Origin of the sequence: Micromonospora purpureochromogenes, from assembly GCF_900091515.1 — a bacterium.
In the GTDB taxonomy this organism is placed as follows: Bacteria; Actinomycetota; Actinomycetes; order Mycobacteriales; family Micromonosporaceae; genus Micromonospora; species Micromonospora purpureochromogenes.
In genome coordinates this window covers 1-55,726 of the sequence record NZ_LT607410.1, presented here as the reverse complement: position 1 = coordinate 55,726, position 55,726 = coordinate 1, and the positions used below count along the sequence as shown (strand labels likewise).

Annotated in this window: 54 protein-coding genes, 1 tRNA gene and 2 pseudogenes (1 of these 57 cut by a window edge); 32 read left to right on the top strand and 25 right to left on the bottom strand. The window is 71.9% G+C overall.

Annotated elements, in window-relative coordinates:
* Nucleotides 1-326, bottom strand: the start of a protein-coding gene (locus tag GA0074696_RS00280) for an amino acid deaminase/aldolase (protein ID WP_088959221.1). It extends 883 nt beyond the left edge of the window; only the first 326 of its 1,209 coding nucleotides appear in the window; it begins with the start codon at nt 324-326; the stop codon falls past the left edge of the window.
* Nucleotides 327-614: 288 nt separating this feature from the next.
* Here GA0074696_RS00280 and tmk point away from each other — a divergent pair, with 288 nt between their 5' ends.
* From tmk to GA0074696_RS00250, 6 genes are all read left to right on the top strand, one after another.
* Complete coding sequence (gene tmk / locus GA0074696_RS00275; protein ID WP_088959220.1) at nt 615-2,714, top strand: dTMP kinase; 2,100 nt, start codon at nt 615-617, stop codon at nt 2,712-2,714.
* A complete protein-coding gene (locus GA0074696_RS00270) occupies nt 2,714-3,955 on the top strand; it encodes a DNA polymerase III subunit delta' (RefSeq protein ID WP_088959219.1) in 1,242 nt (413 codons plus the stop codon). Before tmk ends, GA0074696_RS00270 begins: the two co-directional genes overlap by 1 nt.
* Nucleotides 3,956-4,064: 109 nt before the next feature.
* Complete coding sequence (locus tag GA0074696_RS00265; RefSeq protein ID WP_088959218.1) at nt 4,065-4,391, top strand: YbaB/EbfC family nucleoid-associated protein; 327 nt, start codon at nt 4,065-4,067, stop codon at nt 4,389-4,391.
* A gap of 1 nt (nt 4,392) precedes the next feature.
* Complete coding sequence (locus GA0074696_RS00260; RefSeq protein ID WP_088959217.1) at nt 4,393-4,698, top strand: hypothetical protein; 306 nt, start codon at nt 4,393-4,395, stop codon at nt 4,696-4,698.
* The gene (locus GA0074696_RS00255) at nt 4,698-5,363 is read left to right on the top strand and encodes a hypothetical protein (RefSeq protein WP_088959216.1); all 666 of its coding nucleotides are present in this window, start codon (nt 4,698-4,700) and stop codon (nt 5,361-5,363) included. Before GA0074696_RS00260 ends, GA0074696_RS00255 begins: the two co-directional genes overlap by 1 nt.
* A 261-nt stretch (nt 5,364-5,624) precedes the next feature.
* A complete protein-coding gene (locus GA0074696_RS00250; protein ID WP_088959215.1) occupies nt 5,625-6,464 on the top strand; it encodes a PSP1 domain-containing protein in 840 nt (279 codons plus the stop codon).
* 109 nt (nt 6,465-6,573) lie between these two features.
* On the opposite strand, the pseudogene GA0074696_RS00245 reads toward GA0074696_RS00250, so the two are convergent.
* Nucleotides 6,574-8,366: pseudogene (locus tag GA0074696_RS00245) on the bottom strand (metallophosphoesterase family protein).
* A gap of 79 nt (nt 8,367-8,445) precedes the next feature.
* Here GA0074696_RS00245 and GA0074696_RS00240 point away from each other — a divergent pair.
* Nucleotides 8,446-8,519, top strand: a tRNA-Thr gene (locus GA0074696_RS00240).
* 52 nt (nt 8,520-8,571) lie between these two features.
* Here the strand turns inward: GA0074696_RS00240 and GA0074696_RS00235 are convergent.
* Nucleotides 8,572-9,033, bottom strand: a complete 462-nt coding sequence (locus GA0074696_RS00235) for a tyrosine-type recombinase/integrase (protein ID WP_088964272.1) — start codon at nt 9,031-9,033, stop codon at nt 8,572-8,574.
* Between GA0074696_RS00235 and GA0074696_RS00230 the strand changes: the two genes are divergently transcribed.
* Complete coding sequence (locus tag GA0074696_RS00230) at nt 8,968-9,759, top strand: DUF5753 domain-containing protein (protein ID WP_172894098.1); 792 nt, start codon at nt 8,968-8,970, stop codon at nt 9,757-9,759. The genes GA0074696_RS00235 and GA0074696_RS00230 overlap by 66 nt on opposite strands.
* Nucleotides 9,760-9,934: 175 nt before the next feature.
* On the opposite strand, the gene GA0074696_RS00225 is transcribed toward GA0074696_RS00230, so the two are convergent.
* Nucleotides 9,935-10,210, bottom strand: coding sequence for a hypothetical protein (locus GA0074696_RS00225; protein WP_088959212.1), 276 nt, complete (start codon nt 10,208-10,210; stop codon nt 9,935-9,937).
* 1,151 nt (nt 10,211-11,361) lie between these two features.
* Here GA0074696_RS00225 and GA0074696_RS30575 point away from each other — a divergent pair.
* Nucleotides 11,362-12,276 (top strand): hypothetical protein, encoded by a 915-nt coding sequence (locus GA0074696_RS30575; RefSeq protein ID WP_157745741.1) that lies wholly within the window; start codon nt 11,362-11,364, stop codon nt 12,274-12,276.
* Nucleotides 12,277-12,702: 426 nt separating this feature from the next.
* On the opposite strand, the gene GA0074696_RS30570 is transcribed toward GA0074696_RS30575, so the two are convergent.
* On the bottom strand, nt 12,703-13,161 hold the full coding sequence (locus tag GA0074696_RS30570; protein ID WP_157745740.1) for a hypothetical protein: 459 nt from the start codon (nt 13,159-13,161) through the stop codon (nt 12,703-12,705).
* 694 nt (nt 13,162-13,855) lie between these two features.
* Between GA0074696_RS30570 and GA0074696_RS00220 the strand changes: the two genes are divergently transcribed.
* Nucleotides 13,856-15,097 carry an IS701 family transposase gene (locus GA0074696_RS00220; RefSeq protein ID WP_157746159.1) on the top strand — a complete coding sequence of 414 codons (1,242 nt, stop codon included), beginning with the start codon at nt 13,856-13,858 and terminating at the stop codon, nt 15,095-15,097.
* An 82-nt stretch (nt 15,098-15,179) separates the two neighbouring features.
* Complete coding sequence (locus tag GA0074696_RS00215; RefSeq protein ID WP_088959210.1) at nt 15,180-15,959, top strand: transposase family protein; 780 nt, start codon at nt 15,180-15,182, stop codon at nt 15,957-15,959.
* Between the two features lie 441 nt (nt 15,960-16,400).
* Here GA0074696_RS00215 and GA0074696_RS00205 read toward each other — a convergent pair whose 3' ends face one another.
* From GA0074696_RS00205 to GA0074696_RS00185, 5 genes are all read right to left on the bottom strand, one after another.
* Entirely contained in the window at nt 16,401-17,027 is a 627-nt protein-coding gene (locus tag GA0074696_RS00205) for a class I SAM-dependent methyltransferase (RefSeq protein WP_088959209.1), read from the bottom strand.
* A gap of 171 nt (nt 17,028-17,198) precedes the next feature.
* Nucleotides 17,199-17,513, bottom strand: a complete 315-nt coding sequence (locus GA0074696_RS00200; RefSeq protein WP_197700800.1) for a hypothetical protein — start codon at nt 17,511-17,513, stop codon at nt 17,199-17,201.
* Between the two features lie 43 nt (nt 17,514-17,556).
* A complete protein-coding gene (locus GA0074696_RS00195; RefSeq protein ID WP_088959208.1) occupies nt 17,557-18,960 on the bottom strand; it encodes an MFS transporter in 1,404 nt (467 codons plus the stop codon).
* Complete coding sequence (locus GA0074696_RS00190; protein ID WP_088959207.1) at nt 18,957-19,550, bottom strand: helix-turn-helix domain-containing protein; 594 nt, start codon at nt 19,548-19,550, stop codon at nt 18,957-18,959. Before GA0074696_RS00190 ends, GA0074696_RS00195 begins: the two co-directional genes overlap by 4 nt.
* 275 nt (nt 19,551-19,825) lie before the next feature.
* Nucleotides 19,826-20,710: a S1 family peptidase gene (locus tag GA0074696_RS00185; RefSeq protein WP_231925209.1), complete on the bottom strand. Its 885-nt coding sequence runs from the start codon at nt 20,708-20,710 to the stop codon at nt 19,826-19,828.
* Nucleotides 20,711-21,227: 517 nt separating this feature from the next.
* Between GA0074696_RS00185 and GA0074696_RS00180 the strand changes: the two genes are divergently transcribed.
* Nucleotides 21,228-21,407, top strand: a complete 180-nt coding sequence (locus tag GA0074696_RS00180; protein WP_157745739.1) for a hypothetical protein — start codon at nt 21,228-21,230, stop codon at nt 21,405-21,407.
* Between the two features lie 131 nt (nt 21,408-21,538).
* Here GA0074696_RS00180 and GA0074696_RS00175 read toward each other — a convergent pair whose 3' ends face one another.
* Nucleotides 21,539-22,636 carry a hypothetical protein gene (locus tag GA0074696_RS00175; protein ID WP_088959204.1) on the bottom strand — a complete coding sequence of 366 codons (1,098 nt, stop codon included), beginning with the start codon at nt 22,634-22,636 and terminating at the stop codon, nt 21,539-21,541.
* Between the two features lie 301 nt (nt 22,637-22,937).
* Between GA0074696_RS00175 and GA0074696_RS32470 the strand changes: the two are divergent.
* Nucleotides 22,938-23,624 (top strand): annotated as a pseudogene (locus tag GA0074696_RS32470) (phosphotransferase enzyme family protein); the annotation flags it as partial.
* Between the two features lie 133 nt (nt 23,625-23,757).
* Here the strand turns inward: GA0074696_RS32470 and GA0074696_RS31550 are convergent.
* Entirely contained in the window at nt 23,758-24,402 is a 645-nt protein-coding gene (locus GA0074696_RS31550) for a GNAT family N-acetyltransferase (RefSeq protein WP_088964271.1), read from the bottom strand.
* Here GA0074696_RS31550 and GA0074696_RS31300 point away from each other — a divergent pair.
* On the top strand, nt 24,331-25,272 hold the full coding sequence (locus tag GA0074696_RS31300; protein ID WP_231925512.1) for a suppressor of fused domain protein: 942 nt from the start codon (nt 24,331-24,333) through the stop codon (nt 25,270-25,272). The two genes, GA0074696_RS31550 and GA0074696_RS31300, sit on opposite strands and share 72 nt — an antisense overlap.
* A gap of 60 nt (nt 25,273-25,332) precedes the next feature.
* Nucleotides 25,333-25,893 (top strand): hypothetical protein, encoded by a 561-nt coding sequence (locus GA0074696_RS00155; protein WP_088959201.1) that lies wholly within the window; start codon nt 25,333-25,335, stop codon nt 25,891-25,893.
* A gap of 20 nt (nt 25,894-25,913) precedes the next feature.
* On the opposite strand, the gene GA0074696_RS00150 is transcribed toward GA0074696_RS00155, so the two are convergent.
* Nucleotides 25,914-26,534, bottom strand: coding sequence for a pyridoxamine 5'-phosphate oxidase family protein (locus GA0074696_RS00150; RefSeq protein ID WP_088959200.1), 621 nt, complete (start codon nt 26,532-26,534; stop codon nt 25,914-25,916).
* A gap of 157 nt (nt 26,535-26,691) precedes the next feature.
* On the opposite strand from GA0074696_RS00150, the gene GA0074696_RS00145 reads away from it, so the two are divergent.
* Genes GA0074696_RS00145 through GA0074696_RS00135 form a run of 3 tightly spaced genes read left to right on the top strand, consistent with a single transcriptional unit; the run spans nt 26,692 to nt 28,875 of the window.
* A complete protein-coding gene (locus GA0074696_RS00145; RefSeq protein WP_088959199.1) occupies nt 26,692-27,198 on the top strand; it encodes a DUF2231 domain-containing protein in 507 nt (168 codons plus the stop codon).
* Nucleotides 27,195-27,743 carry an Hsp20/alpha crystallin family protein gene (locus GA0074696_RS00140; RefSeq protein WP_088959198.1) on the top strand — a complete coding sequence of 183 codons (549 nt, stop codon included), beginning with the start codon at nt 27,195-27,197 and terminating at the stop codon, nt 27,741-27,743. Before GA0074696_RS00145 ends, GA0074696_RS00140 begins: the two co-directional genes overlap by 4 nt.
* A 7-nt stretch (nt 27,744-27,750) precedes the next feature.
* Nucleotides 27,751-28,875 (top strand): glycosyltransferase family 9 protein, encoded by a 1,125-nt coding sequence (locus GA0074696_RS00135; RefSeq protein WP_088959197.1) that lies wholly within the window; start codon nt 27,751-27,753, stop codon nt 28,873-28,875.
* A gap of 19 nt (nt 28,876-28,894) precedes the next feature.
* Here the strand turns inward: GA0074696_RS00135 and GA0074696_RS00130 are convergent, their stop codons facing one another.
* Together GA0074696_RS00130 and rfaE2 are read right to left on the bottom strand one after the other, a co-directional pair.
* Nucleotides 28,895-29,773, bottom strand: coding sequence for a glycosyltransferase (locus GA0074696_RS00130; protein ID WP_088959196.1), 879 nt, complete (start codon nt 29,771-29,773; stop codon nt 28,895-28,897).
* Nucleotides 29,770-31,692, bottom strand: a complete 1,923-nt coding sequence (gene rfaE2 / locus GA0074696_RS00125; RefSeq protein WP_088959195.1) for a D-glycero-beta-D-manno-heptose 1-phosphate adenylyltransferase — start codon at nt 31,690-31,692, stop codon at nt 29,770-29,772. The genes GA0074696_RS00130 and rfaE2 overlap by 4 nt, the downstream gene beginning before the upstream one ends.
* A 116-nt stretch (nt 31,693-31,808) precedes the next feature.
* Between rfaE2 and GA0074696_RS00120 the strand changes: the two genes are divergently transcribed.
* On the top strand, nt 31,809-32,354 hold the full coding sequence (locus GA0074696_RS00120) for a type 1 glutamine amidotransferase domain-containing protein (RefSeq protein ID WP_088959194.1): 546 nt from the start codon (nt 31,809-31,811) through the stop codon (nt 32,352-32,354).
* A 51-nt stretch (nt 32,355-32,405) separates the two neighbouring features.
* Here the strand turns inward: GA0074696_RS00120 and GA0074696_RS00115 are convergent, their stop codons facing one another.
* Nucleotides 32,406-33,155 (bottom strand): MFS transporter, encoded by a 750-nt coding sequence (locus GA0074696_RS00115; RefSeq protein WP_231925208.1) that lies wholly within the window; start codon nt 33,153-33,155, stop codon nt 32,406-32,408.
* A gap of 90 nt (nt 33,156-33,245) precedes the next feature.
* On the opposite strand from GA0074696_RS00115, the gene GA0074696_RS00110 reads away from it, so the two are divergent.
* Nucleotides 33,246-34,922, top strand: a complete 1,677-nt coding sequence (locus GA0074696_RS00110; protein ID WP_088959192.1) for an MDR family MFS transporter — start codon at nt 33,246-33,248, stop codon at nt 34,920-34,922.
* Between the two features lie 44 nt (nt 34,923-34,966).
* Here the strand turns inward: GA0074696_RS00110 and GA0074696_RS00105 are convergent, their stop codons facing one another.
* Complete coding sequence (locus GA0074696_RS00105) at nt 34,967-35,881, bottom strand: LysR family transcriptional regulator (RefSeq protein WP_088959191.1); 915 nt, start codon at nt 35,879-35,881, stop codon at nt 34,967-34,969.
* Nucleotides 35,882-35,965: 84 nt separating this feature from the next.
* On the opposite strand from GA0074696_RS00105, the gene GA0074696_RS00100 reads away from it, so the two are divergent.
* Both GA0074696_RS00100 and GA0074696_RS00095 read left to right on the top strand, forming a co-directional pair.
* Nucleotides 35,966-36,847 (top strand): EamA family transporter, encoded by an 882-nt coding sequence (locus GA0074696_RS00100; RefSeq protein WP_197700799.1) that lies wholly within the window; start codon nt 35,966-35,968, stop codon nt 36,845-36,847.
* 273 nt (nt 36,848-37,120) lie between these two features.
* Nucleotides 37,121-38,737: a DUF11 domain-containing protein gene (locus GA0074696_RS00095; RefSeq protein ID WP_088959190.1), complete on the top strand. Its 1,617-nt coding sequence runs from the start codon at nt 37,121-37,123 to the stop codon at nt 38,735-38,737.
* Between the two features lie 52 nt (nt 38,738-38,789).
* Here GA0074696_RS00095 and GA0074696_RS00090 read toward each other — a convergent pair whose 3' ends face one another.
* Nucleotides 38,790-39,281, bottom strand: coding sequence for an NUDIX domain-containing protein (locus tag GA0074696_RS00090; RefSeq protein WP_088959189.1), 492 nt, complete (start codon nt 39,279-39,281; stop codon nt 38,790-38,792).
* Nucleotides 39,282-39,381: 100 nt separating this feature from the next.
* Between GA0074696_RS00090 and GA0074696_RS00085 the strand changes: the two genes are divergently transcribed.
* Nucleotides 39,382-41,016 carry a fatty acid--CoA ligase gene (locus tag GA0074696_RS00085; RefSeq protein ID WP_172894525.1) on the top strand — a complete coding sequence of 545 codons (1,635 nt, stop codon included), beginning with the start codon at nt 39,382-39,384 and terminating at the stop codon, nt 41,014-41,016.
* Between the two features lie 261 nt (nt 41,017-41,277).
* Entirely contained in the window at nt 41,278-41,688 is a 411-nt protein-coding gene (locus GA0074696_RS00080; RefSeq protein ID WP_088964269.1) for a DUF1801 domain-containing protein, read from the top strand.
* A 3-nt stretch (nt 41,689-41,691) separates the two neighbouring features.
* Here the strand turns inward: GA0074696_RS00080 and GA0074696_RS00075 are convergent, their stop codons facing one another.
* Nucleotides 41,692-42,705, bottom strand: a complete 1,014-nt coding sequence (locus GA0074696_RS00075) for an NADPH:quinone reductase (protein WP_088959187.1) — start codon at nt 42,703-42,705, stop codon at nt 41,692-41,694.
* Between the two features lie 229 nt (nt 42,706-42,934).
* On the opposite strand from GA0074696_RS00075, the gene GA0074696_RS00070 reads away from it, so the two are divergent.
* Entirely contained in the window at nt 42,935-43,114 is a 180-nt protein-coding gene (locus tag GA0074696_RS00070) for a hypothetical protein (RefSeq protein WP_088959186.1), read from the top strand.
* 31 nt (nt 43,115-43,145) lie between these two features.
* Here the strand turns inward: GA0074696_RS00070 and GA0074696_RS00065 are convergent, their stop codons facing one another.
* The 3 genes from GA0074696_RS00065 to GA0074696_RS00055 form a co-directional block, all read right to left on the bottom strand.
* Entirely contained in the window at nt 43,146-43,802 is a 657-nt protein-coding gene (locus tag GA0074696_RS00065; RefSeq protein ID WP_088959185.1) for an HAD family hydrolase, read from the bottom strand.
* Nucleotides 43,803-43,840: 38 nt separating this feature from the next.
* On the bottom strand, nt 43,841-44,665 hold the full coding sequence (locus GA0074696_RS00060; RefSeq protein WP_088964268.1) for an SCO6745 family protein: 825 nt from the start codon (nt 44,663-44,665) through the stop codon (nt 43,841-43,843).
* 143 nt (nt 44,666-44,808) lie between these two features.
* Nucleotides 44,809-45,450 carry an FKBP-type peptidyl-prolyl cis-trans isomerase gene (locus tag GA0074696_RS00055; protein WP_088964267.1) on the bottom strand — a complete coding sequence of 214 codons (642 nt, stop codon included), beginning with the start codon at nt 45,448-45,450 and terminating at the stop codon, nt 44,809-44,811.
* A gap of 182 nt (nt 45,451-45,632) precedes the next feature.
* On the opposite strand from GA0074696_RS00055, the gene GA0074696_RS00050 reads away from it, so the two are divergent.
* Complete coding sequence (locus GA0074696_RS00050) at nt 45,633-46,025, top strand: PPOX class F420-dependent oxidoreductase (protein ID WP_088959184.1); 393 nt, start codon at nt 45,633-45,635, stop codon at nt 46,023-46,025.
* Between the two features lie 45 nt (nt 46,026-46,070).
* On the opposite strand, the gene ku is transcribed toward GA0074696_RS00050, so the two are convergent.
* Nucleotides 46,071-47,093: a non-homologous end joining protein Ku gene (gene ku, locus GA0074696_RS00045; protein ID WP_088959183.1), complete on the bottom strand. Its 1,023-nt coding sequence runs from the start codon at nt 47,091-47,093 to the stop codon at nt 46,071-46,073.
* An 86-nt stretch (nt 47,094-47,179) separates the two neighbouring features.
* Between ku and ligD (GA0074696_RS00040) the strand changes: the two genes are divergently transcribed.
* From ligD (GA0074696_RS00040) to GA0074696_RS00025, 4 genes are all read left to right on the top strand, one after another.
* Complete coding sequence (gene ligD / locus GA0074696_RS00040) at nt 47,180-48,121, top strand: non-homologous end-joining DNA ligase (RefSeq protein WP_088959182.1); 942 nt, start codon at nt 47,180-47,182, stop codon at nt 48,119-48,121.
* Nucleotides 48,111-49,025 carry a non-homologous end-joining DNA ligase gene (ligD, locus tag GA0074696_RS00035; protein WP_088959181.1) on the top strand — a complete coding sequence of 305 codons (915 nt, stop codon included), beginning with the start codon at nt 48,111-48,113 and terminating at the stop codon, nt 49,023-49,025. Before ligD (GA0074696_RS00040) ends, ligD (GA0074696_RS00035) begins: the two co-directional genes overlap by 11 nt.
* A 402-nt stretch (nt 49,026-49,427) precedes the next feature.
* On the top strand, nt 49,428-50,318 hold the full coding sequence (locus GA0074696_RS00030; protein WP_088959180.1) for a L,D-transpeptidase family protein: 891 nt from the start codon (nt 49,428-49,430) through the stop codon (nt 50,316-50,318).
* A gap of 137 nt (nt 50,319-50,455) precedes the next feature.
* Nucleotides 50,456-50,692, top strand: coding sequence for a hypothetical protein (locus GA0074696_RS00025; RefSeq protein ID WP_088959179.1), 237 nt, complete (start codon nt 50,456-50,458; stop codon nt 50,690-50,692).
* Between the two features lie 4 nt (nt 50,693-50,696).
* Here the strand turns inward: GA0074696_RS00025 and GA0074696_RS00020 are convergent, their stop codons facing one another.
* A complete protein-coding gene (locus tag GA0074696_RS00020) occupies nt 50,697-53,165 on the bottom strand; it encodes a helicase-associated domain-containing protein (protein WP_088959178.1) in 2,469 nt (822 codons plus the stop codon).
* 84 nt (nt 53,166-53,249) lie between these two features.
* Between GA0074696_RS00020 and GA0074696_RS00015 the strand changes: the two genes are divergently transcribed.
* Together GA0074696_RS00015 and GA0074696_RS00010 are read left to right on the top strand one after the other, a co-directional pair.
* Entirely contained in the window at nt 53,250-53,876 is a 627-nt protein-coding gene (locus GA0074696_RS00015; protein ID WP_088959177.1) for an HAD family hydrolase, read from the top strand.
* A 28-nt stretch (nt 53,877-53,904) separates the two neighbouring features.
* Nucleotides 53,905-54,291: a cold-shock protein gene (locus tag GA0074696_RS00010; RefSeq protein ID WP_088959176.1), complete on the top strand. Its 387-nt coding sequence runs from the start codon at nt 53,905-53,907 to the stop codon at nt 54,289-54,291.
* Here GA0074696_RS00010 and GA0074696_RS00005 read toward each other — a convergent pair.
* Nucleotides 54,252-55,166, bottom strand: a complete 915-nt coding sequence (locus tag GA0074696_RS00005) for a 1,4-dihydroxy-6-naphthoate synthase (RefSeq protein WP_088959175.1) — start codon at nt 55,164-55,166, stop codon at nt 54,252-54,254. The two genes, GA0074696_RS00010 and GA0074696_RS00005, sit on opposite strands and share 40 nt — an antisense overlap.
* Between the last annotated feature and the right edge of the window lie 560 nt (nt 55,167-55,726).

Genomic DNA, 55,726 nt, shown 5'->3' with positions numbered 1-55,726 from the left:
GTGGCCAGCTCGGCGAGCGCCGCCCGCTCCGCTGTCGGATACGCGACCAGCGCGTCGTCGGTCACGCCGGAGCGGACCAGCCAGGTCGCCTCGGACAGGGTGAACGCCATCACGCCGGCCCAGCCCGGCCGGCCCAGCGCCCGGGTGGTCAGCTCCCGGGAGCGGATCGACTTGCTGGCGGCGCGGACCGGCTTGCCGCCCGCCCGGTCGACCAGCGCGGCGGCGTTGGCGTCGAAGGCCGTGAGGTCGACCACGGCGTACGGCGGGTCGAGGTGGGCGGTCGCCGAGTCGAGGCGCTCGCGCAGGGTGTCGCTGTCGATGGCCACGGGTGCACGCTAACTGTCCAGGATAGTAATGCGAAATACCCTCATGTAGTGCCGGGCTGCGGTCGCTGGTCCCGGCGGCCTAGGCTCGGCGAGCAGGAGAATGTCGCCGGTGGGGAGGCCCCCCACCGGGACTAGAGTGTTCCACCGGGACTGCCCAGCGTTGGGCCGGCACGTGGAGGTACGGCCATCGAAAGCCAGAAGAACGGCGAGTCGCCCGGCGTGTCGACGCCCGGGGTGCAGTCCGGAGCAGCCCAGGCCGACCGGTCCGGCGCGGCCGCGATCCGGTCGGTGCTGCGCATCCGGCCGTTCCGTCGGCTCTGGATCGTGCTCGGCGCGGCCTCCTTCGGCGACTGGCTCGGCCTGCTCGCCACCTCCGTCTTCGCCGCCGCCCAGGTCTCCGGCAGCACCGCCAAGGGCGCCGCCTTCGGCACCCTGATCGCGGTCCGGCTGCTGCCGGCGCTGATCCTCGGGCCGGTGGCCGGCGTGCTCGCCGACCGCTTCGACCGGCGCTGGACGATGGTCATCTGCGACCTGCTGCGCTTCGTGCTCTTCGCCTCGATCCCGCTGCTCGCCCTCACCGGGGCCAGCGGTGGCGTGGTGGTCAGCTGGGCGGCGGTCGCCACCTTCCTGATCGAGACCATCACCCTGCTCTGGATCCCGGCCAAGGAGGCCGCGGTCCCCAACCTGATCCCGCGCGCCCGGCTGGAGACCGCCAACCAGCTCACGCTGATCACCACGTACGGGCTGACCCCGGTGGCCGCCGCGATCGGCCTGGCGGTGCTCGACCGCAGCGTCCGCGCGGCGACCGGCGGCGAGATGCCGGGCTGGGCCGAGCCCGCCCAGCTCGCCCTCTGGTTCAACTCCTTCTCCCGGCTGGCCACCGCGCTGGTGGTGGCCTTCGGCATCAAGGAGATCAGCCAGGCGCAGGCCAGCGAGCGGGAGCGCACCGAGCAGAGCATGATGCGCCAGTTCACCGAGGGCTGGAAGTTCATCAAGCAGACCCCGCTGGTACGCGGCCTGGTACTGGGCATCTTCGGCGCGTTCGCCGGCGGCGGCATCGTGATCGGCACGGCCAAGTTCTTCGCCGCCTCGCTCGGCGCCGGCGACGCCGCCTTCTACATGCTCTTCGGGGCGATCTTCATCGGCCTGGCCCTCGGCATCGGGCTCGGCCCGATGATCGTCCGGGACATGTCCCGCCGCCGCTGGTTCGGCATGAGCATCGTGCTGGCCAGCGCGTCCGTGCTGGTGCTCGCCTTCGCCATCCACCTGTCGATGGCCATGCTCGGTGCGATCCTGGTCGGCGCCGGGGCCGGGATGGCCTTCCTCGCCGGCACCACGCTGCTCGGCGGCGAGGTCGCCGACGAGGTGCGCGGCCGGGTCTTCGCGGTGGTGCAGATCGGCACCCGGCTGGTGCTGATCCTGGCCATCGCGCTGAGCAGCCTCCTGGTCGGCGTCGGTGGCTCCCGCAAGCTCACCATCGCCGACCTCGGGGTCTCCGTCTCCTCCACCCGGCTGCTGCTGCTCGCGGCCGGCGCCGCCGGTATCTTCGCCGGGATCAGCGCGTTCGGGCAGATGGACGACAAGAAGGGCGTGCCGGTCCTCGCCGACCTCTGGGGCTCGATCCGGGGTCGCCCGCTGATGCCCGCCGAGCCCTTCGTCTCCACCGGCCTCTTCGTGGTCTTCGAGGGCGGCGAGGGCGCCGGCAAGTCGACCCAGCTCGACACGCTCGCCGAGCGGCTGCGTGGGCAGGGCCGGGACGTGGTGGTCACCCGCGAGCCGGGCGCCACCGGGGTGGGCCAGCGGATCCGGTCGCTGGTGCTCGACAACGCCGGGGCCGAGGCACCCTCGCCGCGCGCCGAGGCGCTGCTCTACGCCGCCGACCGGGCGCACCACGTCGCCACCGTGGTCCGTCCGGCGCTGGTCCGGGGCGCGGTGGTGATCAGCGACCGGTACGTCGACTCCTCCCTGGCCTACCAGGGCGCCGGCCGTACGCTGCCGGTCGAGGAGGTCTCCTGGCTCTCCTCGTGGGCCACCGGCGGGCTCAAGCCCGACCTGGTGGTGCTGCTCGACGTCGACCCGCGCACCGGCCTGTCCCGGGTGGCCGCCCGCAACCAGGGCACCGACCGGCTGGAGGCCGAGTCGCTTGCCTTCCACGAGCGGGTCCGGTACGCCTTCCTCGACCTCGCCGCCAACGACCCGAAGCGCTACCTGGTGCTGGACGCCTCCCGGCCGGCCGACGAGATCGCCGCCCTGGTCGCCCGCCGGGTCGACGAGTTCCTGGTGGACCCGGCCGCCATCGTGCACCCGCGCCCCGCGCACGGGCCGGACACCTCGGTGCAGCCCGAGTTATCCGACGCGGAGCTGGTGACGATGGAGCACCGGACCTGATGCCCGACGTCTTCGCCGACCTGGTCGGCCAGGACGAGGCGGTCGGCACGCTGCGCCACGCGGCCGCGGCGGCCGCCGCCGTGCTGCGCGCCGCCCACCCGGTCGCCGTCGGATCGGGACAGGCCGAGGTCGAGGGAGAGCCGGGGGTCGACCCGGGTGCGGGGATGACCCACGCCTGGATCTTCACCGGCCCGCCCGGCTCCGGCCGGTCGGTGGCCGCGCGCGCCTTCGCCGCCGCGCTGCAGTGCGCGTACGGCACGGGCTGCGGCGAGTGCCCCGGCTGCCACACCACGATGACCGGCACCCACGCCGACGTGCGCCTGGTGGTGCCCGAGGGGCTCTCCATCGGGGTCGGCGAGATGCGTGCGCTGGTGCTCCGGGCGGCCAGCACCCCGTCCGGCGGGCGCTGGCAGATCGTGATCATCGAGGACGCCGACCGGCTCACCGAGGCCGCCGGCAACGCCCTGCTCAAGGCGATCGAGGAGCCGCCACCGCGGACCGTCTTCCTGCTCTGTGCCCCGTCCACCCACCCGGACGACGTGTCGGTGACCATCCGGTCGCGCTGCCGGGTCGTACCGCTGCGGCAGCCGCCGGCCGCCGCGGTGGCCGAGGTGCTGGTGCGCCGGGACGGCATCGCGCCCGACGTGGCGCAGTGGGCGGCGGCGGCCGCGCAGGGGCACGTCGGACGGGCCCGGCGGCTGGCCCGCGACCCCGAGGCGCGGCAACGCCGGGACGCGGTGCTGGCGGTGCCCCGCCGGCTGACCGGCGTCGGCGCCGCGCTCGACGCGGCGTCGGCCCTGATCGAGGCGGCCGAGGCGGAGGCCGAGGCGTCCGTGGCCGAGGCCGACGCGGCCGAACGGGCGGCGTTGCAGACCGCGCTCGGCGCGGGCGGCACCGGGCGGGGCGCGGCCGGCGCGATGCGCGGCGCCGCCGGGCAGCTCAAGGACCTGGAGAAGCGGCAGAAGTCACGGGCCACCCGCGCCCAGCGGGACGCGCTGGACCGGGCCCTGGTCGACCTGGCCGGCTTCTACCGGGACGCGCTCACCATGGCGCTGCGCGCCCCGGTCGCCCCGGTGCACACCGACACCGCGGCGATGGCCGAGGCCGGCGCGCAGAAGTGGGACGCCGAGGGCGCCCTGCGGCGGTTGGAGGCCGTGCTGGAGTGCCGGGCGGCGATCGAGGCGAACGTCAAGCCCCGGATCGCGGTCGAGGCGATGATGCTCACCCTCTGGAAGGGATAGTTTCCGCTGTCCACAGGCATCGACAGGTGTCACGGGCGTGCGGTACGGTCCGGTGTGCCCTGGTGACGGTGAGGGCACGCAGGGTGATGGTCGGCCGGGGGGAGAACCGATGCCGCGCGAGATCGACGAGGCGTGGATCGAGGAGGCGGTGCGGCGCTACCGCCGGATCGAGTCCCTCCAGGCCGAGTTCGACCAGGCGGTCAACACCGTCGAGGTCACCGTCCGGTCGCCGGACGGGCTGGTCGAGGTGGTGGTGACCGCCGGTGGCCGGATCACCGACGTCCGCTTCCTCGGCCCGCTGCACTCCCGCCACCCGCGCGACGTCGCCGGCTCGGTGCAGGCCGCCGTCACCGCCGCGGCGGACGCCGCGCAGTGGGCCCGGGAGAAGCTGCACAACGAGACCTTCGCGGCGTACCGGCCGCTGGCGGGGGCCTGAGATGGACGCGCTGCGCGCCCTCGCCGCCCGCCTGGAGGAGGCGAGCGACACGCTGGCGGTGCTCGCCCGCACGGTGACCGCCACCGACCCGGCCCACCCGGCGTTCGGCGCGGACGCCCCGGGCCGCCCCGGCGAGGTCGGCCGGGCGCTGCACCGGCAGTGGACCGCCGCCACCGGCGACCGGGCCCGGGAGGCGGGGGCGGCCGCCGCCCGGCTCGCCGCCGCGGCCGCGGCCGTCCGCAGCGCCGCCGACCGCTACGCCGGCGCCGACGACACCGCCGGCCGGCGGCTGACCGGGGAGCGCTGATGGACGCCCTGGACCGGCTCGCCGAGCCCGGCCTGGAGCTGCTGCGCCGGGTCGACCACCTGCTCGCCGCCGGCGCTGGAGAGGGCCACCGGCTCTGGCCGCTGCTGCGCCGGATGCAGGTGCTGCCCGGCGACGCGCTGCGCGCCTTCCTCGACCTGCACCCGGCGCCGCTGACGACCGCCGGGCACGCCGTGCGCCGGCTCGTCCGGGGGTACGACGACGCGTGCGCCGCCCTCACCGATCCGGGCCTGTGGTCCGGCCCGGCCGCCGCCGCGTACGGCGAGGCCCGCGCGGCGCTGCTGCGCCACCTCGACGAGGGGCCGGAGAGCCTGGTCGGGCGGATCGAGTCGACCGCCGGGTACGCCGACGCGCTCGCCCACTGGGTGGAGGGCAGCCGGCTGGCGGTGGCCCGGGTCCTCGCCGAGGTGCTCAGCTCCACCGAGGCGGTACGCGTCCTCGCCGCGACCGCGCCGGGCGGCGACTCCGCCACCGGCACCGGCGCGGCGGCGGAGATCGCCACCAGGGTGCTCGCGGTGCTCGGGGTGGCGTACGACGGGGCGGAGACGCTGCTGCGCCAGTGGTCGCCGAGCCTGGCCGAGTCGACCTGGCGGGCGTCGGCCGGCGGCCCGGCCCGCTACGACAGCACCACCCGGGTGGGTCGCTGACCGGGTGGTCCACGGCGCCGCGCGCGGCGCCCGGCCTGGACCGGGGGCCCGGCGGCGGCGCCGTGGCCATTCCCTGCACCCCCCGCAGGTCTGCCTCCACTCAACGCCTCCACCCGGACGTTTGTCCCGCCCCGGAGCCCGATTCAGCCGTCCGGGCGAGGCCCAAGGGAACGAGTCGACGATCGTGGATGACTGCACGGGGTAACCGCCTGGCGACGGGTGGCCGGGCCGCCGCCGGTCGTCCGTCGTAGGGTGGACCGCATGGGCATGCTCTGCGCGGTCAGCTTCAACCGGTACGGGCGCCTCTACTATCTCGACCCGGGTGAGCTGCGGCCGCAGGTCGGGGACCGGGTGCTGGTCCCGACCGACGACGGGCCCGAGGTGGCCGAGTGCGTCTGGGCGGCGCAGTGGGTGTCGGAGGAGACCGACGGCTTCCCGAAGCTGGCCGGGCTGGCTCAGGAGGAGGACCTGCGCCGCGACGAGCTGCTGCGCCGGCGCAAGGCCGAGGCGAAGGTGGCCGCCAAGCGGCTGATCCGGGAGCACGAGTTGCCGATGAAGGTCGTCGCCGTGGACCACGTCCTGGGCGAGGGCGACGTCGGCGGCGAGCGGACCACCGTCTACTTCACCGCCCCGCACCGGGTGGACTTCCGCTCCCTGGTCCGCGACCTGGGCGCGACCCTGCGCTGCCGGGTCGAGCTGCGCCAGCTCTCCGCCCGGGACTCGGCGCGGGTGCAGGGCGGCATCGGCTCCTGCGGTCGCGACCTGTGCTGCGCCACCTTCCTCAACGACTTCGAGCCGGTGACCATCCGGATGGCGAAGGACCAGGACCTGCCGCTCAACCCGCTGCGGATCTCCGGCGCCTGCGGCCGGCTGATGTGCTGCCTGAAGTACGAGCACCCGCTCTACCAACGCTTCCAGGAGTCCGCCCCGCCGGTCGGCACCAGGGTTTCCACGCCGGAGGGCGACGGCAAGGTGGTCGGCCACAGCGTCCCCCGGGACGCGGTCACGGTACGGCTGGACGCCGACGGCTCCCGCTGCTCCTGCTCCCGCGCCTCGGTCTGCGCCCCCCGCCAGGCCCACGACCAGCACTACTCCGCCTGACCCCCCGGCCCTCCCGCCCGGCCTGCGCCCGGCGGGCCTGCGCCCGTCGATCAAGAAGTCTGCGTCTGCTGGAGCCCGGATCTGGACGCAAACTTCTTGATCGACGCCGTCAGTCGAGGGTGACCGGGGGTTCGGCCAGGCGGGGGGTGAGGGTGGACTTCGGGGTGAGCCAGGAGGCGGTGGGGGACTGGTCGGGGTTCAACTGCCAGTCCCGGGACACCCGGTCGACCGCGATCGGGTAGATGGTCAGCGAGCCGTCGGGGTCGATCCGCATCCGCAGGAACGACTTGGAGTCCTCGATGCCCTGGCCGGCGAAGAGTTCGTTGACGTTCACCCCGAACGCCCCCGCCACCAGCAGATACGCCGCCACCACCTGGCTGGACACCAGACCGATCACCGGGCCGTAGACGACGGCCGCGGCGGCCGCCGGCAGCGGCCACGGCCAGTCGTAGAAGGGCAGCTCCAGCCAGGCCCAGGTGCCGGCGGCGGCGAGTCCCACCTGCGCCAGCCCGTGGCTCACCCCGAGGATCCAGTGCCGGACGTGCCGCTTCCCGCCCGCGGTCGGTGGCTTGGCGAAGAGGGCCGCCCCGAGCAGCGTCACCCCCAACATGATCACCAGCGGGACGCTGAACAGCCGCTGCTCGGTGCTGCCCGCCCGGTTCGCCGTCACCCCGGCCATGGCCAGCATGAGCAGCGTGTGCAGGGTCCCGAGCAAAGTGGTGAAACCAGGGTTCCGGAACGGCAGCCGGGGGAAGATACCCCAGCCGTACCGCCGGGACCGGGCCGCGTCCGGGTAGCGGGCGACCAGATCGTACGGGCGGGTGGCGCTGGCCCGGCGGGACAGGGTGTCCTTCGGCGGCACCTCGATCCGCTCCGGGAGCTTGTGCGTCGGGTACAGGTACGCCCCGCCGCCCCCGCAGGTGATCAGCTGCCGCTCCGGGCCGGCGTACCGGGCGTAGTGGTGCAGGTCGCCGGAGATGAGCACCCGCACGTGCGCGCCGGTGGGGGCGAGGATCGTCCGGATGAAGTAGTCGATCGAGTCGTACGCGGTGGGGTGGTCGACGGACTTGACCCAGGTCGGCGCCGGCACCGCCAGGATGATCTTGCTCTGCGGGCCCAGCCGCCGGGCCACCTCGTCGAAGTAGGCGAGCTGCGGGTCGTCCAGGTACGACCCGGACTGGTCGTCGAGGCCGAGCAGCCACCAGTCGGCCGGCAGCTCCACGGCGAAGTACGAGCGGGACTGCCCGGTGCCCCAGCCGCCGAAGTGCCGGTCCCGGGAGCGGACGAACAGGCGCAGGAAGGCGGTCAGGCCGTCGTACCAGTCGTGGTTGCCGGGCACGGCGAAGAGGGTCGGCCGCTCGGGCGGCGCCACCGGCAGCGCGGCCTGGTACGGCCCCTTGCACCGGTCCTCGTACGCCTCGTACGCGGCCGAAGGGTAGACCTGGTCGCCCCCCATCATCAGGGTCTGCGCCCGCGGCAGCCGGTGCCCGTCCACCTCCAGCTCCCGCTGCGCGAGCAGGTACGCCACTGAGTAGGTGGCGTTGAAGCCGTCGCCCAGGTCGGCCACGTAGTCCAGCCACAGCCCGCCGTCCGGCCCGACCTGCCGCCCGATCTTCGAATCCAGCGCGTTCTGCAGCTCGCGCTTGTCCAGGTACGCCCCGAACAGCATCGCCAGCAGCGTCCGGATGCCGGTGCTGATCAGCAGGAACGGCGCCAGCCAGGGCACCGGCTTACGCGGGGTGAAGCCCAGCTCCACGGGGTCGAGGCTGAGCGGCCGGCGGGCCGCCCGCTCGCCGGGGGCGTGCTCGGCGGGAACGTCGGAGCCGGACGTGGGGTGATCGTCGCTCACCCGCGGGAGCGTAGCGCCGACGGGCCGCTACCGCTGTCCGACGAACGACCGATCGCGTCCGATGTCCGGGTTCCCGGGTGGGGGAACCCCCTCGGCCGGTGGGCGGGCCGTGCCGTACACTTGACGATCGTTGCCGCCTTAGCTCAGTCGGCTAGAGCGACGCACTCGTAATGCGTAGGTCGACGGTTCGATTCCGTCAGGCGGCTCGGTACAGAAGCCCAGGTCAACGACCTGGGCTTCGCCGTTTCCCGAGGTCGATCACGCCGCCGCTGGGGGTCGAGTCCTTGAATAGTCCCGTGCGGCGACCGCCTCGTCCAGCCGGTTGGCGACCGCGTCCAGGTCGTCACCGAACAGCCCCGCGTACACGTCCAGCGTCATCGACGCCGAGGCGTGCCTGAGCATCCGCTGCACCGCCTTGACGTTGGCCCCCGCCGCCACGGCCAGGCTCGCCGCCGTGTGCCGCAGGTCGTGCGGAGTCAGCCCCGCCAGCCCGACCGATGCCGCAGCCGGCGCGAAGACCCGCGACCGGAAGTTGGTATTGCGCAGTGGCCCGCCGTTCGGGGCGGTGAACACCAGCGCGTCCCGACGCTTCCCGGCGACGTGGACGGCCAGCTCGTCGACGAGGAACCGCGGAATAGGCACCGACCGGCGCTGGTGATTCTTTGGCGTCCCCTCGACGAGCTCCCCGCCAACCTCCGCGAACGCCACCGCCACCGTCATCCGACGCCGCAGCAGATCCAGCCGCGACACCCGCAGATGCCCGGACCCGCCGACCTCTACGCCTGGGCGCGTGCCTGCGGTGCGGACGACGCCGCCCAGGACTTGCTGCGGATGCTTGGTGAGGTCCAGGCCGTGCACCGCGACTGGCGTCGCCGGATGCGCCAGGGTCAAGCCGCGGTCCAGGACAGCTACAACCAGCTCGTCGCCGAGTCGCGCCTCATTCGGCACTTCAAGACCGTCTACGTGCCCGGTCTACTCCAGACCGCCGACTACGCCCGGCGCATCCTCACCGAGATGGTCGAGCTGCACAACCTCGACATAGCCGACGTGGACGCCGCCGTAGCCACCCGGATGCAGCGTCAACACCTGCTGTACGACACCAGCAAGCGGTTCGAGTTCCTGCTAGCCGAGCCCGTGCTGCGGTGGCTGTTGTGCCCGCCCGAGGTCATGCGCGGCCAGCTCGACCGCCTGCAAACCGTCGTCGGCGTACCGAACATCCGGTTCGGCATCCTGCCCCTCGGTGTCCAGCTCGCCACTACCCCGCAGAACTCCTTCCAGATGTACGACGACATCGCCATCGTGGAAACCTTCGTCGGCGAGACCACCCACCGCGACGACGAAGCCGCCGCATACGCCAAGGCCATCGAACGACTCTGGAGCGGAGCCGTCACCGATGAAGAGGCCCGCAGACTCATCGTCCGCGCGGCCCAGGACCTCCCGAACTAGTACGGCGTTCGCACCAGAGATCGCTTACGAGGATTCACGACGACCCCGATCTTCGTGTATCTCGTGTCATGGTCGCCGTGCAGGGCCAAGCCCGGATAAGGGGCTATCGAATCGGCTCCCCATGGAGGGACAGTGCCCCCCGCACTGGCACGTGGTGCGGGGGGCGCGCGCGCTGTCAGTGGATCGACCGGTGCAGCCGCTCCAGCGTGAGAAACGTGGCGAGTGCCAGACTTACCGGTGCCACCACGTCGGGGTACTGATTGGCGGCGACGCCGACCAGAACCGCAACCACCAAGTACCCTGCCGTGCTCAACGGAATCTGGCGGCCGCGCGGCACAGCGGTGGGAATGACGTACTGTAAGGGGGCGGTGACGTCCTGCGTGCTCGCCGAACCCAGGTGGGCCGCGAGCTTGGTGATCCGGGCGGCGTCGCCCGGGTGGTTCGATGCCATCGGGGGCAACCTTTCGGTCGGCCCGAGCCAAGTCACCGGACGGTCACACGTAACGCTGCGTAGTCGCCTATAGGGCGACGGATAGAAGCCCTCCGCCCTGATGGGGCAGGTTCTACCCGTCCCCTACTGGCGACGTGTCGCGCACAGCGCTAAGTTGTGCGTTGACGCATTCCGGTGGTGCAACACCTTCTGCGTCAGCCCGTCCGAGGCCTTAACTCGGAGTCGGGTAACTACATTCATGTGGCGCGGTGTCCCGCTGGTGGAGAACGCTAGCGGGACGCCGCGCTTGTGTCTATCTGGCCACTCCTCGCACAGCGCTCGCACCTGAGCATTACTGAGTACACCGGAGCAGCCCGGACTGCATAAGACTGCACCCGTTCAGGACCCGCGTATCACCCATGAGACGCCCGAAACGCATAAACGCAGGTCAGAGCGTTTCGACCGCCAACGGTCGACGGATTCCGTGGGCCGTGTCGCGGAATATTTGTGTGAGACGCGCCACAGTGTGGACATGACTGTCCGTATTTCTCAAACGAACGCGCCCGCGGGCCGGCGCGACCCTCTAGCTAGAACTTACGTACGAGATCACGAGAGGGGCTACGCTCCGCTTACTGAGCACCTCGCACATCACTCTCCCCTGGGTTCAGGGCGGCGTGACCGGTGGCAAGCAGGGGCCTCCTGTCGTTTCGAGGCGGCGCGTTGCCGTGGGATCACAGGCCGGGCGCAAACGCTGAACGACCTGCCGGAGATCGAGGTCGCTGGTGCCGGGTCGCGTGCCGGTCGAAGGTTGCCGAATTGTTCTCTTATGGATCAAGGCGGCCCGCAAGCGGGCCGCGCCGGCCCGGCCCCGGCCTGCTGGCGACCTCCGGCCGGCATTGGCCGGGCCGACCCGGCCACGCTTGGGATGACTAAGTCCTGGAAGACCTCGGGGCTCCGCCCCGAACCCCGGCCCTCCTCAGAGATCAGCCGGGTGCGGATCACCTCGTCGGGCACCACAAGGGCTACCAGCCTCCCCGGACGGGGACAAGGTCGTTCGTCCGGTAGGGCGCTCCACCTTGTCCCCGTCCGGGGAGGCTGGACGGTCGGAGACTGCCCGACGAGGAGATCCGCCAACTTCCGGCGCTCTTCTCGCTCATCACACTTGCGATTCCATGGAACAATCGCCCTCCGTGGGAGAAAGAGGAGCAGCAGGAGTGGCGGCGCGTGGCGAATCATCCTCAAGGGAGGCGCAATGGTGGTCCGAACATAGGGTTGCGCAGCTAGCGCTAGCCCTGACGCTGATCCCAGCCGTTGTCGCAGCTGTGCGTGTGTATGTGGTTTCAAATGGCGATGAGGTCGTTCTGAAATCAGTCGCGGCAAGCCTAAACGTGCAGGCGCTGATGCTGGGTACGTATTTGCCAGTCTTGCCAATGATTCTGATTGTCGCCGGCTTTACGGCGTTAAGCCGATCTGGGACTCAGTTGCGGGAGCGGTTCGGTGATAGTCAAGCGTTAACCATGATTTATGGAACGATGCTTGTTGGGCTCCTATTGCTGGATCTAATCTACGCGATTGCGATCGCCGTTCTCTTTCTCCTTGAACTAAATGCCCTCCGCCGGCGGTGGATCCGCGCTAACCGGGAGAGGGGGGCCGGTCAAGAGGGCCAGGAGGACCGGGAGGCTTGGAGAAAAAGAATTCGGAATGACCTTAAGGGGTTGCTCTTTCAGATCGAGGGGCCGGGCGGTAGACGTGCCGCACTTCTAGCTATTGGCCTACTCCTCGTCATGTGGGAGGGCATGTGGTTGCCGGCCAACGTGATTGGACTGAAGGGTAAAGCGTGGCCGGAAACAGCGTTTATAATCGGCCAGACAGATGAATTGACGACGCTGCTATATGAGGACTCTGCAGCGGTACGGACGGTTCCGACGGCTGACGTGGTGACTCGCATCCCATGCGGCACCTTCATCAAGCTAAGTGAAGCGCTGGGAAGGCCTGTCTATACATACTTTTTTCCGCTGACAGTGAAGCCGAAGCCGCAGCCAAGATGCGATGAAATTGTGGAGAAATGGCCCGGCCGGCCGAAGTAGACCTGAGCGGAGGTCGGCGGTGGATTTCGGCGCGAAACTACTAAATCCCGCAGAACTTCTCTGCTGATGGCCGGCGCCGGCCTGGCCCCAAGCTCGACCGGGTCGGCGGATCCCGATTGACAGCAACGCCATCGAACCACCGGAGGACGGCCATGGGGCTGGAGACAAGATCTTTGAGGCTAGGGATCGGGTGGCCGGCGGTGCGGCCGGCAGCAGTCCTCACCTAGACCTCAAGAGGTCGGACCGCGACCACCGACACTGAGAGATGCTGACAGGCATTTCCGCACGTCAAACGAGTCGAGGCCAGGTGGGTGCAGGTCTCCAACTTGATCTCGTAGTCCCTCGGTCGCCGTGCCTGTTGACGCGGGTGCCGAGGATCAACGGCGGTGGGGGCACGGCAGGTCAGGGGCCTTCTCTTATTTGCGGCTAGCCGGTTCTCTTTTGGATTGCCTCTTGCACCTGATCATGCAAAGCTGCAATCACGACACCCTTAGTTGCCTGGTCCGGTGGGTTATCTAGTTCGTCGATACGCTTAGCAACTAGGTGATGCCTCATGACTTCCTCTTCTGGCTTCCTGCCGGTGTGGAACTCGTAGACATCTACCCAGAGCCCTAACTCCTCCTCGCCGTCGGGAAGAAGCAGCATCCTGGCATACGAACCAGGCTTTGGTTTAGGAATACGTCCAGGCGCGGATAGCCGGTCTGGGTCGAACATCGAATCAATATCGGTAAGCATGTCTCGCAAAAGCTCTAGCTCAAAGGTTTTGCGTCCCTGCTCTTTCGCCACCTTGTATGCTCGGACGGCAATGAACAGACCCGCCAGACCTGCACTGGTAGCTAGCGTGTTGAAGACGAGGCTTGCCCAATCGAACCAGTCACGTTCCACATAGAACATTGCAGCACAGTTGGTCAAGGACGCTATACAACCCTCTTTCTCGTTGCCTCCAGTGCCTCGTCAAGCATCGTCCAAACGATTGCAGCCTTAAGGCTTTCCGCTTGGCCAGTGGCCAGATACTTTTGCACACCAGGAGCCTCACAAATATCCTGCAAATCGTCGCCTGGCTCTCTGGGTTTCGCCACCAACCGCCATACCATCAATTCATCTTCAGGCAAGGCCGTCAATCCCGAAGCGACAGCCGAACCCGTGTGAGGTAGCTGATCGTTTCTCGTATCCCAGGAGTCCGAATCAAGCGTCCTATCTAACTCGCTACCTAGTTCTCGCAGGATTTCGAGCTCAAAGGTCTCTCGTCCCTGCTCTCTGGCAATCTTGTACGACTGGTGACTCACCTGGTAAGCCCTGATTGCCAGGAACAGGCCAGTGAGCCCTGCAAGCGTGGCAAGGGTGTTGATGCCGAGCCCTAGATAGTCAAGCCAGTCTCGGCCTTGTTCGACAACAACTGTTATAGGGCTAGTACTCCAGCCGGAGATGTTGATCTGAGTCGGGGTGAGGGTTCACCCGGGGCTGGAGCGGGTGCAGCCACCGTCGAGCATGGACGGTTGTGTGGACTGACCATGACGCGGCGGTGGCTGCGGCTTACAGGGTAGACGCCCAGCGGTGGCGGGTGTTGTTCGACGAGCTGATGGTGACGATCGGGGTGCGTTTTCGCAGGCCGGAGCCACGTCGACGGGTGCGGGACTTCGTGCGGGGTCTGTTGGCGCCGCTGCTGCGGAAGAACTGCTGGACGATTGCCGAGCACGCCGGGGACGCCTCACCCGACGGGATGCAGGACCTGCTCGCCCGGGCGAAGTGGGACGACGAGCAGGTCCGCGCGGACGTGCGTGAGTTCGTCGCGGAGCACCTGCGTGATTCGGACGCGGTTCTGGTCGTCGACGAGACGGGGGATCTGAAGAAGGGTCGTCACACCGTCGGGGTGCAGCGCCAGTACTCGGGTACCGCCGGGAAGGTCGAGAACTGTCAGTTGGCGGTGCATCTGGTCTACGCCGCCGAGGCCGGTCACGCCCTGATCGACGCGGCGCTCTACCTACCAAAGGTGTGGTGTGAGGACCCGTCACGCGGGAGCGAGGCCGGTGTCCCCGACGACGTCAGGTTCGCGACGAAGCCGCAGCTGGCGGCACGGATGATCGACGCCGCTGTCGCCGCCGGGCTGCCGTGTCGGTGGGTAGCCGGCGATGAGGCCTACGGCGGTGATCCGCGGCTGGCCGCCGCGCTGCGCGGTCACCGCCTCGGCTACGTCCTGGCGGTGGCCTGCTCCCACCAAGTGACCACCGGTATCGGCGGCCGGCGCGTCGACCACCTCGCCGCCGATCTGCCCCGCGCCGCCTGGCAGCGGGTCTCGGCCGGTGCCGGCGCCAAGGGACACCGCTACTACGACTGGGCCTGGATGCCGTTGCCCGCGCACGCCGACGTGCACGCCGGCCATCACTGGCTGCTGATCCGCCGCAACCGGCGCACCGGTGAGCTGGCCTTCTACCGTTGCTGGTCACCCCAGCTCGCGCCACTGGGTGCGCTGGTATGCGTGGCCGGCCGCCGCTGGAGGATCGAAGAGTCGTTCCAGACCGCGAAGACGGCCCTCGGCCTGGACCAGCACCAAAACCGGTGCTGGCGCTCCTGGCATCGATGGACCACCCTGGCGATCCTCGCCCACGCCTTCCTCGCCGTCGCCACCGCTCGCCGAACCCAACCGAGCCCGTCCGGCCTGATCCCACTGACCGTCAACGAACTCCACCGCCTGTTCAACGCCCTGGTCATCGAACCCAGCCGACGCCGCACCGACCAGCTCAAATGGTCGCTCTGGCGACGGCGGCACCAAGCCCGGGCCCGAGCCAGTCACTACGCCAGACAATCCCTCACCGAACCGTGATCACGATCTCCGGCTGGAGTACTAAGGGACGTCTCGTAACCCCGGTGTCTGTCTGCTGAGGACGATCGGCCAAGATGCCGGGGTGCAGGTGATCAGCGCAGCCCGCTCTGAGTGGATTTTTCCGTTCACGGGGCTGCAGCCCGCCCAGTTCCGCAAGCTGGTCCGCTTGGTCGCCGGGCGTGGCGGTGACGCCATCGCAGACGGCCGGCCAGGCCGGCAGTGGGCCCTCGACCTGCCCGACCGGGTGCTGCTGGTGGCCACTTACTGGCGCACGAACCTGACCATGCGCCAGATCGGCCCGCTGTTCGGGGTGTCGCACTCCGCAGCGCACCGGGTCATCGACACCCTCGGCCCGCTGCTTGCCCTGGCCCCGGTGCGCCGGCGGCCGGTCGACCAGATCGCCATCGTCGACGGCACCCTGATCCCCACCCGCGATCACCGCCTGGCCCCCAGGAGCAAGAACTACCGGTACTCGACCAACCTGCAGATCGCCATCGACGCCAGCACCCGCCTGGTCATCGCCGTCGGCGACCCCCAGCCCGGCAACCGCAACGACACGATCGTCTACCGCACCAGCGGCATCGACCAAAAGCTGGACGGGCGCCCGGTGATGGCCGACGGCGGCTACCGCGGCAACCCCGAGGTGATCATCCCGTACCGCAAGCCCGCCGACGGCAGCGACCTGCCGGCGTGGAAGGAAGCCCTCAATGTCGAGCACCGCACCGTCCGCGCCGGAGTCGAACATGTTCTAGCCAGGATGAAGTGCTTCAAAATCCTGCGCGACTACCGCCGCGCCGCCCACACATTGGCCGACGCCGCTTCCGGCATCGCCAACCTCCACAACATCATCCTCGCCGGCTGACCGCCGGCCTGGCCCCGGGCAACGCCTTCACCCAGTTACGAGACGTCCCTTAGACCGCAAGAGGTCGACCGACGGCGGGGGAGCGGTGTGAGATGGCGAGAGGCGTTTCCGCCTGCTAGACCTCCAAGTGCCCAGGTCGGCGGGACGGGCAATTTGATCTCGTAATGCGTAGGTCGACGGTTCGATTCCGTCAGGCGGCTCGGTACAGAAGCCCAGGTCAACGGCCTGGGCTTCGCCGTTTCCCGAGGTCGATCACGCCGCCGTCCGGGGTGCCGATCCGCAAAGAGTCGCATCCCGCGCCGCGAACGCCTCGTCCAGCCGGTTGGCAACCGCGTCCAGGTCGTCACAGATCCGTCCCAGGACATGCTTGACGATTGGCCCAGCCGAACATCGAGATGAGCTGGCGGAGGTTCCCGGAGTCGGAGCGTCGAGGGACCGGGGTCAGCTCCGTCGACGCTGTGCCCAAAAGAGGGCGTGTCCGCTGGTGCCTTCCGGGACGAAGTCCTCGGCGACGATTGTCAGTCCCCCCTGTTGCAGCCATGAGCGGTAGGTGAGGGCGTCGGCGTGGCTCCACCACATGGCGGCGGGGCCGTCGAGCCAGTTGTCCTCGGTGCCGGTCCAGGCGCTGTTACCGACGGTGGTTAGCAGCCAGCCGCCGGGGCGTAGCCAGGTGGCGATTCTCTTGATGAGCCGCGGTTGGTCGGCCAGGGGCATGTGGATGAGAGCGTAAAGGCAGACCACGGCGTCGAAAGAGGCAGGTGGCAGGTCGAGTCGGGTGGCGTCGGCGCGGAGGAAGGTGCCGGTCGGCACCAGGCGGCGTGCCCGCTCGATCTGTACGTCGCTGATGTCGACGCCGGTGATGTGGTGCCCAGCGTCGGCGAGGAAGCGGGCGACCGGCAAACCACAGCCGCATCCGAGGTCGAGGACCGCTGCTGAGGCGGGTAGGCGCCGGTGTAAGTCGACGAGCCACGGAGCGTACGGACCGTCGTCAGCGTCGTCCGATCGGTAGTGGTAAGAGAGTGCGTCGTACCCGCGTCGGACCAAGTCACGCTCGTCGTTGCTGCCCATCCGGGGGACGCTACGAGCCTCGGCGTGGCTTGCCGATTCATTTAACGCCTTGGTTGCTCAGTCGACCCGGCTACAGTCGGTCACACCTGAGCGCCTGGGGCGCACTCACATGCCGAGTTCAGTGCGCCAGGCAGTCGCCTGCGTCACCTGCGATCAGAGAGCGGACGAGGGCTACGGCAGATCCGCGATCAAGACCATGCGATTGTGATCAATGCTGAGCGGCTGGCCATCCTCGCCGTACCCGGTCACGTCGGTGAACCCCGCCTCAGTACACCAGTCCCGCAGTTCAGGAAAGGCGAACAACCGTTTGACGAAAGCGAGCCTGCGGGCGTGGCCGTCGCGGACCACTGTGCGTTCCACTTCGAAGCGCCCGGTTAAGGGATCAAGGTGGTGACGGTCGACGAGCATGTCGCCGTTGTCGCGGGTCGCGGTGATCCTCGACGGGGTGTACAGATCCACCCGACAGTATCGATAGATGCGCTTCACCTGCTGTTCCCGATGGCGGCAGCACCTACCTCACGCTTCCCGCTCAAGGTCCATTCGGCGCAGCGGCACGGGATCCTGCCTCGGAAGACGCCCCGTCATCCCGATGAGGTGGTCCAGCTGATGCAGGAGGAGGGTCTGGTCGGTTGCGCGGGTTGGGGGGTGACCCGCTCCGCCGCCCTTCAACAGGCGAGGTGCCAGTCGGCTCGTCGATGGTGGCGATGTGACGCACCGGCGAGGCGAGTAGCCACAGCACGGCGAGGACACCGCCAAGGCCGGCGACGACCAGCGTCGGTCGCAGGCCGATGGTGGTGCCCAACCAGCCGCCGACCAGCGCTCCAACCGGCCTGATCCCGTAGTTGACGGCGCTGTACGCGCCCGCCCGCCGTCCACGCGCGTCGTCGGGCGTGACCGAGGTGAGCAGGGCGTTGAGGTTGACGTCCATCAGCATCACGCCGACGCTGGAGACCATCTCGATAGCCGCGAGCGCCGCGATTCGGGCCCAGGTCGGCCCGGACACGAACGCTGTCAGCGCCAAGGGAGCAGGAAAGAGAACCACTCCGATCATCGCGGTGCGGCCCAGCCCGATGGTGCGGGAGACCCGAGGTGCCAATGCCGCACCAGCCAGCCCACCTACCGCGCCGCCGCCGAACGCGAGGCCGATAGCGCCGGCCGACAGACCAAGCTCGCGGCTCGCATACAGTACGAGCAGTGCGTTGGTCATGAGGGTGAAGAAGTTGACGGTGCTGGTGCAGCCGAGAGCGGCGCGCATCACCGGATGACGCAGCACCAGGACGAGTCCGTCACGGACCAGGCCAAGCGTCGATGACCGCGGTGGCGCCGGCCGGGCCTCGGCCACTGGAATCCGGCCGATCAACAGCGCGGAGCCGAGGAAGGACACCACGTCGACGAGGACCGCGACCGGGGCGGTGAGGGCCTGGACCAGGCCGCCGCCGAGGGCCGGCCCCGCCACGAACGAGGCCGCACGGCTCAGACTCAGCTTGCTGTTCGCCTCCACGTAGGCCGACGGCGGGACCAGAGCGACGAAGAACGCCTGGCGCGCCATGTTGAACAGGACCGCGCCAGCCCCGGTGAGCAGGGCCACCAGATAGAGCTGAGTCAGCGTGACCACGTCCAGTAGGTAGGCCACCGGAAGGCTGAGCAGCACCGCCGCGCGGACCAGGTCGGCCACGATCAGCAGGCGGCGCTTGCGGGTCCGTTGGTCCACCCACGCGCCGACGAACATGCCCAGCAGGTTCGGTAGCCAGATCAGTGCGGTGAGGATGCTGACCTGTGCGGGCGTCGCGGCGAGGACGGTGACAGCGATCAGCGGCAGGGCCAGCTCGCTGATTCGGTCGCCGAACTGGGAAATGGTTTCCCCGACCCAGAAAGTTCGAAAACGCCGATTGTCGCGCAGGACCGCCGTGGGCCTCGTGCTGGCGGCGGTCATGACGCCGCCGGGTCGTCGCCGGGCTCAGGCAGCAGATAGCGCAGCATCCGGACGAGCCGCGCACCGTCCGGCAACTGGCCATCCTTACGCCGGACGTACGGCGCGAGCAGTGCCTCGATCGCTTCTTCGAGCTTCCGCAACTCGTCAGCAGTAACGGCGAACCGGGTATCGGCCAACCCCGCCAGGGCTCGCCACTCCGGATCCAGCCGCGGCTCGTCCTGCAGCGACCACTGCACGGGCGCCTCCGCGGATCGGGCGAACATCTCGGCGCGCAGCTGCCGCGCCGCGTCCTGACCCTCTGCATCGTCGGGCATGGTGAACCGGAAGCCCCTACCTGCCGCCTGCCACCACCGCTCTCGCTTACTCGTCGCCCCGTCCCAGTCGGTGACGAGACCGAAGGAAGCGAGGTGCCTCAGATGCCAGCTGACGACCGATGGCGTGGCACCGACGTGCGGTGCAAGCTGGGTGGCCGTCGCGGGGCCGTGTCGCTGCAGCCGATCAAGCAAAGCCAGCCGTACCGGATGAGCCAACGCCCGCAGCGCCTGCGGAGAGGTCAGCTCCACATCTCCGTACGGATTCGTGAGAGACATGTCTCGAAAGTAATCTCTCAGATCGACGCGGGCAACCCCGCTCCTTCCCCGGCGATGACGTCAACGACTGCCGTACGCGCTTGACAGGTTCAGTGAAGCCGGAACACCAACCCGGCCGAGGCGTGCGCGGCCCACCGGCAGCGAGCGGTCCGCATCCAGTCCCAAGAGGTCGGCGGGACGGGCCGGGAGCCCTTCTCGTCCGGCGGGCCCCGCCTGGTCGCGGACGGCCCGGCCGCAGTGCAGGAACCCTGTCGGCCGGGCCGTACCCGGATGGATCAGTAGACGGTCACGCCGTATGCGTTGGCCGCTTCGCGTACGGGCTGGTAGAACGTGGTGCCACCGGACCTGCAGTCACCGCTGCCCCCGGAGGTGATGCCGAGTGCCTTGCTGCCGTCGTAGAGCGGGCCGCCCGAGTCGCCGGGCTCGGCGCACACGTTGGTCTGGATCATGCCGCTCACGGTGCCGCCGCCCTTACCGACGTAGCGGACCGAGGTGTTGAGCGCGGTGACGGTTCCACTGTGGGTGCCGGTGGTCGAACCGGTGCGCTTGACCGACTCCCCGACATAGGCGTCCGCGACGGCGAACCCGCCCGGGTGGGTGAGCGAGGTGTTGTCGTAGCGGACCAGCGCGTAGTCGTTGCCCGGGAAGCTGGAGCCGACGGTCGGGCCGATCAGAGTGGTGAGGCTGGAGTTGGTGTACCAGGTGTTGGCCACATTCCCGCAGTGTCCGGCGGTGAGGAAGTAGTAGGTGCTGCCGCTGACGACGTTGAAGCCGAGCGAGCAACGGTAGCCGCCGCCGTAGATGGCGTTACCAGCGGACAACAGGGGGGTGAAGACGCCAGATGCCCGCTGGATCCGGATCGCACCGGCCTTGGCGCCGGCAGTCTGCTTGATCTTCGCGATCTCGGCGCGAGAGACGCTGTCGTCGGCGGTCACGATGACCCGGGCGGATGTGACGTCCACGTACCAGGCGATGCCCTCGACGCCCGAGCGTTGCACTGCGTCGTTCACCGCCGAGAGGTCGCTGGCGCTGTAGGTCTGAGGGGAGGCCGCCACGGCGGTCGGCGCGGCGAGTGCGGTGGTGACGACCATGCCGACGGTTACGGCGAACAGTTGGGCGGATCGGGCGACGCGACTGCGGGTTGGGCTGGTGATCCTCACTGACTCCTCCTCGGGAGTGATAGGACCGGATGGGTGAGGTCCCGTGACTCGTCTCGGGAAACGCATCGCCTGGTCAGTCGATGTCGTCCTCCCGACAGACGCTTCCGTCAGTATCGGCATGCATCAATCAAGCTGCAAGATGCACGCCGATGGACGAACGTGCAGGTTATGAAACCTTCGAGCCGGCACTGCTGATCACGGGCTCGAAGTTGGCTGATCAGCTCGGGGCGACGGCGGGGCGCAAGCGAACGGGGTCGGCTGGGGTAACCGCTGGCCACTCGCGCGGGGCTCAGCTGCTGGGATTCAACCTGGACCCGGTACCAACCAGCCATCCGGCGCAGAAGCAGGCCTTGATGGACCCTGACGCGTCTGGAGGAGACGGACGTGTCCCACGCGACCGAGGACGAGGTCGCGGTCGCGGTCGCAAGGGCGGACGTCAGCCGCGACATGGGTTGGTGACCAGCCGGCCTGCGTGCCGCCGGCGGCCCGGGCCGAGCTGGTTGGCTGCGGCGTCGAGGTGAGCGAGGTGTTCCATGACGCCGCCGGTGGCCTGCCCCGCGCGAACGCTCAAGGGCGGGTTCCGGGGCTGGTTCCGGACCGGCGGAGCTATTTCTCGTTCGCCTCGTTCAATGACCCGGACAGCAATGGCTGGATCCTCCAAGAGGTCACCACGCGCTTTCCGGGCCGGCTGTGGTGAGTGCCGGACGCTACGAGGAATAGACCGGGCGCTCTGCCCGGACTGGTCGATGTGTCGCCGGGAGCGAGCGCGAAGCGGTCGTGCGGGCCATGCGGTCCGGGGGTCGAAAGGGTCCCCGGACCGCCTGGACGTCAGAGCGTGAGCTGGCTCCACGTGTGACCGCCGTCGGTGGTGCGGTACACCGCGGCTCCCGACCATGCGGGTCCACCCCAGACCACCACGCCGTGCGTGGCGTCCTGGAAGTCCAGGTCGAGCAGCGGGAGCTGTACGTCGGGGATCGCCAGGGGCGTCTCCCAGGTCGCGCCGTTGTCGAAGCTGGCGTGCAGCCAGCTCGCGCCCGCACCGACGCCGGCCACGACCGCGGTACCGGCCGAGGTCGTCGTGAACCCGGTGGTGATTCCCGTGTTGGGCGCGTACCCCAGCACGACGGGGGCCGCGCTGCCTGCCGATTCGACCAGCTGCTTCTCCATGTAGCCGCGCTCCGGTCTGAAGCTGCACATGCCCTCGACGTGATCGGGCTTGGTGCTGCTCAGCCGTACCGCGTCGTCGACCGAGCAGAGCGGCTCGACCTCGGTCCAGCCACTGCCGTCGGCTGCCGACCACATCCGGAGCGACGTGTGGATCACGCCGAGGGCGACGTAGGCGGCCGAACCGTGGGTGGCGATGTCCCACCCGCCGCTGCCCGATACCGCGACGCCGGCCACCGGCTGCCAGTTGTCCTCGCCGAGGGGCGATGAGTAGAGCTGGGTGGTCTTGGTGCTTCCGATCCCGTAGGTGACGATCGCATAGGCGTACCGGTCCGTCGAAGCCAACTTGGCGATGCTGACCGAGCCGACAGCGCCGGACAGCCGCATGCGCCGCCACGTGCCGGCACCGTCGTGGGTGGCCATGAGAGCCTGCCCGTCGGTGGTCCACCCGTCGAGCTGGTTGGCGAAGTGGATCTTCGTCTGGTCGGGGGTGGACGGCACCCGTGGGGCGGTGCGCTGCTGCCAGGTCTGTGCGCCGTCCGACGTGCTGACCAGGGTCGGGCATGAACCGGCCCGGCACGGCGCGAAGCCCAGCACCCAGCCGTCGGTGGGGCTGGTCCACGAGGTGGACGTGGGAGCGAAACCGGCGGCGGCCGCCGTGGTCGGGATCGCCGCCGGTGCCCCGTCGGTCGTGTTCGCCGAGGCGACGGAGGGAGCCACCAGCACGGCGAGGGCCGTCGCCGTGCCGACGGACGCGGACATCCGGGAGTACCACGATCTGCTGGTCAGCGGTGTGCCAGCGATGGCGGTGCGTTTCACGCTATCTCCAACCTTGTTGATCAAACCGGTGCGGGAGGCGGTCGTGAGTGAAGGGAACTGGTCAGCCTCGACGTGGGCAATGGTTGGAGGCCGGCACGTTGGTGCCATGACGCATACCGGCCACAGCCCAGCCCTGGCACTCGAGATGACGCCTCGGGCGGGCGCTGGCGTCTTTGATCATCGAAGAAAGATCCCCGGCCAAAGTCGGTCGCCGGTCGCGGCCTTCGCTGCTTGACTGCACCGGGTGATCGCCGAGCAGAGGCTGCGTGGGTGTCTGGCCGACGCATGGGGCCCTGCCGACCCGACGGTGCAGCCGCACCACGGTGGCATGAACTCCGCTACGTGGTTCGTCATCGTCGGAGACGAGCGATGGGTCGCCAAGGCAGTAGCTCCCGGCTCCCGTCGGTCCCTGGTGGCCGGACTCACGGTCGCCCGCCACGTCACGACGGCAGGGGTTCCGGCGGGCGCTCCGGTGCCGGCCAGGCAGGGGCAGATCGTCGCGGATGTCGACGGCACCCCTCTCGCGCTGCTGCGCTGGGTTGACGGGGAGGAACTCTCCGGCCGTACCCCGGAGGATCAGCGCTTGATGGGACGGACCCTCGGCCGGGTGCATCAGGTGTTGCGCGGTGTTTCCGTCGCGCACGCCGATCGGTTCCACTGGTTGGACCTCCAGGCCGCGCACCTGGCGGTCCGTCCCTGGATCCGGCCGTCGGTCGCGGCCGCTGTGGCGGCGTACGAAGCTCTGGATCCGTCGACTCTCACGTGGGGCCTGTTGCACACCGACCCCGCTCCCGAGGCGTTTCGACCGGACCAGCTGACCGGGACCTGCGGCCTGATCGAGTGGAGCGTGGCGGTCGACGGTCCACTGCTCTACGACCTTGCCTCCGCAGCGATGTACGTCGGCGGTCCTCGCCACGCCGAACGCCTGATCGAGGCGTATCTGACGAGCCGGACCGTCACCCGGGCCGAGGTGGAGAACGGGTTGTCGACGATGTTGCGCTTCCGGTGGGCGGTGCAGGCCGACTACTTCGCCCGCCGGCTGGCCGCAGGCGACCTGACCGGGATCAGCGGCGACGAGGAGAACGAGAAGGGCCTGGAGGACGCCCGCCGATGGCTGAGCGGGTCAGCCGGGATCGGGCGACAAGAGGCGGCCGGGTCTGGCTACCCTGCCACTGCTCGGCGAGCAGCCCGTAGATCAGGGTGTCCGTCCACTCGCCCTTGGTCCAGTGGTCGCGGCGCAGGTGCGCCTCTTTGACCATGCCCACCCGCTCACACAACCGCGCCGACGCCTCGTTGCGGGCATCGACATGGGCGATGACCCGGTGCATGCCGCAGTGCGCGAAGGCCACGTCGATGACCGCGCGGACCGCCTCCGTGGCGAACCCGCGGCCGGAGACCGCCGGGTGGAAGGCCCATCCCATCTCGCCGCGGGACAGCGTCTCGTCGGCCGGCCACAGGATCACATCGCCGACGACCTCGCCCTCGTGCTCCGCCACCACCGCGAGACGGGACTCCGGCCCGGTGATCCCGGTGCTGCTCAGCCGCTTGGTGACCACCGTCGTGGCGAAGTCGCGCGTCCACGGCTCCCACGGGATGTAGCGGGCGACGAGCGGGTCGCTGTAGTACGCGAGCAGGGCATCCACGTCGTCGGTCCGGTACGGGCGGAGGAGCAGTCGCTCGGTACGGATCGGCAGCGCCGGCTCAGACATGCCGCCCAGTATCAGCTCGCCGGACCGACCGCGCGGACCCGGGGCGCGAGCGGCCGTCGCGCCGGCCTGTGCTCGGCGTACAGTCTCCGCTCATGGTCGACACCGGCCAACTTCCTGCAGAACCTCGCCCGCTACGTCTTCCACTCCGGCAACCCGTTCGCGCCCGGTCACCATCTCGACCTCAACGGCCCGATCTCACTGGCGGAGCCCGACACCGCCATCCGGGCGATAGCGTTCGCCGACGACCCCGAGCTCGGTGTGATCGACACTCCGCACGGCCGGCTCCGGTTCCTGCAGATCGTCGGGCTGACTCTCGACGAGTACTCGGCGATCGAACGCTGGGACGCCGAGGGCCTGCTCGCGGCCATGGCGCCGAGCCTGCCCCTGCTCGTCACCGACCTCCGTCGCGGCGACCTGACCGACGTACCCGGCGTCGCCACCGCCGTCGAGGAGGGCGCCCGGCGGGATGGGTCCTCCACCGGCTCGCTGTTCGTCCAGGAGGCCGGCTGGCGGACGGAGAAGAGCGGCTGGGCGCGCCGGAAGTCGACGACCACGGTGACCATCGGGGCGAACGCGGCAGAGCGCATCGGCCGGGTGCTGCGAGCGCGCCTGCCGTTCGGTCGCGGCCTGCTCATCGAGGCGCAGAACGGTAGCGTCGGATTCCGGCCCGGCGAGCAGGTCGCCCTCACCGACGCCGGCGACGGATTCCTCGAGATCCAGCTACCGCCGGCGGTGCTCCCGGAACTGATCCAGGTGCTGCGGCCGGTGGCCGGGACGTACCACCTGGCGAGCGCACCGGAGCTGGTCGTCGAGATCGCCCGGTCGCAGATCCGCGACCAGGAGGGTGCCGTCGTCGCCGAGGTCGGCTAGGCGGCAGCGCGCGACGCCGCAGGGTCGCCGGGGGTACGCGAACCCGCCTAGGCTTCCATCGTGGACTGGTCGGCTCTGGGCGCAACGATCCTCACCCTCGCCGTCGGGGCGCTGATCGGTCTCGTCCCGTCCCTGCTGGTCGAGCGGCGCAAGGAGAGGCGCGAGCTGGCGACCCGCTGGGACGCCCCGCTCTACGAGCTGAGCGTCGAGTTCGCGTCCACGGTCCGGGTCTTCCGCCACCTGATCACCCGGATGACCGGCGCGCCGGATCCCGCCGCCCAGCACGACCGTACGGAGGAGGAGCGGCAGCGGTTGCTGGCCCTGCTGGAGCAGATCCGCCTGGTCGGTGACGAGCGGGTCCAGCGCGCCGCCCGGATGGTGGTACGGCATTCCTGGGCGGTGCTCCGCGTCGCCGAGGGCCACGAGGACACCCGGGCGGCGGAGTTCGGCGGGGTGCCGCCGGAGACCAGGCTCAGCACCTCGCTGCACGAGTTCATCCGGGCGGTCCGGGTGCAACTACGGGTGCCCGACCCGGAACGCATCGCCTCGGACGAGCCCGACGACTGGCCGGAGCTGACCGACGGTCAGCGGCGGTTCCGCATCGGCCTGCCGCCCCGCTGACGGTCCGGTGGCGGTCGTCCCTAGCCCGCGTACAACGAGTTGAGGTATTCCGGGCCGTAGCGGCGTTCCAGGTCGGCGAGGCTCTCCGCGGTGTTCTCGACCTCCTTGATCAGCCGGGCCCGGGTCGGCAGCACGTCCGGCTGCCAGGTCTCCGGCTTCCACAGCTGGGAGCGGAGGAACGCCTTGGAACAGTGGTAGAAGATCTGCTCCACCTGGACCTCGATCGCGAGGATCGGCCGGTGCCCCTTGACCACCATGTCGTCGAAGTACGGCGCGTCCCGCAGTAGCCGCGCCCGGCCGTTGATCCGCAGGGTGTCGGTCCGGCCCGGGATCAGGAAGATCAGGCCGACGTGCGGGTTGTCGAGGATGTTGCGGTAGCCGTCGGCGCGCCGGTTGCCCGGCCGTTCCGGGATGGCCAGGGTCGTCTCGTCCAGCACCTTGGCGAAGCCGGCCGGGTCGCCCTTGGGCGAGACGTCGCAGCTGCCGTCCGCCCCCGCCGTCGCGATCAGGCAGAACGGCGAGGCGGCGAGCCACTGCCGGTCCCGTTCGTGCAGCACGACGCGTTCCTTGGCGACCGCTCGGGGCATCGGCGCCCCCAGCAGGTCGCGCAGCTCCTCGTGCGAGGTGATCTCCACCGTCACGTCCGCCTCCCCCGTGCGTTGACCCCGGTGGCGGCCCGACCGGACGCCGACCGCCGTCCGACAGCCTAGGCGGGCGTGGCGAGCGCGAGGTTTGCCCACCGGAGCGGCGGGTACCGGCTCACACAGCGCCCCCCGAGCCGAGCAGTGGAGGCCCACCATGGAGAGCCGTCTGAAGGTGCTCGGGCACCCCGTGCACCCGATGCTGGTGATGTTCCCGGTGGCGCTCCTGGTCGTCGGCACGCTCTTCGACATCGTCGACACCGTCGGCGGCCCCGACTTCCTCGGCGAGGTGGCGTACTGGAACATCACGGTCGGCCTGGTCGGCGGCCTGCTGGCCGCCGCGGCCGGGACGTTCGACCTGCTCGCCATCCCGGCCGGCACCCGCGCGAAGCGGGTGGCGCTCACCCACGCCGCCGCGAACGTGGCGGTCATCCTGCTCTTCGCCGCGGTCTGGGCGGTCCGGCTCAACGCCGACTCCCGGGCGGCCGGCGGCGCGCTGATCGCCATCGAGGTGGTCGGTGTGGCGATTCTCGGCGTCAGCGCCTGGCTCGGTGGCGAACTGGTCGACCGGCTCGGCGTCGGGGTGGACCGGGAGGCCGGCCTCGACGCCCCCAGCTCACTGCGGCCCCCGGCGGCCACCCAGCGGATCGGAGACGTGCGATGACGGAACAGCCCGGCGGTTTCGGCCGCGGATGGCGGGGTCGGCAGCAGGGCTGGGACCCGATGGGGGAGCTCCAGTCGCTGCGGTCGGAGCTGAGCCGCCTGGTCGGCGGCCGGGGTGGCACGTCGGACGTCCAGCTGACCGAGACCGCCGACGGCTGGGAGGTGGTCGTCCGGCTGCCCGGCGTGGCGCCGGAGGAGGTCGCTGTCGAGCTGGACGAGCGGGAGTTGTGCGTGCGCGCCCGCTCCGAGGCGGAGGTCAACGCCGACCACGGCATCCCGGGCGGCTTCGAGACCCGCGGCTTCGAGTATCGGATCGACCTGCCGTCCCGGGTGGACCCGGACGCCATCGACGCGGTGATGGACCACGGCCTGCTGCGGGTCCGCCTGCCCCGGGCGAAGCGGGCCGCGCCGCGCACCATCACCGTCGGCCGCGCCGGCCACCGCGGCGGTCCGGCCGCCGTTGGTACGGGCAGCCTCGCCGATCCGGCGGCGGACCGGGAGATGCACCACCCGGACGTCATCGCCGACGAGATCGACCGGCCGTAGGGTCCGGGTGGCCACGGCGTCCCTGCTCGGCCCGGTCGGCGAGCGCGTGCCCGACGTGCGGCGCATCGCCGTGCTGCGCGCCAACGCGCTCGGTGACTTCATCTTCACGCTGCCCGCGCTGGAGTCGCTGCGGGCCGCGTACCCGGAGGCGGAGATCGTGCTGCTCGGCGCGCCGTGGCACGCGAAGCTCTGGCGCGACCGGCCCGGTCCGGTGGACCGGGTGCTGGTGGTCCCGCCGGCCCCCGGCATCCGCGACCCCGGCCCGGACGAGCCGTCCGCCTCGATGGACGACTTCCTGGAGCGGACCGCCAAGGAGGGCATTGACCTGGCGTTGCAGGTGCACGGCGGCGGGGCGAACTCGAACCCGCTGATGAGCCGGCTCGGCGCCCGGGTCACCGCCGGGCTGCGCGCCGAGGACGCGCCGCCGCTGGACCGGTGGATCCGGTACGTCTACTACCAGCACGAGGTGATCCGCTACCTGGAGGTGGTCGCCCTGGTCGGCGCGCCGGCCACCACCGTCATCCCCGCGCTGGCCGTCACCGACGCGGACCGGGCCGAGGCGTTGGCGGTGCTCGGCGAGCCGGACCGGCCCCGGGTGGCGCTGCACCCGGGGGCAACCGACACCCGCCGGCGCTGGCCCGCCGCGCGCTTCGGCGAGGTCGCCCGGGCGTTGCACGGCGACGGATACGAGGTGCTGGTCACCGGCACCCCCGCCGAGCGGGAACTGGTCGACGCGGTGGTCGTGGCGGCCGGCGTGCCGGTACGCCCGCAGGTCGGCACGCTCAGCCTGGGCGGGTTGGCCGCCGCGTACGCCGGGTGCGAGCTGGTCGTCTCCAACGACACCGGCCCGTTGCACCTGGCCGGCGCGGTCGGCACCTCGACGGTCGGCATCTACTGGCTGGGCAACCTGATCAACGGGGCGACGCCGCTGCGCGCCCGGCACCGGCCGATCGCCTCCTGGACCACGCACTGCCCGGTCTGCGGCGTGGACTGCACCCCGGGCATCTACCCGCACCGGCCGGGCGACGGCGAGTGCCCGCACCGGGACTCGTTCGTCACCGACGTACCGGTGGTGGAGGTGCTGGAGGCGGCCGCCGAGCTGCTCCGCCCGGAACCGGGCGCACCGCGCTGACCTGCCCCGACGACCCGGCTCAGGCCGGTTGCGGGGTGTCGGAGTCGGCGAGCACGACCTCCCAGGCCTCCACCTCCCGCTCGGTGACCGTGGTCGGCGACTCCAGGTGGTACGCCCCGCTGGGCAGCACGCCGGCGCCGCCGTGGCGGGCCATCACGGCGAGCTGCGCGGCGACGTCCTCGCCCTGGTGGCGCTCGTGCACCCGCCGCCAGAAGTCGAAGCCCCCGGAGTCGACCAGCGCCGCCCGGTCGTAGAGCACGCAACCGCCGATCCAGGAGACCTTGTACGCCCGCCACGCGCCCGGCGGCAGGTCCAGCTTGCGGGTCACGTGCAGCAGGTTCGCCGCCGGGTGGATCGACGCCCGCTGCCACTGCGGGGTGTCCGGCCGGATCCGCTCGGGCACGACGGGGCCGTCCCACTCCTCGTAGTGGGCGTGGGTCTCCGGGCGCACGTCGTCGGCGTACGACAGGCCGTGCACCGCGTTGCCGACGAAGCCGCAGCCCAGCTCGCCGATCGCGGTGACCAGCCGGTGCAGGGTGCCCGGTTCCAGCCACACGTCGTCGTCGAGACAGAGCACGTACCGCGCCGCCGAGCGGCCCAGCAGGTACGCGCGGTGTTCGGCCAGCCCGCGCCGGGGCAGCCGGCGGGTCAGCAGCACCGGGTGTCCCCGGTGGCGCAGTGCCCGGGCCATGGTGGCCGCCGCCGGGTGCGTGTACGCCGGCTCGCCGTCGGACTGGTCGCTGACCACCACCCCGAACCCGGGTACGCCCTCCTGGGCGGCCAGCCCGGAGAGGGTGACCGCCAGTTCGGCGGGGCGGTTGCGGGTCGGGATCAGCACGTCGAGCTGCCGGGGCCGGCGGAACTCCTCGGCGCTGCCGAGGTCGAGCGGTCGGTTCACGCCGACCTGCCCATCCGCTGCGGGGCTCCGGACTGCGCCGACCGGGTGGACTGCGGCGACCGGGTGGACTGCGCCGACCGGGTGGCCTGCGGCGACCGGGTCGACTGCGCTGGCTGTGGCGACGGGGTCGCCTGAGCGCGGATCCGTTCGATGATCGCCGAGGTGGAGCGGTCCGGCACGTACCCGAGGGTGCGGACCTGACCGCCGAGCCGGCGCACCAGCGGCGCCTCCGGCACCATCTCCGGCGGGTAGTCGCCGCCCTTGACGTACACGTCGGGCCGGACGGTCTCGATCAGCGCGGCCGGTGAGTCCTCCTCGAAGACCACCACGTGGTCCACACAGGACAGCGCGGCGAGCAGGGCGGTCCGGTCCTCGACCGGGTTGACCGGCCGGTCCGGGCCCTTGAGCCGGCGGACGCTGCCGTCGGAATTGACCGCCACCACCAGCAGGTCGCCCAGCCCGCGGGCCTGCTCCAGGTAGCGCACGTGTCCGGGGTGCAGCACGTCGAAGCAGCCGTTGGTGAAGACGATCGAGCGGCCGGCGCGCCGGTGGTCGCCGACGATCGCGGCCAGCTCGGCCGTGCCGACCAGCGTCGGGTGGGCCGTACCGTCCGCCGTGGTGCCCAGCGCGGCGAGCAGGTCCTCTCGGCGGCAGACGCAGGTGCCGGTGTCCGACACGGTGATGGTCGCGGCGAGCTGGGCCAGCTGGGCCGCGGTCGGCAGCGGCGCGTCGGCCGCCAGGGCCAGCGTCATCGCCGCCAGGTACGCGTCCCCGGCGCCGACCGCGTGGCTGGCCGGGACGGGTGTGCTGTGGCTGCGCCGGGGCTCCCCGTCGGCCCCGCCGACCACCGCCCCCTCGGTGTCCAGGGTCACCGCCACCACGTCCGCGCCGGTGTGCTCGCGCAGTTCCTCCAGCCGCGACTCGGCCAGCACCGCCCGGTCGACGCCGTCGCCGGCGGCGGTGTTCACGGTGACCCCGGTGCCGGTGACGCTCAGCCCGTCGCCGGTCATCGCCACCCGGTCCTCGCCGGGTGTGGGCTCGCCGGTCGGACCGGTGCCGACCACACCGGACCGATCACCGGTGGCGGAGAGGCGTGCGCCGGCGCCGCCCGGGGCCGCGCCGACAATCAGCTCGGACGGGCCGTCGGCCGGGTCGACCGGCGGGTGGTCCAGGTGCAGGTCCGGGCCGGCGGCGGTCCGGCCGGCGGGACGCGGCGCGGCGCCGAAGCCGGCGGCGGCGCGGGCCAGCAGCCGGGTCGCCTCGGCGAAGCTCGGGGTCACCACGGTCGGGGCGAGGCCCCGCCAGTCGGCCAGGTCGTGCGCGTCCAGGGCGACGGTGGTGTAGCGCTCGCGGTTGGCGACCAGCCAGGCGCGCACCGGCGCGGGCAGCGCGCCCAGGCCGTAGTCGCAGACGACCAGGGTGGGCGTGGCGCCACCGGCGGCCGCCTTCAGCTCCTCGGTCGCGCAGTCCAGCGCGGTGAGCAGGTCCCGCACCCCGTCGTCGTCGAGCGCGTCCTCCGGGTCGCCGGAGTCCTCCCGGAGCAGGATCTGGTTGCCGGCGAGCATCCGCCGCTTCACCGGCGTCGGCCGGTGCGGCTGACCGACCGTACGGTCCCAGACCCCGGCCCGGTCCAGGCAGTCGTGCAGTTCGTCGCCGGCCACGTCGGCGCCGACCGGGGCGACCAGCAGCGCCCGGCCGCCGAGGGTGGCGATGTTGACCGCCGTGTTGGCGGCGCCGCCGGCGGCGGAGATGCGCCGGCGCAGGGTGAGGACGGGGGCGGGCGCCTCGCGACAGAGCCGGTCGGATTCGGCGAACCGCCACTCGTCCAGCATGGCGTCCCCGACGACCAGGACCGGGCGCCCGAGCCAGCTCTCCACGACGGTGGCCAGCCGGCGCTGTTCCGCTGCTGCTCCTGCCATGCCTTCCCGACTCCCCCGAGGGTCCCGGGCCAAACATCCCCGGCGGCCGGGCGCCACGTTTCGGGCATTCGGGCCCGGGAACCGACGAGGGACACCCCGGAGAGGAGAAACACGACATGGCAGCGACGACACTGCAGGGCAGGCGGATCGCCTTCCTCGCCGCGGACGGCGTGGAGGAGGTCGAGTACGTGAAGCCGCGCCAGGCGGTCGAGCGGGCGGGCGCGACGGTGGAGCTGGTGTCGCTCAAGCCCGGCTCGATCCAGTCCTTCAACCACCTCGACCACGGCACGACGTACGGCGTCGACGTGACCGTGGCCGACGCGGACGCCGGTGGCTACGACGCACTGGTGCTGCCGGGCGGCGTGGCGAACCCGGATTTCCTGCGGACCGACCCGGACGCGGTCCGGTTCGTGAAGGCGTTCTTCGACGCCGGCAAGCCGGTCGGGGTGATCTGCCACGGCCCGTGGACGCTGGTCGAGGCCGACGTGGTGCGCGGCAGGCGGATCACCTCCTGGCCCAGCCTGCGCACCGACCTCACCAACGCCGGCGCCACCTGGCTGGACGAGCCGGTCGTGACGGACAACGGCCTGGTCAGCAGCCGCAAACCCGCCGACCTCCCCGCCTTCTGCACCGCGATCGTCGAAGAGTTCGGCTCGCGCTGATCATGAAGTTGTTGTCGACCGGTCCGGCGGGTCGGGACAACAACTTCATGATCAACGGGCCGGGTCGGGGGTGACGCGGGTGGGGGCAATCGCTTTGATGTCGACCAGGTAGGTGCCGAGCAGTTCGGGGCGGCTGCGGGCGTACCGCAGGCCGGTGACCACCGAGCGCAGCGACGGCCGGCCGGCGGCCGGCGGTGGCGGGACCGCCCGGACCAGCGCCAGGCAGGCCAGCGAGAACGCGAAGGTGGCCAGGTCGATGGCGTACACCCAGGCCAGGTCCACGGAGGCGATCAGCACGCCGGCGACGGCCGGGCCGCCGAGCTGGGCCACGTCCATCCGTAGCGAGTTCAGCGCGCCCGCCGCCGGGATCTCGTCGGGCGTGACGATCCGGGGGGTGAGCCCCTCCATGGCCGGGCGTTGCACCCCGTCCAGCGCCGCGGTCGCGGCCGCCACCACGTAGAGCAGCCACAGGCGCGGCGCCGCCGACAGCGAGTTGACCAGCAACACCCCGCAGAGCAGCGTGAAGCCGATCTCGCCGCCGAGCACCAGCCGCCGCCGGTCCAGGTAGTCGGCGAGCGCGCCGCCGACGAAGGCCATCAGGAGCAGGGGTACGAGCTCGCAGACGCCGAGCAGGCCGACCAGCAGCGGATCACCGGTGAGCTGGTACACCTGGTACGGCAGCGTCACGTAGGTGATGAACGACCCGAAGCCGGACACCCCCGCCGCGGCGAAGACCAGCCGGAAGTCCCGCGAGGTACGCAGCGGCGTGAGGTCCAGGGCCAGCCGGCGGAGCAGTCTCACGGGCGGCATGGTCGCCGAGCGTCAGCCGGCCTGTCGACGGGTTTTCCCGCCCGGGGCGCATGTTCCGCACGGTCCTGGATAGAAGGCGGGATGACCACGGAAGCCCAGGGCCGCCCGCTGCTCAACGCCCGCCAGATCCGCCTGCTGATGTTCGGCCTGATGACCGGGATGCTGCTGGCCGCGCTCGACCAGACCATCGTCGGTACGGCGCTGCCCACCATCGTCGGGGAGTTGGGTGGCATCAACCACTACTCGTGGGTGGTGACCGCGTACCTGCTCGCCTCCACGGCGTCCACCCCGCTGTACGGCAAGATGGCCGACCTGTACGGCCGCCGACCGGTCTTCCTCTTCTCGATCGGCACGTTCCTGCTCGGCTCGCTGCTGGCCGGCCTGTCGCAGGACATGACCCAGCTGATCGTCACCCGGGGCATCCAGGGACTCGGCGCGGGCGGCCTGATGACGCTGGCGTTCACCATCATCTCCGACGTGGTCTCACCCCGGGAGCGGGGCCGCTACCAGGGACTCTTCGGCGCGGTCTTCGGCCTGTCGTCGGTGGCCGGGCCGCTGGTCGGCGGCTACTTCGCCGAGACGAACTGGCGGTGGATCTTCTACATCAACGTGCCGCTGGCGATCCTGGCGATCGTGGTCTGCTACCACGTCATGCGGCTGATCCCGTTCGAGCGGCGGGAGCACGCGATCGACTGGCTCGGCGCCGGGCTGCTGGTGGCCGGGGTGAGCGCCCTGCTGCTCGCGCTGAGCTGGGGCGGCAACGAGTACGCCTGGGACTCCGGGGTGATCATCGGGCTCTTCGTCGCCGGGGCGGTCCTCGGGCTGCTCTTCGTGGTGCAGGAGGCCCGGGTCGCCGAGCCGATCCTGCCGCTGCGGCTGTTCCGCAGCCCCACCTTCGCGCTGGCCAACTCGGCCGGCTTCGTGCTCGGTCTGGTGATGTTCGGGTCGATCATCTTCATCCCGCTGTACCTCCAGATCGTCAAGGGCGCCTCGCCGACCCGCAGCGGTCTGCTGATGCTGCCGATGATGGCCGGGATCATCGTCACCTCGGTCCTCACCGGCCGGGCGATGAGCCGGATCGGCCGGTACAAGTGGTTCCCGGTGGTCGGCTCGGTGGTGCTGCTGGCCGGCATGCTGCTCTTCACCCGGCTGGAGGTGGAGACCTCGCTCTGGGTGGCGTTCGGTTTCATGGTGGTGATCGGCGTCGGGCTGGGCCTGTGCATGCAGTCGCTGATCCTCGCGGTGCAGAACGCGGTCGACGTCCGTGACCTGGGCGCCGGCACCTCCTCGGCGACGTTCTTCCGGTCGCTGGGCGGCTCGTTCGGGGTGGCGATCCTCGGCGCGGTGCTCTCCTCCCGGCTGACCGCGCAGCTCGCCGACCGGCTGCCGGCGGCGATCGCCCAGCTCCCGCCGGAGCAGCGCGCCGCCGTCGTGGCCAGCGGTGGGGCCGACATCTCGATCAACGACCCGGCCACCATCCTGGCCCTGCCGGGGCCGGTGCGGGCCGCCATCCAGGCCGCCTTCGTCGAGTCGCTGGACATGGTCTTCCTGACCGCCGGCCTGATCGCCATCCTGGCGGTGCTGGTCACCCTGGCCCTGCCGGACGACCAGCTGCGCGGGGCCGGCCCGCAGGGCGCGACCGGCGGCGCCGACCCGCTCGGCGGCAAGGCGCCCGCCCCCGGCGGGAAGCCGATCACGAAGGAGTCGAAGGAGGAGGCCGCCGCCGACATGGAGGCGAAGTCGCAGACCATGCTATGACCGAGCCGATCATGTCCGGCGTCGGCCGGGTGGCCCCGGGGTGATCACGCCCCGGGGCCACCCCCGACCGGTCCGCCCGCGCGGGCCTTGAGCAGGTCGAGGATCAGGGCGAGCGGAGGCCAGGCGGTCCGGCCGCGCCGGATGACCGCGTACGACCGCAGCCGGGCCTCCGGGTCGGTCAGGGGGAGCAGGCGTACGCCGGGCACGGTCGGCTGGTCGGACGGGAGCAGGCCGACGCCCAGCCCGGCGACGATCAGGTCCTGGACGAGTTCGAGGCTGTCCACCCGGTGCGCGATCCGGGGCTCGAAGCCGGCCATCGAGGCGATGGTGCGGACCACCACCTCGTCGGCCGTGTTGCGGGAGTTGACGATCCAGTCGTGCGCCGCGAAGCGGCCGAAGACCTGGGGCGCGGTGCCGGCGGCCGGCGGGCCGTCGGCGAGCACGCCCAGGCTCCACGCGGCGGACCAGAGCGGGGTCGCCTCGACGGTCTGGTCGAAGGGTGCCGGCGCCAGGTGGTAGTCGTAGGTCAATGCGAGGTCGACATCGTCCGCCGCGAGCAGCGCGTACGCCTCGGCCGGCTCGTGTTCATGGATGCGCAGCCGGACCTTCGGGTGGCGGGCGGCGAGGTCGGCGGTGACCGGCAGCAGCGAGCGCCGGACGGCGGTGGCGAAGCCGGCGACCCGCACGGTGCCGGCCGGCTCGGCCTGCGGGTCGAGGTCGAGGCGGGCCGCGTCGACGGCCGCCAGGATCGTCACGGCGTGCTCGGCGAGCCGGCGCCCGGAGGGCGTGAGCCGGACCCGGCGGCCGTGTGGCTCGATCAGCTCGGCGCCGACCTCACGGGTCAGCACGGCGAGCTGCTGGGACACGGTCGAGGTGGTGACGCCCAGCTCGTCGGCGACCGCGCGCATGGAGCCGAGCCGGGCCAGCTCGCGGAGCAACCGGAGGCGACGCAGGTCCATCCCGGCATTGTTCGGTATCGCCTAACAGTGTGTCCAGTAATGGCACGTGGACGTGAACGGTGGTCACCGGCTCTACTGGGGGACATGACTCCCACCCGCGCCGGCTCGACGATGGCGTTCGCCTCGATGATCTTCGTGCAACTCGGCCTGGCCGCCTCGGTCGGGCTCTTCGACCAGGTCGGCCCCGAGGGCGCCGCCTGGCTCCGGCTGGCCTGGGCCGGGGTGCTGCTGGCGGTGCTGGTGCGCCCGCGTCCGTCCGCCCTCAGCCGGTCCGCGCTGCGGGCCTGCCTGGCGCTCGGCGTGGTGACGGCGGGCATCACCATCCTGTTCATGGCCGCGGTGGCCCGGTTGCCGCTGGGAACGGCGAGCGCGCTGGAGTTCCTCGGCCCGCTCGGTGTCGCGGTGGCCCGCGGCCGGGGCGGGACCAAGCTCTGGCCGGCGCTCGCCGCCGTCGGGGTGCTGCTGCTCACCGAGCCGTGGCGCGGCGGGGCCGACCTGCTGGGCGTCGGCTACGCGCTGGCCGCCGGGGCGTGCTGGGCGGCGTACATCCTGCTCACCCAACGGGTCGGCGACGAGGTCTCCGGGCTGCGCGGCCTTGCCGTGTCGATGCCGGTGGCCGCCCTGGTCGCCACCGTCGCCGTCGGGCCGTCGGTCTTCGCCGACCTGACCTGGCGGGTGGTGCTGGCCGGGCTCGGGCTGGCGGTGCTGCTGCCGGTCGTCCCGTTCGTCCTGGAACTGCTCGCCCTGCGCCGGCTCACCACCGCCGCCTTCGGCACCCTGATGAGCCTGGAACCGGCGATCGCCCTGGTGGTGGGGCTGGTCGCGCTGCGCCAGGTGCCGGGCGTCGCGCCGGTGCTGGGGATCGCCTTCGTGGTGGTCGCCGGGATCGGGGCGGAACGCACCGGCGGGCGGGCGGAGGCCGTCGCGCCGGCCCGGGCCGAGCCGGCGCCGGCCGGGACTACCTGAGGATCAGGCGGTCGGTCTGCTCCGATGCTCTGATTGGGGGGATCGTGTAACGAATCCACGGTCGTGGACGTCCGATAGGCGGAGCTGCCGCCGTGGCTCCTCGGACGGCCGCTCCGCCACCGTGCGGGCCGCCGGACGGCGTCGTCGTCGGCTGCCGTACGCGACGACGACGGTCTCCTACGACTGAGGGACTCAATGCCTCACCCTGATCGACGCCCTGTCCTGGGGTCCGGAGTCGCCCTGCTCACCCTTGCCACAGCCGCCCTCGTCGGGGTGCCGGCCGGTCCGGCCCTCGCCGGACCCGCGCCGCGGCCCGACCTCACGCTCGATCTCGTTCCCCTGACCACCGTCGCCAAGATCGAGAGCAGTCGGGTGACCGTGGCCGTCCGGGCCGACGTCGCCAATGCCGGCGCGGCCGTGGCGGAGGACGCCAAGATCGCGTTCAAGCTTCCCGCCGGGAGCGCCATCGTCGGCGACCCGTCCTGGCAGTGCGATTACGCGACCTTCGTCTGCACCAACATCTACGGCCCGGTGCCGGCGGGCGGCGTTGCCGAGCCGCTGCGCATCTACTTTTCGCTGCCCCCGGCCCCCGCCGGCACGGTCGCGACCATCGGAGCCACGGTCTCCACGAACGCCCGGGAGGCGGCGACCAACAACAACACCGACCAGCTGAAGACCACGTACGCGGAGGTCGCGGACCTTCAGCTGCTGCCCGGCCCGGACACCGGCGTCTGGTGGCAGACCGACGTGCCCCTTGAGGGCGGCCCGGTGAATCCGACGTTCACCGCGAAGAACGTGGGGACGGCCACCGCCCAGGACCTGAGGCTGGTCGTCGACCTGCCCGCCGGAGTGACCGTCGACGGTGCTCCCGTCAACGACGCCGGTGCCTGGGACTGCGTGACCGGGACGGACCAGGTGATCTGCACGGCGGGACCGCTCGAACCGAACGCGGCCGCTTCCGTCACGCTCGCACTGCGGACCGGTCCCGGCGCCGCTGACCAGCAATTCGCCATTCCCGGCACCCTGACGAGCTCGAGCCGGGTCTGGCGGGTAGAGCCCGCACGGACGGAGGTGACGTACCGATACGCGGGGCCGGTGCCGGTGGCGCCGGCGGACATCGCCGTCACCAACGTCGTGCTCCTCGAGGAGGAGGTCGGCCCCGGCGAAGCCGTCGAGATCGGCGTCGTGGTGGAGAACCTCGCCGACGATCCGGCTCGGGACGTACGGGTCCGGCTCGCCCTGGCGCCCACCGTCCGCCCCACCGAGGGCGGAGCGAGCGGTACGGACTGGGCCTGCGAGCCCGGACAGGACGCGGAGACCGGAGCCGGGTACTGGGAGTGCACCTACGCGTCCGTGGAGCGGTACCAGTACCACTACCTGCCGCTCTCGGTCACCTTCGGTGCCGGTACCCCTCAGGGGCAGTTCGTCGCCACCGCCACGGTCCAGTCCGCCAACGACGACCTGAACCCGGCGAACAACTCGCGCCAGGCGGTCACCAGCTACCGCCCGCAGGGCACCATCGAAGGCACCGTCTGGTACGACGAGGACCGCGACGGGCAGCGCGACGCGGGTGAGCCGCTGGGTGGCTACGGCGAGGCGACGTACAACGTCGAGTTCCTTCCCGAAGGTGCGGCGACCACCGAACTCCGTGCGTACCCGTACGTGGGCGCGTACGCGCGCGCGGTGCCGCCGGGGCGGTACGTGGTGCGCGTGAACCTGCGCTACGGCTGGCAGGTGACCACGCCGAACGTGGGCGACGACGCCACCGACTCCGACGTCACGTCCGTGCCCACCGCCCCGTACAACGCTCCGTACGCGGACAGCACGGTGATCGAGGTGACCGACGGCGGCACCGTGGTCGTCGACGTCGGGGTGATCCCGGCTCCGTAGACCACACTCCGTACGCGGGCCCCGGGCGATCGCAGGCCGCCCGGGGTCCGCGCTACTTGAGGATCAGGCGGTTGGTCTGCTCGAAGACGTCCAGGTCGGCGAGGGTCTCCGGGACCGAGGCCGAGAGCGGCGAGGGGAACGCGTCGCGGGGGAAGAAATCGGCGTCGGTCGTCTCGTCGGTGACCCGGGCCAGGTCGCCGTCCCAGTCCTCGACCCGGAACGCGGTGGTGAAGATCTGGTAGGTGTGGCCGTACATGTTGGTGTGGGTGCGGTCCGGCCCGGTGTAGAGGGCGAACGCGCCGACCCGCAGCGCGCGCAGCCCGGTCTCCTCGCGGACCTCGCGGACGGCGCAGTCGGCGACCGACTCGCCCAGCTCCATCGCGCCCGCCGGCAGGGCCCAGTGGCCGTTGTCGGAGCGCTGGATCAGCAGCACCCGGCCCGCGTTGTCGCGGACCACGGCACGGGCCCCGACGAACATCAGCGTCCGGTCACCGGCCAGGGCCCGCAGCTGCCCCACGTACGAATCGGCCCACGAGATGCTCACCCGGCCAATTTACGCAGCTTCCCGGCGGCGCCTCCGGCGTTCCGGGGGTTCCCAACCTGTGACCGGCGACACTAGCTTGTTACTCATGCGTAGCACGATGATGGACGCCCCCCTCCAGGTCTCCCGGATCCTCGAACACGGCACCACCGTGCACGGCACGGCCGAGGTCGTCACGTGGACCGGCGGCGAGCCCCGCCGGATGTCGTACGCCGAGGTGGGCCGCGCCGCCGCCCGGCTGGCCCACGCCCTGCGCGACGAGTGCGGGGTGACCGGCGACGAACGGGTCGCCACCTTCATGTGGAACAACAACGAGCACCTGGTGGCGTACTTCGCCGTGCCCAGCATGGGCGCGGTGCTGCACACCCTGAACATCCGGCTCTTCCCGGACCAGGTCGCCTACATCGCCAACCACGCCGAGGACCGGGTGGTGCTGGTCGACTCGACGCTGATCCCGCTGCTGGCCCGGGTGCTCGGCGAGATGACCACCGTGCGGCACGTGGTGGTGGTCGGCGGCGGCGACCCCGCCCCGCTGGTCGCGGCGGCCGGCGACCGGATCACCGTGCACCACTGGGACGAGCTGCTGGCCGGCCGCCCCGACAGCTACCAGTGGCCCGAGGTGGACGAGCGGGACGCCGCCGCCCTCTGCTACACCTCCGGCACCACCGGCAACCCCAAGGGCGTGGCCTACTCGCACCGCTCGATCTACCTGCACTCGTTGCAGGTCTGCATGCCGGAGGGCTTCGGCCTCGGTCCGGTCGACCGGGAGTTGGCCATCGTGCCGATGTTCCACGCGATGTCGTGGGGCCTGCCGTACGCGGCCTTCCTCTCCGGCGCGTCGCTGATCATGCCGGACCGGTTCCTCCAGGCCGCGCCGATCGCCGAGATGATCGCCGCGGAGCGGCCCACCCTGGCCGGCGCCGTGCCGACCATCTGGAACGACCTGCTCTCCTACCTGGACAACCACGACGTGGACACGTCTTCGCTGACGGAGGTGATCGTCGGCGGTTCGGCCTGCCCGCCCGCGCTGATGCACGCGTTCGCCGAGCGGCACGGCATCGAGGTCATCCACGCCTGGGGGATGACCGAGATGTCCCCGCTGGGCTCGGTGTCCCGGCCGCCGGCCGGCGCCGCCGGCGACGACGCCTGGCGCTACCGCTACACCCAGGGCCGGGTGCCGGCCGGGGTGGCCGCGCGGATCGTCGGCCCGCTGGGCGAGCCGCTGCCCGCCGACGGGACGTCCGTCGGCGAGCTGGAGGTCCGGGGCCCGTGGGTGACCGCACGGTACGTCGGCGACGACAACCCGGACGAGGAGAAGTTCCGCGACGGCTGGCTGCGTACCGGTGACGTGGGCACCCTCTCGCCGGACGGCTACATCACCCTCACCGACCGCGCCAAGGACGTGATCAAGTCGGGTGGGGAGTGGATCTCCTCGGTGGAGCTGGAGAACGCGCTGATGGCTCACCCCGACGTGCAGGAGGCCTGCGTGGTGGGGGTGCCCGATCAGCGGTGGGACGAGCGTCCGCTGGCCACCGTGGTGATCCGCGAGGGCGCCTCGGTGACCGCGGAGGAACTGCGGGCGTTCCTGGCGAAGTCGGTGGCGCACTGGCAGCTGCCGGAGCGGTGGGCGTTCATCGACGCGGTGCCGAAGACGAGCGTCGGCAAGTTCGACAAGAAGGTGGTCCGGTCCCGCTACGCCGACGGCGGGCTCGAGGTGCGGGAACTGACCGGGCCGTAACGTTTTCCGGCGGCTCGTCGCCGTTAGGGGCAGGGACGTACTCCAAGAAGCATCCCTCCCCAGGGGCGGCCCCGGCGTTCGCACCGCGCCGGGGCCGCCCGCTTTTTTGCGGGGCGACCCGCACAGTCATTCTTGCGAAACATGTTCGCCTCTGTCCCGCTGACGGGGAAATCCACCCAGCTCACGGTGTCGGTGCCGGCTCGTACGATCGGCTTGAACCGGCCGCCCCCGGGTCGGCCCGCCGTCGAGTTCGGAGACGTCATGGCAACCCTGAAGACCGCACCGACCGCCGCCAGCGTGGACGACTTCCTCGCCGCCGTGCCGGACGAGACCCGCCGCCGCGACGCCATCGCCGTCCGCGACCTGATGCGGCAGGTCACCGGCGAGCCGCCGACCATGTGGGGGGACGCCATCGTCGGCTTCGGGCAGCGGCACCTGCGCTACGCCAGCGGTCGCGAGTTGGACTGGTTCCTGGTCGGGTTCTCGCCGCGCAAGGCGGCCACCACCCTCTACCTCGGCGAGGGATTCCCCGAGAAGGAGCAGTTGACGGCCCGGCTGGGCCGGCACACCGTCGGCAAGGGCTGCCTCTACGTCAAGCAGCTCGCCGACGTCGATCTCGACGTGCTGACCGAGCTGGTCCGCGCCTCCGTCGCCCAGGCCCGCGCCGAGTGACCGTCACTGCGCGCTGGTGGTGATCAGCACCTTGCCGACCACCGAATCCTCCACCGCCTGGTGCGCGGCAGCCGTTTCGGCCAGCGGGTAGTGGTGCAGGGGCAGGCCGACCTCCCCGCCCACCCGTACGCCGCCCTGTGCCACCGCCGCCGCCACGTCGGTGACCGCCCGCGCCTTGGCCGCCGCCGGCTCGGTGTAGACCAGCACGAACTGCCAGCGGGCGTTGGGCACCATGAGCGGCCGGATCGGCAGGGTGACCTCGGCGCCCCCGTCGTCGGCGTACACGCAGACCGCGCCGCCGGGGCGGAGCAGTTGGACGTCGGTGGCGGCGTTGCGGGCGGCGGAGACCTCGACGATCGTGTGCACCCCCTCGGGGGCGATCTTGCGGACCTCCTCGACCACGTCCTGTTCCCGGTAATTGATCACGAAGGACGCGCCGGCCGCCGCCGCGAGCTGCGCCTTCTCCGGGCTGCTGACGGTGGTGATCACGCAGGCGTCCGCCCAGCGCGCGAGCTGGATCGCCGCGTTGCCCACCGCGCCCGCGCCGCCCTGCACCAGCACCACGTGGTCGCTGAGCGCACCGGCGTGCAGCTTGGTCGGCATGTACTCCCCGGCCGTCAGGCAGCGGTGCGCGGTGAGGAACGGGATGCCGAGGCAGGCGCCCAGGTCGAAGTCGGCGGAACCGAGGCCTACCGCCTGGCGCACCGGGACCACGGTGTACTCGGCTGCGGTGCCCCAGGGGCGCTGCCAGGCGGCCTCCCAGAGCCACACCCGCTTGCCGATCAGGATCTGGTCGACGCCCTCGCCGACCGCCTCGATGACCCCGGCGCCGTCCTGGCCGGGGGTCTGCCAGCCGGCCGGCAGCGGCCACTGCCGGCGACCCTTCCAGTCGGTCGGGTTCACCCCGGAGACGGCCACCCGGACCAGCACCTCGCCGCGCCCGGGTTCCGGCACCGGCCGGTCCACCAGCTTCAGCACCGAGGGGTCGCCGGTCTCCTCGTAGACGATCGCCTTCATCCCCGTCTCCCTCCGACAGTCGCGTCCCCCATCTTCGCCGATCCCGCGCGGGTCGGGGTGGCGTCGCCGGTCGCGATCACCTCCGGCCCGCGCACCCGCACCTCACCGGGGCGACCGTCGACCTCACCCTGTGTGACGTCGCCGGGCTGGAGTGCGGGGTCCGGTGCCGCCCGACCGATCCCGCCGGGCCCGCCGTCCGTATCACCGGATAGCCGGCGGAGGAGGGGTCATGCGGGACGTACCAGAGGTGGCGTCGACGCCACCCGTGACGCTCGGTGGCGGGGCCGGTCCGACCGACGCCGGGTGCGCGGCACCGGCTGAGGCGACCGGCGAACCGGGTCCGGCCCCGGCCGGCGACCGCCGCGACACCCCGTTCCTGCCCCGGTCCAGCCGCAGCCGCCGGATCTGACGGCCGGCCGCCTGCGCCGGGCGGAGGCGGGTCAGCCGAGCCCGGCCACCAGGTCCGGAGTGAGCTCGTGCACCGACGACAGCACCACGGCGGCGAGGGCCGCCGCATCCGGGTCCAGCGGGTACGACCCGTGCGGGATCGCCACCACCCGCATGCCGGCGGCGGCCGCGGAGCGTACCCCGTTGGAGGAGTCCTCCACCGCGACGCAGCGGGTCGGGTCGACGCCGAGCCGGTCGGCGACGGCCAGGTAGACGTCCGGCGCGGGCTTGCCCCGCGCGGTCTCCTCGGTGGAGAGCGTCACCCGGAAGGCGTCGGTCAGGTCCATGGCGGTCAGCGCCGCGGCGATCAGCCGGGTCGGCGACGAGCTGGCCAGCCCCAGCGACCACCGCGCGGCCACCCCGCGCACGACCCGGTCGGCGTCGTCGATCAGGGGTACGTGCCGCGCGTACCGCCGGGTCATCTCCTCGACCACCTCGGTGGCCACCTGCCCGGCGTCGCGGTCGACGCCCAGCTCGCCGCTGAGGTAGTCGGCCCACTCGCCGGTGCTCATCCCCATCAGCCGGCGCTGGGTGTCCGGCTGCCAGGTGCCGCCGTGCGCCGCCACGTACGCCCGCCGGACCTCCTCCCAGACCGGCTCGGAGTCCACGATCACGCCGTCGAGGTCGAACACCACCGCATCCACCGTCACCCGCCCATCCTCCCCGACCGGGGCCGGGGGCGGGGGTGTCAGCCCTGCAGGGCGGGCAGGCCGATCGGGCTGTTCTCCGGGATCACCGTGTGGCAGGCGCGGGCCATCGGTTCGAGCAGTTCGCGCAGGCGGTCGGTGCGGTCCGGCCCGAGGGTGCGCCAGGGGCGGGCGGCGGCGAGGTCGGTGGCATCCTCGACGGCCTGGAACCGGGCCCGCCCGACGTCGGTCGGCTCGCCGTCCGGGCCGAGCCAGCCGCGCTCGGCCAACCGGCCCCGCGCCGCCTGCCACTGCTCCTCGGACCAGCCCCGGCCGAGCAGGTTCTGCAGGGGCATGTCCACCGCGACCCGCCAGGCCAGCGTCTCCACCGGATCGAGGTCGGCGGCGACCAGGGCGGCGACGTGCCCGTCACCCCGGTGCTCGCGCAGCGTGGTGGCGGCCTGCCAGAGCCGGGCCAGCGGGTATTCACCGCGCGGCAGGGCGGCGTTGGCCGCGCCGAGCACCCGGCCGGCAGGCTCCACCGCCGCGGCCGCCTCCTCCAGCAGGTCGGCGGCCTCGACCAGGTGGGACTCGGGCAGCTCGTAGGTCAGCTCGGCGAGCGCCTGCACGGCGCCGGTCAGCCGGGCCCGCAGCGCCTCCTGCGGGGTGGCGAGCCGCCAGACCGCCGGCAGCGCCCGGCTCACCATCGGCGGGGCGAAGTTGAAGAACGCGGCGAGCACCGGGGCCGCCTCGGTGGGCCCGAGCGGGGCGGCCCGGCCGGCGAAGTACCCCCGCCAGTAGCCGCGTAGCCCGACCGCCTCGTACGCGGCGCGGGCGCGCGGATGGAAGTAGGTGACCGCGTGGACGGGTTCGAAGTGCGTCCACATGAGCCGGGCGGTCCGCCCGGGGTCGTCCAGCGCCGGCACGCGTACCTCCACGATGGTGAGGGGTCACCGTGCGGCGGTGTGGACCGCCCACGGTGACCCCGAACCTACTGCGCGTAGGTGACAGCCGGGAAGACCTCTGTGGGCTACTGCACCGCCAGCACGTCGACGATGAAGCGCAGCGGGCCGGACGGCGCGCCCGGGCGCTGCGGCTTGTCGCCGTACGCGAGGTCGGCCGGGATGTCGAGCTGCACCCGGCTGCCCACGGTCTGCCCCTGCAGGCCCTGGTCCCAGCCCGGGATCACGTTGCCCTGGCCGAGCATGAAGGAGAACGGCTCCGAGCGCTTCCAGGAGGCGTCGAACTCCTCGCCCGTCCGGTACGACACCCCGACGTAGTTCACGGTGATCTGCTGGCCGCTCTGGGCGGCGGCGCCGGTGCCCCGGATCAGCGGGGTGGCCTTCAGGCCGCTGAGCTCGCCCTCGCCCTTGCCGGCCGGCGGCTTGGTGCAGAGTGCCCGGTCGGCGCCGTCGGGCAGGGTCGGGAAGCCGCCCGGGCAGCCGGCGGGCGACGCGGCCGGCTTCGCGGCGTCGTCGTCACCGCCCCGGGTCACCACGAAGACGCCGACGATCACCGCGATCACCGCGAGGCCGGCGAGCGCCCCCAGCCAGGCCTGCCGGCGCTTCTTCGCCTCGGCGGCCTTCTGCGCCGCGAGCTGGGCGGCCAGCCGCCGCTGCGCCTTCGTCTCCGGGCCCTGGCCCGCCGACCGGTTCTGCGTACGCTCGCTCACGTCCTCGACTCCCTGCTGGTGTGGGTGGACCGGCCCGACGACCCGCGGCCAGCGCACACGGTACCCGGATCGATGCCGCCGGTGTCCCGTCGCCCGCCCGCTCTCCCACCCGCCGTCCCGCGCCTCCCCGTCATCCCGGTTCGTCCGGGTGCCGGAGCGCTTCCGGCGGTAGGTTCTTGACCATGGCGATCCTCACCGACGAAGACCTGGCCCTGCTCTCCGAGCCCCAGCTGGCCCACGTGGCCACCGTCGAAGCCGACGGCACCCCGCACGTCACCCCGGTGTGGGTGGACACCGACGGCGAGCACATCGTGTTCAACACCGCCCGGGGGCGGCAGAAGTACACCAACATCGAGCGCAACCCGGTGGTGGCGGTCTCGGTGGTGGACAAGGCCGACGACTTCCGCACCCTCTGGGTGAAGGGCACCGCCGAGCTGATCACCGAGGGCGCCGACGAGCACATCGACCGGATGGCCAAGAAGTACCTCGGGCAGGACACCTACCCGTTCCGGCAGCCGGGCGAGGAGCGGGTGATCGTCCGGATCACCCCCACCCAGAAGCTCGGCCGCGGCTGACCCGCCGGCGGGGTCTCCGGCGTACGACGGCGGAGACCCCGGCGTTCAGGCGGTCTTGCGGGGCGCGGCCTTCTTCGCTGCGGCCTTCTTCGCCGGCGCCTTGGCGGCCTTCTTCTCGGCGGTCTTCTTGGCGGCGGCCTTCTTCGCCGGCTCGGCCTTCTTGGCGGCGGCCTTCTTCTCCGCCGCCTTCTTCGCCGGGGCCGCCTTCTTCGCCGCCTTCGCCGCCTGCTGCGCGGAACGGGCCGACGAGATCGGCGTCGGCTCACCCGCGCCAGCGGCTGGCTGCTCGCCCCGGGCGGACCGGGCCCGCTCGACCGAGGCCTTCAGCGCCGCCATCAGGTCCACCGCGGCGGCCGGCGCGGCCTCTACCTCCTCCGGCTGCACCACCTCGCGCCCCTCGACCTTGGCGTCGATGACCTCCTGCAACGCCGCCCGGTAGTCGTCGGTGAAGGCGTCCGGCTCGAACGTGCCGGCCATCGAGTCGATCAGGGAGCTGGCCATCGCCAGCTCCGGGGGACGGACCTTCAGGTCCTCGTCCAGGAAGCCGAAGTCGGGGGTACGCACCTCGTCGGGCCAGAGCATCGTGTTGAGCAGCAGCACGCCCTCGCGGACCCGCAGGGTGGCCAACTGCTCGCGCTGGCGCAGCGCCACCTTGACGATCGCCACCCGCTCCGAGTCGGCGAGCGCGTCCCGCAGCAGCACGTACGGCTTGGTCGCCGAGCCCTCCGGCTCCAGGAAGTACGCCTTGTTGTAGAGGATCGGGTCGACCTGCTCGGCGGGGACGAACTCCAGCACGTCGATCGCGCGCGAGCTGGTCAGCGGCAGTTCCGCGAAGTCCTCGTCGGTCAGGATCACCATCTCGCCGCCGCCGAGGTCGTAGCCCTTGGCGATGTCGTCGTAGGTGACCTCCTCGCCGCAGACCTGGCAGGTGCGCTTGTAGCGGATCCGGCCGCCGTCGGCCCGGTGCACCTGGTGGAATCGGATGTCCTTCTCCTCGGTGGCCGAGTAGAGCTTCACCCCGATCGACACCAGCCCGAAGGACACAGCCCCCTTCCAGATCGCCCGCATGCCGCGCTCCTCTCCCCGGTTCTGCCCAAGGATCCCAAACGATCGAACGGGGCGCACGCTCTTCGCTGCCCAACTACAGTCGAAAGGTGCCCGGCGCGCCGCTGAAGCCGATGCTCGCGATGACCGGGCCGCTCCCGGTGGGTGACGGCTGGGCGTACGAGTTCAAGTGGGACGGCGTCCGGGCGCTGGCCGACATCACCGGCGGCCGGCAGCACATGTACGCCCGCAGCGGCGTGGAGATCACCGCCGCGTACCCCGAGTTGATCACCCTGGCCGAGCAGGTCGACGACGCGCTGCTCGACGGCGAGGTGGTGCTGCTCAACCAGACCGGGCAGCCCTCGTTCACCGCACTGGCCGAGCGGATGCACGTCCGGGACCCGGCGAAGGCGGCCCGGCTCGCGGCGGCGGCCCCGGTGACGTACATGATCTTCGACCTGCTCCGGCTGTGCGGCGAGGACCTGACCGGACGCTCCTACCGGGAGCGGCGGGCGGCCCTGGAGGCGCTCGGGCTCGGCGCGGCCCGGTGGGCGGTGCCCCCGGGCTTCGCCGACGGCGCGGCCACCTACGAGGCGGCCGGCGAGCACGGGCTGGAGGGGGTGATGGCCAAGCGGGTCGACTCGGTCTACCGGGCCGGCGTGCGCTCGCCCGACTGGCTCAAGGTCAAGCTGGAGGTGACCGGCGACTTCGTGATCGGCGGCTGGCGGCCCGGCGCGCGGAAGATCGGCGGGCTGCTGGTGGGGGTGCCCGGGCCGGACGGGCGGCTCATCTACCGGGGCCGGGTCGGCGGCGGGATCGGCGCGGCGCTGGAGCGGGAGCTGCTGCGCGAGCTGGAGCCGCTGCGCGCGGCGGCGTCGCCGTTCTCCGGTGACGTGCCACGCGAGGATGCCCGGGGCGCGATCTGGGTAACACCTTGGGTCGTGGTGGAGGTCAAGTACGGCCAGCGCACGCCCGACGGGCGGCTGCGGTTCCCCCGGGTGCTGCGGCTGCGGCCGGACAAGCCAGCGGAGGAGGTCGACGATGCCGGCTGAGCGGTTCCGGGTCGAGGTCGAGGGGCGGACGCTGGAGCTGTCCAACCTGGACAAGGTGCTCTATCCCGAGGCCGGGTTCACCAAGGGCGAGGTGATCGACTACTACACCCGGGTCGCCCCGGTCCTGCTGCCGCACCTGGCCGACCGCGCGCTGACCCGGATCCGCTTCCCCAACGGGGTCACCGGCGGCTCGTTCTTCGAGAAGAACGCCCCGGCCGCGACCCCCGACTGGGTACGCACCGAGACCCTGCCCGCCCCGGGGTCGAGCAAGGGACGGGAGACCATCGACTACGTGGTCGCCGACGATCTGCCCACCCTGGTCTGGCTGGCCAACCTCGCCGCGCTGGAGCTGCACACGCCGCAGTGGAAGGTCGGCGAGCACCCGGACATGATGGTGGTCGACCTGGACCCGGGCGCGCCGGCGGCGCTGCGGCAGTGCTGCCAGGTGGCGCTGCTGATGCGGGATCGGCTGGCCGGCGACGGGGTGGAGTCCTATCCCAAGACGTCGGGCAAGAAGGGCATGCAGCTCTGCTGCCCTATACGCGGCACCCAGTCCGCCGATGACGTGTCCGCCTATGCGCGTCGCATCGCACAGGAACTGGAGAAGGCGCACCCCAAGCTGATCGTGTCGAAGATGGCGAAGAACCTGCGGCCGGGGAAGGTCTTCATCGACTGGAGCCAGAACAACGCGGCGAAGACGACGGTGGCGCCGTACTCGCTGCGCGCCCAGTCGGTGCCGTCGGCGTCGACGCCGCTGACCTGGGACGAGGTGGAGGCCGGGGCGGCCGGGAAGCGACCGGCGACGAAGCCGTACACGGCGACCGAGGTGCTCAAGCGGGTGGAGAAGCAGGGCGACCTGCTCGCCCCGCTGCTCGAGGGCGGCCCGGAGCTGCCCGCGCCCTGAGGGGCATCCTCGCGGGTCGATGTCCCGATACAGTTGCGCATGGACAGCGGTGAACTCGTCAGCGCACTGCGCACCCTGCCGGCGCTCCAGGTTCGGCCCGACGGTCCCGAGCTGCGCGTGGCCGTGCCGGGGGCGATCGCCATCCGACAGGCCTGCGCGTCGGGGTGGTCGATCTCCAGCAGCAGGGTCTTGTCCGACTGCACGATCAGTGGTCCACCGCTCACGCCAGCGTCCTCTCCTCGGCCGGGCTTGTCGGCTACCCGTCATCGGCGGGGACACCCCCGCCGCAGGCCGACCATCCAGTGTTGCACGGGGTCGGGGGCGCACAGAAAAATGCCCAAACGACGCAACGTTTCCCAACGGCCGAACGTCTACCCAGTGGGACGGCTATCGGGAGGCTCAATGAGGCATAGAGGTTTCACCATCCGGATGGCCGCCCTGGCGGTGGTCACGCTGGTCGGCGCCGGTGGATGCGCGCTCGACCCGCAGGCCGATCCGGGTGGCACTGGAGGAGGGCTCGCCCCGGTCGGCAATGCGGAACAGGTAACGGGGGCGAGCGGCGTCGCGCCGCCCGACCAGCTGACCCAGCCCACCACCCCGGCCCCGAAGCTGAAGGCCGCGGCGACGACGCCGCGCCTCACCACGCCGCCGAAGCCGGAGCGCGGCCGCCGGATCGCCAACCCGACGCCGCAGAACAAGACCCGCTGCGAGCAGGGGGAGTACCAGCGCGAGGTGGAGGGCTACCTCGCCCGGCTGGGCGGGTTCGGCACGGTCAGCGTCGACGGCCGGCAGTCCGACGCCGACTGCGCGGCGATCAAGAAGTTCCAGCAGCGGTACGACATCCGCCCGGCCGCCGGCCGGGCCGGACCGCTCACGTACGACGTGGCGAAGCGGCTGGCGAACACGGACACCAGCCGGTGCAACGCCGGCTCCGGCACCACCTTCTGTGTGGACCTGACCAAGCAGACCACCTGGGTGATGCGCGACGGCAAGGTGGTGGCCAAGCCGACGGTCACCCGCACCGGCATGTCCGGCTACGCCACTCCCGCGGGCACCTACAAGGTCAACCTCCGGAAGCTGAAGGAGTGGTCGGACCCGTACGACGTGTGGCTGCCCTACTGGCAGCGCTTCAACGGCGGGATCGGCTTCCACGAGACCACCACCTACCTGCACAACTCCTCGATCGGCTCGCACGGCTGCGTCAACCTGCTGCACACCGACGCGGTCCGCTGGTGGGAGCTCGGCTCGGTCGGCTCCCGCGTGACGCTGGTCGGCCGCCGCCCCGGCACCTGAGCCGCGGCCCGCAACATGAATCGCCGCCCCGACAGTCCGACTGTCGGGGCGGCGATTCAGGGTTTTGGCCCCTGGGCGGCCAGGAATCCGGGTGCCACGCTGGAGGGCGGGAGCCGGACGGGGCGGGAGGGCTGGCAATGAGCGTCGACCAGGAAACGGCCACCGACGACGAGCCGCCGCCGGCCGACGAGGTCTCCACGGCGACGCTGGTCGGCTACACCGCCGCCGCGCTCGCCCTCGTCGCCTGGTTCCTCTTCGGCTGGCTGGTGCAGCGGCAGGGCTTCGTCGCCTCGGGCGGCGAGACCGCCGGCGCCGCGTTCGCCCTGCTGCTCGCCGTCTCCGTGATCGGCACCGTGCGCCGCAGCCGGCGCTGACCGCTCAGTCCTCCCGCACCGCCGCGGTGATCCGGTGCAGCGCGAAGGTGTGCAGCATCTCCGTCCGGTCGTCCTCGGCGCGCAGGTAACCGGCGCCGATCGACACCGGCCGGAGCAGCCGGGACGCGGTCGCCCCGTGCGCGTCGACGTAGCCGACCCAGACCAGCGCCTTGTCCCGTACCGCCTGTTGCAGCACCGCCAGGGCCTCGCTGTGGCTGTGCGCCGGCATCGGGCCGGCGGCCACCCGGGCCGCGCTGCCGCGCACCACCGCCGGGGCCCGCCGGGCCGCCCGCGCCGCCGCGTCGCCCCGCCGGATCTGCTCCACCACGCCCAGCAGCCGGGGCATCGCCAGCTTCGGCGCGGCCAGCGGATCCAGCGCGCGGGTACTCACCGACGCCCGGGCGGGCGCCCGCCGGGTCTTCGGCCGGGACAGCACCGTCGCGCCGCTGGTGTCCTCCGGCACCGGCGCGTACCCGGCGTCGCGCAGCGCGATCAGCATCCGCCCCACCTGGTACGGGGTGACCAGCACCGTCGGCGCCAGCCGGCGGAACGCCATCGACTCCAGCCGCCGGTCGGCCAGCACCTCGGCGAGCAGCGCCTCGTCGTCGCTGCGCACGTACCCGCCGGCGGAGCCGAGGCGCAGCCCGCCGTGCTTGCGCGCCACGTCGTCCACCAGGTACGTCAACCCCTGCGGGATCGGGGTGCGCGACCGGCGGCGGAACAGGGCGTGCAGGTCGTCGGCGGTGTACCCGGCGTCCAGGGCGCGCCGCACGCTCGCCGTCGTGATCCGGTGCACGCTGGCCCCGCCGGCCGACTCGTGCTCGGCCACCACGTCCAGTTCGGCGGCGAGCGCCGGGTCGGGCGGGCCGGGCACCACCACGCTCAGGTCGGCCTGCACCAGGAAGTGGTCGACCGGGGCGGGCAGCAGCGCGTCCAGCGCCCGCACGGCGTTCGACGGGTCGCCGCTCTCGGCGTCCGAGCGCAGGCCGAGCGGGTCGTCGCCGCCGCGCTCGTCCGCCTCGGTGACGTCGGCCAGCAGCAGCCGCCCGTACGAGGTGAGCGCGCCGAGCCCGGTGACGCCCAGCTGGGCCGCCTCGGCCAACACCTCCCGGTGCGCGGCCTCCCGGCCCCGGCTGCGCCGGGGAGCGCGCCAGTCCAGCAGCTCCAGCACCTCGTCCGGGGTGGGTGCGGTGGCCGGCTCCAGGTCGGCCAGCACCCCGAGCACCGCCCGCCGGGCGGCCGGCGCACCGGCCCGTTCCGCCTCGGCGGAGAGGGCGCTGATCGGCCGGTCCCGGTCGTCGCGCTGGCCGACCAGCCCGACCTGCCGGGTCATCGTCAGCCAGGCCCGGGCGAGCTGCTCCCAGCGGTGGGCCAGCGACATCGCCCGCCACACCTCGTACCCGCCGGTGGGCAGCACCTGCTGGTCGGCGCCGTAGCGGCCGGTGGTGGTCCCGGGCAGGTCCAGCTCGCCGACCAGCCCGGCCGCGTACGCCACCTCGAAGACCAGCGCGGTGGCCGGCTCGTCCAGCCCGACGCCGCGGGCCAGCCGGCGCAGGTCACGGACGCCGACACCGCCCGAACGCAGCACCGGGGCCGGCTCGGCCGCCAGGCTCTCCAGCAGCGCCTCGGTGTGGCGTACCAGCTCCATGGTCTGCCCGGCCCCGGCGGAGTCGACGGCCTTCGGCTCGCGCGGCGGCGCGGTGACCGACGGCGGGCTGGTGCGCAGCGGGCCCAGCGGGCCGCTGTCCCGGCGCAGCAGCAGCCCCACCTCGCGGGGCAGCTCCACGGTGCCGGCCGAGACCGGCACGAGCAGCCGGGCGTCGACCAGCCAGCGGATGGGCGAGCCGGTGGGCGCGCCGCCGTTGGTGGCGTCCGGCGGCAGGTCGTCCTCCGCGCCGACCGGGGGCGCCTGGAGGGCGCCCGGCGGCACGCTGCCCACCGGCGGCCCGGCGGCGAGCCGGTCCAGGATCGCCCGGGCCGAGGGCGGAGCGGCCAGCAGCGTCCGCCGCAGCTTCGCCGGGTCCGCGCAGAGCGCCGCCGTCCGCGCGTCCAGCTCCGCCGCCGGTCGCCCCAGCCCCGCCGGGTACGCGGAGACCTCGTCGACGCTGCCCGCGACGTGCAGGGCGTGCTCCGGGCCGTACAGCAGGAAGCGCGCGCGCAGCCGGTCCACTGCACCCCGGACGGTGGTCGGGGCGGGCGGGTGCGGCCCGGCGGTGGCCATCGCGAGGACGGCGTCGGTGGAGGTGGTGCCCTCCTCGGGGTGCCGGGTGAGTCGGGCGGCGTCGAGGATCTGGAGGGTGAACTGGTCGAGCCCGTCCAGCGCGCGGGCCACGGAGACCCGCGACTCGGCCCGGATGGCGAGGGCGGAGACGTCGGCGGGCACCGGCACCACGAGGTCGGGCCGCAGCTGGAGCAGGGCGGCCAGCGACTCGTCGGGCAGGGCGCGCAGGTGGTCGGCGAGTGAGGTGGTCATCGTCGTTCCACGCTAGCCCGCTGCGAGCCTGTCCCGCCCCTCGGACGTCCGGCTCGGTCCGGCTTGGGCGGGTACGTTCTCGGGGTGCTTCCACTGATGGTCGGTTTCGACCTCGACATGACCCTGGTCGACTCCCGCCCCGGCATCGCCGCCTGCTTCCGGGCGCTCACCGCGCAGACCGGCGTACCCGTCGACGCGGACCTCGCGGTCTCCCGGCTCGGGCCGCCCTTGCGCACCGAGATCGCGCACTGGTTCCCGCCTGAGCGGGTGGAGGAGGCGGTGACGATCTACCGCGAGCTGTACCCGGCGTACGCGATCACCCCGACCGTCCCGTTGCCGGGCGCGCGGGAGGTGGTCGAGGCGGTGCACGCGCGCGGCGGCCGGGTGATGGTGGTGACCGCCAAGCTCGGCCGGCTGGCCCGGCTGCACCTGGAGCACCTCGGGCTGAGCGTCGACGAGGTGGCCGGGGACCTCTTCGCCAAGGAGAAGGCGACCGCGCTGCGCGAGCACGGCGCGACCCTCTACGTCGGCGATCATGTGGCGGACATGGCGGCGGCGGGCGCGGCCGGGGTGCCCGGCGTCGGGGTTGCCAGCGGGCCGTGCAGCACGGACGAGCTGTGGGCCGCCGGGGCGTACCAGGTGTTGGACGATCTCACCGGATTCCCGGCGGCGCTGGACCGGATCATCGGGCTAGCCTTGAGGCAGCAGTAGACGTCTCAAGCGAAGCAGGGGTTCTCAGGTGCCGACGGGTCGAGTGAAGTGGTATGACGCGGCCAAGGGATACGGGTTCGTCACCAGTGACGAGGGTGGCGACGTGTTCCTGCCCAAGGGCGCGCTACCCGCGGGTGTCACCGACCTGAAGGGTGGGCAGCGGGTCGACTTCAGCGTGGTGGACAGCCGCCGGGGCGCCCAGGCGATGGGGGTCAAGCTGCTGGACGCGCCGCCGTCGATGGCGGAGCTGCGCCGGCGCCCGGCCGAGGAGCTGCACGGCCTGGTCGAAGACATGATCAAGGTGCTGGAGGCGAAGGTCCAGCCGGACCTGCGCCGGGGCCGGTTCCCGGACAAGAAGACCGCGCAGAAGGTCGCTCAACTGGTCCACGCGGTGGCGCGCGAGCTCGAGGTCTGAGGGCCGGAGGTCGGTGGGATCAGCCCGGCGTCGGCGGCCCGGCCCAGCAGCGCCTCCACGGCGGCGAAGCCCGCGTCCCCCAGGTCCGCGGTGAACTCGTTGACGTAGAGGCCGATGTGCCGGTCCACCACGTCGGGCTCCATCTCCTGCGCGTGCGAGAGCACGTAGTCCCGGCTGGCGGCCGGATCGGCCCAGGCCTGGCGGACGGACTCCCGGATCCAGCCGGCCGCCGCCACCGGGTCGACGGCGCCCTTGCGGGCCAGGATCGCGCCGAGCGGGATCGGCAGGCCGGTGTCGCCCTCCCACCACTCGCCCAGGTCCACCAGCGCGGTGAGCCCGTGCCGGTGGTAGGTGAACCGCGCCTCGTGGATGACCAGCCCCGCGTCGTACTTCCCGGCGGCCACCGCCGGCATGATCTCGTGGAACGGCACCACCTCGATCCGCGCCGGCGGCCGCTCCGCTGACCAGAGCCGGAACAGCAGGTACGCCGTGGTCCGGTCACCGGGCACCGCCACCGTGGCCCCGCTCAGGTCGGCCCGGTCCGGCCGGCCGGCACCGGCGGTCGCTCCGTCGCCGGCTGCGCTGTCGCCGGCTGCTCTGTCGCCGGCTGCGCTGCGGGTGAGCACCAGCGGACCGCAGCCGCGGCCGAGCGCTCCGCCGCAGGGCAGCAGGTGGTAGTCGTCCAGCAGCCAGGGCAGTGCCGCGTAGCTCACCTTGACCAGGTCGAACGCGCCCCGCTCGGCGGCCGTGTTGGTGACGTCCACGTCCGCGTAGGTCACCTCGACCGGCGGCGCGCCGGGCACCCGGCCGTGTACCAGCGCGTGGAAGACGAACGTGTCGTTGGGGCAGGGCGAGATCGCCAGGGAGAGCGCCACGCTCCCACGGTAGCCCCGCCCGCGCGCCCCCACTCCACCCCGCCCACCCCCCTGTGACCCCACCCGCTCGCCGCCGCCGGTTGCCCGCCGCTGCCCGCTCGCCGCCGCGCTGCTTCCCAGCGCCCGCCGCTGCCCGCTCGCCGCCGCGCTGCTTCCCAGCGCCCGCTGCTTCCCGCTCGCCGCCGCGCTGCTTCCCAGCGCCCGCTGCTTCCCGCCGCCGTCACCTGCCGCCCCTGGTTTGCCGCCATGTCACCCGCCCGGCGTCGCGTCCGGCCCGGCGTCGCGACCCGCCCGGCCTTTCCGCGGCCCCCCGACGGGACGTGAGGTGTGCGTGTATCGCGCTACCAATCTGATGACGTGGACGAATCACCGGCACGACGGTCCGGTGACACCGCGTAGCGCCGACACCTCACAGCCGAGTCCCCGCCACCAGGGCGACGTCGCGGCGGGCGGTGATTGACGCCCTGGCTGCCGGTGCGGGAGTGGACAGCTGCCGGCTTGCCAGCTCCGGGTGAGAAGCGCACTTGGCGTGTCGGTGCCAGGTGCCCGGGGCCGCCGTC

Coding starts and splice junctions, on each gene's coding strand:
- GA0074696_RS00100 (WP_197700799.1), top strand. CDS start 35,966: ATGACTCCCACCCGCGCCGGCTCGACGATGGCGTTCGCCTCGATGATC.
- GA0074696_RS00025 (WP_088959179.1), top strand. CDS start 50,456: ATGAGCGTCGACCAGGAAACGGCCACCGACGACGAGCCGCCGCCGGCC.
- GA0074696_RS00145 (WP_088959199.1), top strand. CDS start 26,692: ATGGAGAGCCGTCTGAAGGTGCTCGGGCACCCCGTGCACCCGATGCTG.
- GA0074696_RS00190 (WP_088959207.1), bottom strand. CDS start 19,550: ATGTCTCTCACGAATCCGTACGGAGATGTGGAGCTGACCTCTCCGCAG.
- GA0074696_RS00120 (WP_088959194.1), top strand. CDS start 31,809: ATGGCAGCGACGACACTGCAGGGCAGGCGGATCGCCTTCCTCGCCGCG.
- GA0074696_RS00050 (WP_088959184.1), top strand. CDS start 45,633: ATGGCGATCCTCACCGACGAAGACCTGGCCCTGCTCTCCGAGCCCCAG.
- GA0074696_RS31550 (WP_088964271.1), bottom strand. CDS start 24,402: ATGTCTGAGCCGGCGCTGCCGATCCGTACCGAGCGACTGCTCCTCCGC.
- GA0074696_RS00235 (WP_088964272.1), bottom strand. CDS start 9,033: ATGACGGTGGCGGTGGCGTTCGCGGAGGTTGGCGGGGAGCTCGTCGAG.
- GA0074696_RS00175 (WP_088959204.1), bottom strand. CDS start 22,636: ATGTCCGCGTCCGTCGGCACGGCGACGGCCCTCGCCGTGCTGGTGGCT.
- GA0074696_RS00060 (WP_088964268.1), bottom strand. CDS start 44,665: ATGTGGACGCACTTCGAACCCGTCCACGCGGTCACCTACTTCCATCCG.
- GA0074696_RS00260 (WP_088959217.1), top strand. CDS start 4,393: ATGGACGCGCTGCGCGCCCTCGCCGCCCGCCTGGAGGAGGCGAGCGAC.
- GA0074696_RS00195 (WP_088959208.1), bottom strand. CDS start 18,960: ATGACCGCCGCCAGCACGAGGCCCACGGCGGTCCTGCGCGACAATCGG.
- GA0074696_RS00070 (WP_088959186.1), top strand. CDS start 42,935: ATGCGGGACGTACCAGAGGTGGCGTCGACGCCACCCGTGACGCTCGGT.
- GA0074696_RS00030 (WP_088959180.1), top strand. CDS start 49,428: ATGAGGCATAGAGGTTTCACCATCCGGATGGCCGCCCTGGCGGTGGTC.
- GA0074696_RS00270 (WP_088959219.1), top strand. CDS start 2,714: ATGCCCGACGTCTTCGCCGACCTGGTCGGCCAGGACGAGGCGGTCGGC.
- GA0074696_RS00250 (WP_088959215.1), top strand. CDS start 5,625: ATGGGCATGCTCTGCGCGGTCAGCTTCAACCGGTACGGGCGCCTCTAC.
- GA0074696_RS00255 (WP_088959216.1), top strand. CDS start 4,698: ATGGACGCCCTGGACCGGCTCGCCGAGCCCGGCCTGGAGCTGCTGCGC.
- GA0074696_RS00225 (WP_088959212.1), bottom strand. CDS start 10,210: ATGGCATCGAACCACCCGGGCGACGCCGCCCGGATCACCAAGCTCGCG.
- GA0074696_RS00110 (WP_088959192.1), top strand. CDS start 33,246: ATGACCACGGAAGCCCAGGGCCGCCCGCTGCTCAACGCCCGCCAGATC.
- GA0074696_RS00140 (WP_088959198.1), top strand. CDS start 27,195: ATGACGGAACAGCCCGGCGGTTTCGGCCGCGGATGGCGGGGTCGGCAG.
- GA0074696_RS00080 (WP_088964269.1), top strand. CDS start 41,278: ATGGCAACCCTGAAGACCGCACCGACCGCCGCCAGCGTGGACGACTTC.
- GA0074696_RS00205 (WP_088959209.1), bottom strand. CDS start 17,027: ATGGGCAGCAACGACGAGCGTGACTTGGTCCGACGCGGGTACGACGCA.
- GA0074696_RS00265 (WP_088959218.1), top strand. CDS start 4,065: ATGCCGCGCGAGATCGACGAGGCGTGGATCGAGGAGGCGGTGCGGCGC.
- GA0074696_RS00105 (WP_088959191.1), bottom strand. CDS start 35,881: ATGGACCTGCGTCGCCTCCGGTTGCTCCGCGAGCTGGCCCGGCTCGGC.
- GA0074696_RS00085 (WP_172894525.1), top strand. CDS start 39,382: ATGGACGCCCCCCTCCAGGTCTCCCGGATCCTCGAACACGGCACCACC.
- rfaE2 (WP_088959195.1), bottom strand. CDS start 31,692: ATGGCAGGAGCAGCAGCGGAACAGCGCCGGCTGGCCACCGTCGTGGAG.
- GA0074696_RS00020 (WP_088959178.1), bottom strand. CDS start 53,165: ATGACCACCTCACTCGCCGACCACCTGCGCGCCCTGCCCGACGAGTCG.
- ligD (WP_088959181.1), top strand. CDS start 48,111: ATGCCGGCTGAGCGGTTCCGGGTCGAGGTCGAGGGGCGGACGCTGGAG.
- GA0074696_RS00220 (WP_157746159.1), top strand. CDS start 13,856: ATGGTGACGATCGGGGTGCGTTTTCGCAGGCCGGAGCCACGTCGACGG.
- GA0074696_RS00075 (WP_088959187.1), bottom strand. CDS start 42,705: ATGAAGGCGATCGTCTACGAGGAGACCGGCGACCCCTCGGTGCTGAAG.
- GA0074696_RS30575 (WP_157745741.1), top strand. CDS start 11,362: ATGGAACAATCGCCCTCCGTGGGAGAAAGAGGAGCAGCAGGAGTGGCG.
- ku (WP_088959183.1), bottom strand. CDS start 47,093: ATGCGGGCGATCTGGAAGGGGGCTGTGTCCTTCGGGCTGGTGTCGATC.